Genomic DNA, 57,671 nt, shown 5'->3' with positions numbered 1-57,671 from the left:
GATTGCTTTCTCTAACAAGCGCTGGTTGCACTTCTTTATGTTGTTCGTGCCAGTCACAGGCTTGTGGATGAGCGCCGTCGGCATCGTCGGTTTAGCACTCAACCTGCGGGCTTATGATTTCGTCTCCCAAGAATTGCGGGCGGCGGAAGACCCTGAGTTTGAAACCTTCTATACCAAAAACATTTTGCTGAACGAGGGTATCCGCGCTTGGATGGCTCCTCAAGATCAACCCCACGAACAATTTGTATTCCCTGAGGAAGTTCTACCTCGCGGTAACGCTCTCTAATGTTAAAAGTCGACCATGACTTGAATTAGGGTTGTGGTTGCCGAAAATTGACACCACCCAGATTAAATAATCTCCTTGGCATAAGCCAATAAAGTGTCAATATTCCCCATTCTCCAGTAATCTCCCGCCTTTTGGCGGGGGATTTTTTTATATATGGTTAATATCTTTAAATTTATGTGTTATGTTAGGTGAAGGTTATAAACCCAGAGTAAAAACTCTGCCCTTTTGAGACTAAGACCGCTTAGGCAATAAGGAGGTGATGCCCATGATAGAAAGTAGTAAATGCATGGGTCATCAGGTTGCAGTTAGCCGGCTGCGCGCCGGGGCTGTTCTCTAAAAGTTAGCCTTAGTCATCTTTGAGATACTAAGTTAGCTCAAGTAGCTAGGCAAGCTGGGAGTTCCATCCGGCAGTCTGGTTGCAACCTGAAGACCCGCTAGACCGCTCTGATTTAGATCGCCTGATCTAAATCAGAGCGGATAGTTTTTTATGGGTGACTTTGTGTTTTATCAGTTTTATCAATGGTTACTTTTGAAAATTTAAGATAGCAATGCCTGCCGCAGGCAAAGCCAACGTGTTTAACTTTTCTTAAAAATAAAAATATCTTGTATAAAAACCTTGGCGTCTGACCAAATGTGAGCAATAAGGTCTATCTACTAAGTCTGATTTAAATATGTACATACGCATTATGCCCTAGTTTATCCTCCCATCTTTTCTCTGTAGAGAATAAAAGGGATTTAATTTGATGAAATACATAATGTGATCAAGACAATACAAAAAATAGGAATTTTTTGATATGGCACAACTACTCACTGAGGCAGAAATTCAAGAACGTACAAAAGTTTTGTCAGGTTGGACTGTTGAAGGCTCCAAGTTGCAAATTACCCGCACATTCAAGAATTTTATCCAAGCAATTGAGTTTGTCAATAAGCTGGTTGAGCCTGCTGAGTCAGCAGGACATCATCCAGATATAGAGATTTCCTACAACAAAGTAAAGATTACACTCACAACACATGATGCAGGTGGGCTGACGCAGGCTGACTTTGATGTAGCACAGGCGATTTCCCAAATCAACTAAGTGATTTCTTTTGACATCTTGCACTAGGCAACTGGAAGTCACCGCAACGAAAGACGCAGCGCGTAGCAAGCTTTAAGAGTAGAATTACGTGTTTTACTTTGGAGTGCGCGGGTTTCAAAACCCTTGATTCCTAAGCTGGTGGTTGTGATCAAAATAGCAGACAAACTACCCCGTTGAAAGGCTCTGCTATGTTTGTATAGCCGAATCACTGTGTTTTAACTAGTATGCGATTTCTAGTAGGGCTAAGTGGCAGAAGTGATTTTTACTGACAAGCTGTTAAGTGTCTAAGCTTTGAGCAATTTAGCCTGCGTAGGGAGTGAATGCCCTAGACGCTACTCCCTGCTTAGATATTTAGATAATTATGTGTGACAGTTATTAAGGCGATCGCTGTGATCTTGCCATCTAGATCAGATGTTTTATAATGTTATGATATAAAGATATGTTTTTGCATAAGTTAATCACATAAGTTTTTAACCCTAAGTTAATCGTTTATTAGCTTTGCAAAAACTAAAATTGTAGTAGTGGCAACTATGCCTCATCCACAGGTTTCAATGAGATGTCGCATTTTTGAGATTTTAGGTGCAACGAATACAATTATCTAAACAAGGTGTGAGGAGTAATAGAGATGTCTAGTATATTGTGGAAATCCTTAGTGGTTAGCCCAGCAGTTTTGGGAGCAACATTGTTAGTTTCGGCAACAGCAATTGCGGCTCCAAACACAACCACTGAAGTATCACCAGTCGGACAACCAGGTGTAACTGAAGTTGCCCAACAGCCAGAAATATTGGCTCAAACAACCATAGATCAAGTTAATCGCTACAGCAACGAAGGTAGCCAAAATAATTCTCAGTCTCAAGTAACATCGGTTTCTCAATTTTCCGACGTACAACCTACAGACTGGGCATTCCAAGCATTGCAGTCCTTGGTTGAGCGCTATGGTTGTATTGCAGGTTACCCAAATGCTACTTATCGCGGTAACCGTGCTTTGACCCGTTACGAATTTGCCGCTGGCTTGAACGCCTGTTTGGATCGGGTTAACGAATTGATTGCCACAGCAACAGCTGACTTGGTGACCAAACAAGATTTAGCTACCTTACAACGGTTACAAGAAGAATTTTCCGCAGAATTGGCAACCCTACGCGGTCGCGTCGATTCCTTAGAAGCGCGGACTGCGGAATTGGAAGCTAATCAGTTCTCCACTACTACCAAACTAGTCGGTGAAGCCATTTTTGCCGTTACTGATGTGTTTGGGGGTGAGACTGGTGATGCTAATAATACTGTCTTCCAAGATAGGGTGCGTTTAAACTTACAAACCAGCTTCACTGGTAGAGACGTTTTAACTACCCGTCTCTCTGCTGGTAATGCACAAGCCTTTTCATTAGTGGATAACGCTGGTGCTGGTATCAACACTGCTGAAGGTACACAAACTTTTCAAGTTGGTAGCACAGGTAACAACAGCGTCAAAATAGACCGATTGACCTATGAAGCTCCCGTAGGCCCAGCCCAAGTTTATCTCGCAGCTAGTGGTGGACGACACAGCCATTATGCAGCCGTCAATAATCCTTACTTTTTTGACAACACTGATGGCGGTAACGGCGCTTTATCTAGCTTTGCTTCTGAAAGTCCCATCTATCGGATTGGTGGTGGTGCAGGTATAGCGGTCAATTTACCTCTTGGTCAAGGTGGTGGCATTCTAGGAAATAGCTCAATCACTGCGGGTTACTTGGCATCGGAAGCTAATAATCCTACTCTTAGTTCAGGTCTGACCAACGGTGACTACGCAGCTCTTGGACAGTTAAACTTTAGTGTTAGCGATCGCTTGGCTTTAGCTGCTACCTACGTCCACGGATATAGTGCAGGTGGTTCTTTATTCAACTCAGGTTCCACATCAGATGGAACTTTTGGAGAGGTTGTAGTAGGTACTGGACAAGCTAACACTTTATTAGGTGCAGGTTCCAGCAACTCCTACGGTGTGTCAGCTGCATTTAGACCTAGCGACAAGCTGTCAATTAGTGGCTTCGTCTCTTACCACGATGTCACAGGTGTCGGTATAGGTGATGATTATGAAGCTTGGAGCTATGGTGTCGGTGTAGCCTTACCTGATTTTGGTAAACAGGGTAACGTTTTAGGTATTTTTGCTGGTGCACAGCCCTATTCCTTTAACCGACCAGGTTTTGCTGGTAATGACACACCCTATCAATTTGAAGGCTTCTACAAATATCGTGTGTCGGATAACATCTCAGTGACTCCTGGTGTAATCTGGTTAACCTCTCCTGGTCAAAGCAGCGCTAACGACGATGCAATTATCGGTACGCTGAGAACAACTTTCACCTTCTAGAGTATTGACTATCCATTGACAATTTTGAACTTTATTGCTCCCCGCCATCAGGCGGGGCTTTTTGTTGTCGGTAGCAACAACAAATAAAGAAACCCCAGTAGGTAACCGGAGTATACTAGAAGAGTTACGGAGTTGTTAGTTAGAAGTTATGAGTTATGAAGGGTTTTATGTGAATAGACCACAGTAGGGTAGACATTTTAATGTTCACCCTAGCAGCGACGAACTTCTAACTTAGGCTATCTAAAATTCAAATTGAATGGCTCCCAACTCCTAACTGATAATTCCTAACTCCTAACCCTAACTTGTTACTACTTGTGGAACTATCGTGTAAATCAGAATACGCAATTCTAGCCTTATTAGAGATGGCCGCTCATTACGAAAGTGGCGAACCGCTGCAAATTCGACAAATTGCAGCACAACAAAACATACCCGATCGCTATCTGGAACAGCTACTAGCAACCATGAGGCGTGGGGGTATAGTCAAAAGTCAGCGCGGGTCAAAAGGCGGCTATTTATTAATGCGAGAACCCCGGAAAATCATCCTTTTTGAGATTTTGGAATGTTTAGAAGGGTTGGAGGTGGGAACCTGTGAAGAAAACGTTAATTCTAAAACGGTAGACAGCTCGATTATAGAAGAAATCTGGCAAGAAGCAAGTCGCGCAGCAAATTCAGTGTTGCAAAAGTATACGCTCCAGGATCTTTGTGAAAAACGAGATTCACGGCGGCAATTGGATATCATGTACTACATTTAGTCAAGAGTTATTTGTTATTGGTTATTTGACCCTTAAAGGATGTTTGGAAAGCCGTAAAGTATACTTACTACTCATCTCTCTCCAAACCCCTCCCCAAAAGGTCGAGAAGCTTTGAAACCTCGATTCTCTACAAGTGAATTGGGGCTGGGAGGCTAGGTTTTTGAAATTTTAGTATTAGCAATAATACTTTTAAAACACCCTCTTAGGGGTGACACTCTGTTTCCGACGCTCGTTACTCGCTATCGCTAATGCCAGTTCCCTAGGTTTAGAAACCCGCATACCCTGCGGGAACGTCAAAGCCTAACAGGACTGACTTTTGACAAATGACTCTTGACTAAGTATCTAAGGACTAAATTATGCGAATTGCTCATAACATTACAGAACTGGTTGGTCGTACACCCCTAGTGCAGCTCAACCGCATTCCCCAAACAGAAGGATGTTTTGCTGAAATTTTGGTGAAGCTGGAAAGTATGAACCCATCGGCATCAGTCAAAGACCGGATTGGAGTAAGTATGATTAACGCCGCCGAAGAAGAGGGGCTGATTACTCCTGGGAAGACAGTATTGGTAGAACCCACTTCTGGCAACACAGGAATTGCCCTAGCAATGGCAGCAGCAGCCAAGGGTTATCGATTAATTTTGACAATGCCAGAGACAATGAGTGGGGAGCGACGGGCAATGTTGCGGGCCTATGGAGCAGAACTGGAACTAACGCCAGGAATGGAAGGCATGAGTGGGGCAATTGGGCGAGCGCAACAAATAGTTAATACTACACCAAATACCTATATGTTGCAGCAGTTCCGCAATCCAGCCAATGCAAAAGTGCATCGGGAAACTACTGCCCTTGAAATCTGGGAAGATACCGATGGACAGGTAGATATGATCGTCGCAGGGGTGGGCACAGGTGGTACGATCACTGGTGTAGCAGAAGTGATTAAAGCACGCAAGCCTAATTCTAAGGCGATCGCTGTTGAACCAGCCAATAGCCCAGTTTTATCTGGGGGACGACCAGGGCCCCACAAAATCCAGGGAATTGGTGCTGGGTTTATTCCCCAAGTTCTAAAGATAAAATTAATTGATGAAGTGATTACCGTCACTGACGAAGAAGCGATCGCCTACAGTCGACGTTTGGCAAAAGAAGAAGGGCTACTATCTGGTATTTCCACTGGAGCAGCTTTATGTGCAGCAATTCGCGTTGCCCAACGTCAAGAAAATAAGGGACGCTTAATTGTGATGATTCAGCCCAGTTTTGGTGAGAGGTATTTAAGTACGCCGTTGTTTCAAGACCTGGAGGCAAGGTTAGCCACTAGCGTCAGTTAACGATAAATTGAATTAATGGTCAATTCTAAGCACGTTTCTAACCATTACGAAACTCTCAAAGTTAGTCCAAGTGCCAGCCAAGCGGAGATTAAGCAAGCTTATCGCCGCTTGGTTAAGTTATTTCATCCTGACAGTAATCAGGAAACAGCCGATCACGAGCAGATTATCCGCATCAATGCAGCCTATGAGGTCTTAGGCGACAACCAAAATCGCCGCAATTATGACCAACAACTGCAAGATGACTCTGAAAAATTAAATAGCGATCGCCAACAACGTACAGCATCAGCGCAAAAGCATCACCAGACAAGACGAAAAACAGGACGGGATGTTGACGAGCAAGTTGAGGAATGGCTGCGCCAAGTCTATCAGCCAGTAAATCGTTTGCTTTGTACTATTCTTTATTCGTTAGAAGAACAAATGGAGCAATTAGCTGCTGATCCCTTTGATGATGAGTTGTTAGATGAATTTCAAGAATACTTAAAAACCTGTCGAGATGACCTCAAGCAGGCACAAATTACTTTTCGCTCCCTGCCGAATCCCCCTAGTTTAGCAAGAACAGCAGCTCATCTCTACTACAGCCTGGATCAAGTAGCAGATGGACTCGAAGAGTTGGCTTATTTTCCTTTGAACTACGATGAGCGTTATTTGCACACAGGTCAAGAACTATTCCGCATAGCTACAAGATTGCACTGTGAGGCGCAAGCGTCTGTAAATAGTCATTAGTCATTAGTCAAATAACAAATGATTAATGACTAATGACAACTGATAAAGAAATTAGTTTATGCTGGAAACAGAGAAAGATTAAGAAATTTTAAATTCTGCTCATAGTGTACTCATGCAATGCATTGTTAATCGCCGCGCCCAGTTTTCGGCAAGTCATCGTTATTGGTTGCCGGAACTGAGTGAAGCCGAGAATATTGAGAAATTTGGTGCTTGCTCTAGATTTCCGGGACACGGACATAACTATGTCTTATTTATCTCCCTAGCCGGGGAATTGGATGAATATGGCATGGTGCTAAACTTGTCCGATGTTAAACACGTAATTAAACAGGAAGTTACCAGTCAATTGGACTTCTCTTATCTCAACGATGTGTGGGCAGAATTTCAACAAACTCTGCCCACCACTGAGAATATTGCACGGATTATTTGGCAGCGGCTAGCACCCCACTTGCCTTTAGTTCGTGTGCAGTTATTTGAACATCCTGAACTTTGGGCAGATTATATGGGAAAAGCAATGGAAGCCTACCTCACTATCAGTACTCACTTTAGCGCCGCCCATCGGTTAGCTCATCCTAACCTCAGTAATGAAGAAAACACTGAGATTTATGGTAAGTGCGCCCGTCCCCACGGTCACGGACACAACTATCATCTAGAAGTCACCGTGAAAGGGGAAATTGATCCACGCACTGGGATGATTGTCGATTTAGGTGCCCTGAATCAAGTTATAGAAAATTATGTGGTAGAGCCATTCGATCACACCTTTTTAAACAAAGACATTTCTTACTTTGCCGAAGTTGTACCCACTGCTGAGAATATCGCACTTTACATTAGTAATTTACTGCGATCGCCCATTCAGGAATTGGGAGCTAAACTTTACAAAGTGAAACTGATTGAAAGTCCCAATAACTCCTGCGAAATCTACTGTAATGAATCAGAATCAAATTCAGTCAGTGCAGCTGTTAGTCAACCAGTATTGGCACGAGTTTAGCTAATTGAAAATCCAGGCATAGGACATAGGGAATTTATATTATCCCCATGCCCATGCCTAATACCCAATGCCCCATGTTCTATCCCTAACATTTTTCTAAATCATATTTTAAAAATATCGACGACGAGCGGAATGTCGCAAATAGCGATAAATACCCCAGGCTAAAACTCCGAAAAAGAGATTTAATAAAAAGCGACTAAATATAAACCACAAAATATCGGCATCAAAAAGCTTTGACGGACTCAAAGGACTAAGAATCCTGGCTAAGAGAAACAGCCCAAAAATAGCATTTCCACCCAGCACTAGAGCAAACACCACTAAACTCCTCTGCCAGTAACGGCGCTGGGGTGTACCGTCTGAAATCAGGAGAATTGCAGGCTTACCTTGCACTTTTCGCAGTAATTGTTCCAGTCGCCAAAACATCCACAACAGAAACGGAAATAAACCATAACTCAGGAAACGTAGGGGTAGTGGGTAACGCCAAGCACTAGATAGCACATTAACCAGGGCATGACAAATTACAGAATTTAGCCAAGCCCTAAAAATAAACTTTCTGTCTCGATTTAACCGAGTATTAGAGGAAATATATATTGCCAACCCATAGCCCCAAGGCGCAGAGAACATAGCGTGGACTGGCGTGCCGATAGTACGGTCAAGAATTGATGCTGTACCGTGGTAAAGGTAAATCCAGTTCTCTTCGGCAGTGAATCCAAGGGCAACGGCTATGGTGAACAGGAAAACGGTAGAGGGGAGTAATCGATACCTGCGTTGCAGATAGCAGGTTGGAAAAACAACCGCTGCTAACTTGCAGCCTTCTTCAATTGAACCTACTTCCACAAGCTGCCGCAACGCTACACCAAAAAGCGTAGACGCGCACCTGCTTGGCGGTAGGCATCGCTTGATCTGATACCAGTCTAAAACCCAGTTAACTGCAATTTCAAAAATCCATTCGAGGCTAAGGGCTAAGATACCAGATATTGCCCCGATGATAAAGAACATCAGTAACCTTAACAGAGGCGGGGCAAATGGCACCCGATAGTAGTAGTAGCCTAGCAGCAGCAAGGGTGGTATTGCTGCCCACAGCATTAGAAAAAAATCAACCACTCACCTGAGCGATCACTGTGCGGTGACGGTGGGTATTGTTAGTGATAGTGGGAGTTTGGAAACCTGCGTCAACAATAGCCTGTTCAATGTCCAAAGCAAAATATTCATCTAAATACGGTTCAGTACTTTTGAGCAAAGTCAAAATGTAAGGTGGCATTTTCTGGTAAACTTCTGACTTAGGATTCATGTCCATGATTGCCAAGTAGCCACCAGGACGCAGCACGCGTCGCATTTCAGCGAAAATTTGGTGAGTTACTGACTGAGGTAATTCGTGACACATCAAGAAAATAGAGACTAAATCAAATGAGGCATCTGGTAGTCCAGTAGATTCCGCTTGGGCATGAAGCCAGTTAATTTTAGCTTGACGTTGTTGGGCGCGGTAATTCGCAACGGCTAAGAAGTAGGGAGATAAGTCCAAGCCTGTAATCTTGGCATGGGGATAAATTTCTTGCATGGTAAATGTACTCAAACCCACACCGCATGCCAAATCTAGGATGTCTTGGGGTTGATTGGGAATTTGCGCCTTGAGGATATCGTGGTAACTTTGCCGCAGTTTAGCATCTCCTTGTGCTCCAGCATCTTGCCAAATTCCGGCATGGACAGTACGGGCAGCAACTTCTAGCTCCCAAGCCGCTTTCCAACTAAGGTCTCCGCCTTCGTAGGCATGGAATGGCCGCAAGTAGTATTCTGGGTAGGAAAGCTCAGGATTTTGTACTTGAGCTAGATCGGCCTTCCAATCACGCGCTTGTAGTATTTCGACTTCTTGCGTCCAAGGCACACCAATTCTCTGGGCACGTTTAATCATCATTTGTCTAGCTTGATGCTTGGCTAGATCGGCTAAAGGCTTGATTGCCAGTACGCCATTTACCAAGCGGGAAGCGAAGCCAGGAGTAGTATTTACAGTAGCAGTCATAAATTAATTTGCGTTCAATAGCTTTTTTACTTATGACATACTTGCTGGAGACCAGTCTAGATGCAAATTGAATTGCATGATGCGTGGAGACCAATGTCATAGAAACTTGACATCAAAAGTTTAGTGTGATTTGCATTTTTATAGAATCACACTGTTCTCCAATTTATACTTAATCACAGCCATTGATTAAAGATTGGCAAGATTTCGATACTTAGCAAAATCTATCTCAACAGAGAGGGCAAAAACTTGAGCACCATATAAAAAAAGACTACAACCAACTTATTGAGTCTCAAGTATGGCAAGAGCAAGAAGAAGAGCAAATGGCTTTTTAAGGGATTTTCAAGAATTTGCCCTTAAAGGCAATGTAGTTGATTTAGCGATCGCCGTCATCATTGGTACTGCTTTTGGCAAGATTATCACTTCCTTTGTTGAAGATGTAATCATGCCATTGATTAATCCCTTGGTTAGTTTTACTGGCAAAGACTGGAGAACAATCACCATTAGTCCGGGAATCAAGATTGGTGAGTTTCTTGGCGCAATAGTTGACTTTGTAATCATTGCCTTAATTTTATTTGTGGCAATTCGAGCCTTACAAAAATTCAAGAGACAAGAAGAAGTCGCCGATGAACCTTTGCCAGATCCTAACCTTGTAGCCCAAGAAAGATTGATTGGCGCGTTGGATAGACTCAACCAAACCTTGGAAACTCGGAATAATCAAGTTTTGTAAGTGGGGGGATCTGGGCAGACAAGGGAACTAGGTAACTTGAGTGAGAACTTGCAACAAGTCTTTCTCCTTGTCCCCTTATCCTCTTCCCCATGCCCAATGCCCTATTTTGCAGAAGGCTTGAGAGCTAATAACATCTCTAATTCACTGGTAGATTTATCGGGGCTATTGGCGGTAAAACCAAGACCACGAATGGAACTCAGAATGGTGATGGTATTGGCGTCAGATGAGATTAAACTCTTAATCAAGGGCACAGTTTTAGTTTTATCCATATCCAGGTAGAAATAGCCGCCGTTGGGCTTGTGCAAAGAACCAGTAACGGCTTTGAAGGCGTCGCTATTGTCAAGAGATTGATTCTTGCGATCGGCAACTGCGTCAGCAACTGGGCCACCAACAGCTACAAATACAGTGTCTTGATCCAGCCAACCATGTGCCAATAAAGCTCCTTGTCGGGGGATTTGCCATTCAGTTACGTCTTTACCACCGATATTTCTATTAGCGATATTGATTTGTTGGGTTTTGGCAAGGGTATCCAATTTTGTTAAAGTGGCTTCGGCAGTTTTGCGATCGCTAGTGTCAAATACTAAAGCACCTCCAAAACCAACACTCGCTAACACCCCTTGATTTGATGGAATCGCACCAAAAGCAAATTCCCCATTCATCCAACCAAAAATATCTTTATCCAGGTCAATATTGGCAAATTTCAGTTGTCCTCGCACTTGTTCAAGACCTTGCTTCATTTCTGGATAATCTTTTGACTGTTCTACTAGCGTTTCCCAGCCACGGCTGATGCCATTTCCGCTAACTAAAGCAAAGGTATCAGTGGGAAATTGCCCCACTATATTTCCAGGACTTGATTGATACTGAAATTTATTTAGTTGCGGATCTAAATTGGCGATCGCTTTTACCCGCACTCCCGCATCATCAACACCAACACCCGCTACCACAGATTTTATCTGCTTCAGTTGCGCCAAAGCTTGTGGAGGTAACTGCTTTGCCTGCGGGCTGCCAGCTGCTAATTGCTGTACCATACTTGCATAGTCTGGTACATAAATTTGGGCGAGGCCGTTTTTGACATCCACTCCTTTGTTGAGAATGGTGCTTGCACCTTCTTTACTGGCAAAAGAAGGCTGTCCCTTAAAGGTGTCAATTGCTTTTTCTACAGCTTGTTTTTCGGGGGCTAATACTAAATGACTATTATTTAAAACTACGCTATATGTCGGCTTGCCTTTTTCTGTAGTTTCGATAATTTTTTGACCTTGGTAGTCAGATTCCTGGAATTTCACACCTTTTTGTGACTTCAATTTATTAGCAAAATTCAAGGCACTGAGTTGATCTTTGATTCCTACTACTATCAGGATATTTGATTCTTGCTGTAAATTTGTTGGTACATTAGATTCCCCGGACGGCACTTTTAACTGCGCCGGTTTGACAGGATTCGGTGGTAATACAGCAATCATGACACCACCAGCCCAAGGCTTTATGTCTTTTTCATAAGAAACATTACTGTCACTGAACATTTGCTTATTGAAATCTTCCAGACCTTTTGCTACTAACTTTTGTGCTTCTGGAGTGCCAAACTGCTGTAACTTTGCCCAGGCTTGAGGGTCAGTACTAATATAAGTTGCCATCAATGCTGTTGAAGGTACTACTTTAGCACTACCTAGAGCGTCTGAGCTAGCTCCTGATGGGACTTTAAAATACATATAAGCCGCTATACTTCCTGCTACTACAGCAGCACCAACAGCAGGAATCAAAAACTTTGATTTACTTTCGGGCATTTTGTTATCCTCATTTGCTCAGATTGTCACCGAGATTTATACAAGTGTCATTGTAGAGTTTTCGGATTTATTAATATTTTCTGCTCATTGATCGGTATTTACTGATAAAATTAGTAGTCCTATAAGCTAGCAGTCTAAAATAATTACTCTAAAAAATACTTCAAGGCGATGAGGGGCGAATCTGCAAATGATATGCTGTTCATCTCAAAGAAAATAGCCTGCTCAACAGCGGCAAGCTATCCTAAGTTATAAGAATAATTAGGAGTATTTGTACTTAAGGAGAATCTATCGAGGTGCAAGAGACTCTTGACTCGATGACAAAAAAGTGCAAAACATCAGAAAAAGTAAATGCGGGAGGGATATGGAAAAAAGTCCAAGGATCGGCAGCCGACCTTCGGAAATTTGGGTGAGATTAATTTCAATCCCCCAATCCCCAAGGGGAATCTTAACCCCCATACTGCCCTATTGAATTGGGAAATACAGATACCGCTATTTTGCTTAATTACATCCAGCCAAGCCAGACTTTTCAGGATTACAAGGTCAGTAAGGATCAATGTCGAAGTCTTATTTTGATACAGATAATAACGGACACAAACCTTTTGAGTTACCGGGAGCAAGACCACACTACAACCCCGATCGCCCCGGACAGGTAGAGCATATTTTTCTCGATCTCAGCTTGGATATTCCCAAGGAAAGCTATCAGGGCAGTTGTAGCATTCGCCTCTTGCCAATCCGTAATGGCATTGACCGTTTGACTTTGGATGCTGTCAACCTGAATATCGAGTCTGTGCAGGTGGACGATGTGCCACAAAATTTTGACTACGACGGGGAACAGCTTTCCATCCAACTTTCTGAGGCGACCCAGATTGGTAAACGCTTGCTGATTGCGATCGCCTACTCGGTGGCAAAGCCGCAACGCGGTATTTATTTTATTCAACCAGACAAACACTACCCGAACAAGCCTACTCAAGTTTGGACTCAGGGAGAAGACGAAGACTCTCGCTTTTGGTTCCCCTGCTTTGACTATCCAGGACAACTATCTACTTCAGAAATTCGCGTTCGTGTTCCCAACCCTCTCGTGGCAATTTCCAATGGCGAACTGATTGATACCACAGAAGATGGTGATTACAAAATCTACCATTGGTCACAGCAACAAGTTCATCCTACCTACTTAATGACTTTGGCAGTAGGTGACTTTGCCGAAATTCGGGATGAGTGGAACGGTAAACCAGTCACCTACTACGTAGAAAAGGGACGGGAGGAAGATGCTAAACGCAGCATGGGCAAAACTCCCCGCATGATCGAATTTTTAAGCCAAAAGTATGGTTATCCATATCCTTTCCCGAAATACGCCCAGGTTTGCGTCGATGACTTCATCTTTGGCGGGATGGAAAACACCTCTACAACTCTGTTAACAGATAGATGCTTGCTGGATGAACGCGCCGCTTTAGATAACCGCAATACCGAAAGTTTAGTCGTCCACGAACTTGCACACCAATGGTTTGGTGATTTAGTAGTGATTAAGCATTGGTCTCATGCTTGGATTAAGGAAGGGATGGCTTCCTATTCTGAGGTGATGTGGACGGAACAGGAATATAGTCTAGAAGAAGCAGCTTACTATCGTTTATTGGAAGCTCGTCGTTACATTAGTGAAGATAGCAGCCGCTATCGTCGCCCGATGGTAACGCATGTTTACCGGGAAGCTATTGAACTTTACGATCGCCACATCTACGAAAAAGGGTCTTGTGTTTATCACATGATTCGCGCCCAATTGGGAGATGAATTATTTTGGCAAGCAATTCAAACATTTATCCAAGATAATGCCCACAAAACCGTAGAAACAATAGACTTACTCAGGGCGATTGAAAAGTCTACCGGACGAAATCTTTTGTTCCTCTTTGACCAATACGTTTATCGTGGTGGACATCCCGATTTTAAAGTAGCTTACTCTTGGGATGGAGATGCTAATTTGGCAAAAATTACGGTAACTCAAACCCAAGTTGCTGAAGGCAAAAATGGCAGTAAGGATTTATTTGATTTAAAAATACCTATTGGATTTGGCAATACTCAGCAGGAAGAAACTGTGAAACTAAAAACTTTCACAGTCCGGATAAATGAACGTGAACAAAGTTTCTACTTTCCATTAGAAAATAAGCCCCAATTTATCAGCTTCGATGTTGGCAATAATTACCTAAAAACAGTAACTTTAGAGTATCCAATACCAGAGTTAAAAGCACAATTAGAATCTGACCCCAACCCGATTTCGCGCATCTATGCAGCAGAAGCTTTGGCGAAAAAAGGCGGCTTAGAAGCTACTAAAGCACTATCTTCAGCCCTCAAAAATGACTCATTGTGGGGTGTGCGTGTGGAAGTAGCAAAACAATTAGCCCAAATTAATTTAGACCAAGCCTTTGATGGCTTAGTTCTTGGGTTAAAAGATAAAAATGCTTACGTGCGACGATCTGTAGTGGAAGCACTTGCTCAAATCAAAACTGCTGAAAGCTATAAAGTTGTGAGAGGGTTAGTGCAAAAGGGCGATCCCAGCTACTACGTGGAAGCAACAGCATCTCGTGTAATTGGGGCGATCGCATCTGCAAACTTGGAAGAAAAACCCAAGGAAGACAAGGTATTAAAGCAACTGAAAGGCGTTTTAGAAGAAAAGGCAGGTTGGAATGAAATAGTGCGGAGTGGTGCGGTTGCTGGTTTAGCTGAATTCAAAACCTCGGAAGCAGCTTTAAATCTGCTGATCGAATACACCAAACTCGGTGTACCACAACCCCTACGTTTAGCGACAATTCGCGCTTTAGGAAAGATTTCTGTAGGTCAAAGTCCAGTTAATTTGGAACGGATTTTAGAAAAATTAACAGAACTAGCCAAAGAAAGCTTCTTTTTAACGCAAGTGGCGGTAGCAGCAGCATTAGGACAAATGGAAACACCCAAAGCAGTCGGGATTTTGCGATCGCTAGCTGAACAAACAGCTGATGGGCGTGTACGCCGCTATGCTGAAGAAGAAATTTCCAAGGTGCAAAAGAATATTGGTTCAGAAAAAACCTTGCGTCAACTGCGTGAAGATTTCGACCAACTCAAACAACAAAACCAGGAATTGAGAAGCCGTTTAGAAAATTTGGAGGCTAAATCTAAATAGCACTACATGATCATTAAAAGTAGCTAATCGGTAATTGGTATTTGTGGTAAAGCCACTACCAACTACCGAATTTATAGCAGTCATAAATGATAATTCAGTTAAGAGTCGCGGGTTAGTCCTTTCACTTAACTATACAATTTTTCCTGCAAAAAACCGAATAGATAAATGGGTAGTTTATAACTTGCTGATTTTTAGAGCGTGAGGAGGAACCTTCTCGCTCTATATTTAGTGTCAGAATGAGCTGTAATTACAGTTACCGCATTAACCTGTGGTGCTATTTTATCAAATCCATTAATTATGTACGAGTGTTTTAGAAGACCATCACTACAGAAGTATTCAGGCAAAGCTAAATAGGTGGCTAAGACAGTCTGAATTTTAAAATAATTAAACCCAAGACAGTAATAGTACTACTGCTCCATATAAATGTTAGTAAATAAAGTTACCTAGCTATCGCATCTTATTCAAATTTTCATATATCAAACATAGGTAAATAAATATTTGTATTTTTATAAATAATGGTTAAGAAAAGATAAAATCATCTGAGAGTTTGATAAGTAGTTGTAGTTTTATAAAGTATAATTAAGAAAAAGATAAACAAATCTAGGCAGTAACATAGGCTAAAATCACCACGAACATTATCCCAAAAGGGTAGAGTTCTAGGGCGTGTTTTAGATAAAACACTACCGCTATCCTGAACTTGCAACTAACTTGTGGTGTAGGTCGGGAGACAAACAATCATTGTAAATTTTTCAGTTGAAGAGGCAAAAAAAGGCGTGGGTCAGTATCAACCTGCTCAGCTAAAACTCTATAATCCAGATGCGATCGCTCGCTACTATAGTTACCGTCCCTGGCTAGCCTGGGGGCGAGTGCTGAGAATTATCTGGTCTTTTGCAGGATTTCTACTCAGTCTCAAGTGGGACGAATGGCAAGATAAAGTTGAGCAGAACAAGGGTAAACGAGCTATCCAGTTGCGAGAACTGCTCACCCGCCTCGGCCCGACTTTTATTAAAGTTGGTCAAGCCCTCTCTACCAGACCTGACCTGATACGCAAAGATTTTTTAGAAGAACTGATAAAGTTACAAGACCAGTTACCACCTTTCGATAATGCGATCGCTTACCAGATTATCGAAACTGAACTAGGTCGCCCTATTCACGAAAGCTTTAGCGAACTGTCACCTCACCCAGTCGCTGCTGCTAGCTTGGGTCAAGTATACCGGGGTCGTCTGGTGAGCGGCGAAGAAGTCGCAGTGAAGGTGCAACGCCCCAACTTACACCCGGTAATCACGCGCGACCTATATCTGATGCGTTGGGCAGCAGGTTGGCTAGCTCCTTGGTTGCCTTTAAATCTCGGTCACGACCTCACTTTAATTGTGGACGAGTTTGGCACGAAGTTATTTGAGGAAATTGACTATATTAATGAAGGCCGCAACGCCGAGAAATTTGCTAGCAACTTCCGCAACGACCCGCAGGTAAAAGTTCCAGGCATTTACTGGCGTTACACGAATACCCATGTTTTAACCCTGGAATGGATTAACGGCTTTAAGCTGACAGATACTCAACGCATCCGCGAAGCAGGTTTAGACCCAGAAGCGATCATTCAAATTGGCGTTACCTCAGGATTGCAACAGCTTTTAGAACATGGTTTCTTCCATGCTGACCCTCATCCTGGTAATTTGTTTGCTGTGCCCGATGGTCGTATGGCTTACATTGACTTCGGCATGATGGATCAGTTGGAAGAAAGCACCAAAGAAACATTGGTAGATGCACTAGTGCATTTGGTGAACAAAGACTACACCGACTTAGCCGAAGATTTTGTAAAATTGGGATTTCTGACTCCAGACACGAATATTTGCCCGATTGTGCCAGCATTAGAAGCAGTGCTAGGTAACGCTATTGGCAAAAATGTCAAGGATTTTAACTTCAAAACTATTACCGATGAATTCTCGGAACTGATGTATGAATATCCTTTCCGAGTGCCGGCGAAGTTTGCTTTGATTATTCGTTCCTTGGTGACTCAAGAAGGTATTGCCCTGAGCCTCAACCCGAATTTCAAAATTGTTGAAGTGGGTTATCCCTACATAGCACGGCGCTTGCTGACAGGGGAATCGCCAGAATTACGGCGACGATTATTGAATGTGTTATTCAAAGATGGTAAATTCCAGTGGCAGCGGTTAGAGAATTTAATTGCGATCGCTCGTACCGATAGCAACTTTGATGTATTGCCCACAGCCCAGATGGGGTTCCAATATTTAATGTCAGAAGAAGGCAAGTTTTTGCGGCGACAGCTGGTGCTTGCTCTCACCGAAGATGACCGCCTGCATACCGAAGATGTCCAACGCCTGTGGAACCTAGTTAAGGATGACTTAAAACCGGATCGTTTATTAAATGTAGCGATCGGCATTTTAACAGACTTATCCAGGGAAAGTGCAGCTGCTATCCTCCCAAAAGCTAGATTTCTTGAGCCTTTTTCTGGAAACCAGTCACCAAACAAAAAGTAAAAATTTTTAATAATATAAATCAGGAGTTTTCATGTACTATTTTCCTCTTCAACCACCTTATTTCCTATTACTTGTTGGCTTTCTCACAGCATTAACATCTGGTTTTGCATTATCTGGCACTTTGAAAGTAATTGTGCAGAAATGGCCGAGCGAACGCACAGAAAATACTAAACCACGTTCTTCACTAAAACAATTGTTTGTGCCATTTATTGGCATAACCGGCGGTACTTGTCTATTTCTATCTTCAGGGTTAGCAATATTTGGCTTTCCCTCCTCTTTAGCTTTAGGAGTCGGTTTACCAATTAGTCTGTTTACTTGTTTATTAGTTTGGTTGCAGTTGGGAAGTATGATGACTTTTATAGAACGCGAAGGTATGCAATCTTTAGATTTAGATTCTTTTTCTTAGATAGCAAGACATCTCACCAGCATACAAATTGCCGTAAATACTCACCGCTAGCAATGATATTCCACTAAAAATGAGATCCTTAGCTAGTGGTGAATACTTATTTTTTACTAAAATTGTTATCAGTCCAAGATTTGATTGCATTAAAATTACGTATAAATACTGAGATTTGTATCCGTACTAACTCTGCTAAAGGGATAGTAACTATAAATAAAAATATACTCGACTTTGTTCAGAATTTTATTTACTTAGAAGGAGTGTAAAACACTATGATTCAAGACAAAAACGGATTTTGTTTTTGTACTTTAGCATGTGGTAAGAACTATCGTGATCTTGCATTGTTATTAGCAAAAGATATAGAGAAATATTCGCCTAATACCTCTTTTGTTATTTTAACTGATTATCCTAGCGACTTTAGCCAACAGCCTAACGTTTTAGCATTTAAGCATAGACAACAAAGTATTAAGTTTTATCACGACAAAAGATTTGTAATAGCCAAGGGTTTATCTCTATTTAATTCATGCATATTCATTGATGCAGATATGCGAATATTGGCACCAGTTCCCCAATATCCGAAATGGATTTCAACACCAGGAATAACGGCAAGGGGTTGTGAAAATATGCCTAAAAAGTATGCTAAAGTTCTAGCTGGCAATCCTGATGCCAAACTTTTGAAAGAGTTTAAAGTGGCTAAAAAGGCTGCTTCAAAGTTAAATCTAGAAATAGAAAATGAACATCTTAACTTTGTATATGAATATTTATTTGCAGTTACAAAAGACTCTGGAAAGGAAATAGAATTCCTTAAACAGTGGGAAATTCTCGCATCCTATTGTGAGTTAAATGGACTGTATGACTCCGAAGGAAATGCAATAGGTTTAGCTGCTGCTAAAGCAGGTTTACCAGTTAGATGGAGTACAATGGAGGGTATCTCTTTCTTTAAGAATAGAATAGAATTCGTCAGAATCAAAAAGGGAGAGTCGAAGATGGAGGATATGGCAATATATTTTGAGCAACAAACAAAGCTAGAATACCCCAAACGTTTTATTTGGCAGAAAACTATACTTAAAATCGATAAACTTATTAAGTATTTATATAATTTACTGCGTTTAAGAATTTTAACTTTGAAAAACTTTGATTTTTATTACCGATAAGTGGGCAATAGATAAGCTACAAATTAAACACTATTTAAGTCTAATTTTGCTTAGTTATTTAGTAATCCTATCCTTTAAATTACGATAGTTAAGCTTAATATTGTTGACTTTTTGATTGAAAAAACTTGTAGTAGTTTTTTGTAGACGCATTAATGGACTCTGACGCTTAAAGCTTTTGGGTCTTTGTTCTGGCGACTTTAAAAACCTATAATGCAAAAATACATCTCGATATGGAATATTAACATCTTCACCAGCGCAAACTTGAGTAAAGTTTGATGAACTTATACTCATGTAGTGCAAATATGTTAATCTCCGCCCTTGGTCGTAGAGGATATTATCTACCACATCAAATTGAGAACTCCAATGGTTACCAGTTGCCTGTTCGCAGTCATGAAAAGCAAAGTTATAATAGGAAATTCCACTTCTCAACACCATGTAGTTAAATAAAGATTGGTCAGGTGCCAAAAAAGCCATAACATCTGCTTCACCCGCTGTTAATTTTTTGAGGAAGTCGGCTCTTATAGCTTTAGAAAAAATACTTTTCTTAGTGGCAAACCAACCAGCACAAAATACTTTATCTTGCAAGTTTTCTGAGTTGAAAATTTCCTGCATCTGCTCTGGGGAGCCATCAAAAATAAATTTTAATTCAGACTTATATTGGAAATCGTTGACTACCCAATCATAAGTATCTAATTTTTCATATACATAATCTATTGGCCCCATTAACAAGGTGTCTGCATCAAAATAAATAAATCTATCAAAGGGACCATCCACAGCACAAAATTTGCGGTGCATAGGTAGCTCATATAGTTCCGGGAAGCCCCACTCTCGCCAAGTTTTTTGTGCTCTAGGATAATTTTTCCATATTTGCGTGGCAAAGTTATCCCAGTAAGCTATGGAATCAGAGTCTTCAAATAAGGTGACATTATCTCTAGATGCAAGCTCTGCCTTTACCTTTTCTAATCGCTGATTATATGGAAGTATACAAATCGGAATTTTCCTACCTGCATTAGCTTCTATACTATTGAGCAACGCAACTAGTTGGTCATAGACAACATCATTCGCTAGGATGTAAATGCCATCAATCATTAGAATACTCCTAATATTAAGTGCGGGCAGCAACAAAGGGAAATAAACGGCGAGTTAGTTTGGGGATGAAGGCTAATTTACCCTCATGTAGATAGCGATAGTGTTCCCACAATTGCCAATAGGGACTACCAGTTTTAATCCGCGTACCAGCCCAGTGGAGATATTTTAGTCGTTGTCCTCGGTCATAGAGGGCGTAGTCTTGCTGTTGGAAATTTTGCGAACCTGCCCAACTACCAGGCCCTCCCCCAGGAATTTTGACGAGATTTCCACGTTTGGAAATTAGTTTGAGAACAAGATAATTCAGAATGGGTTGGTCTGTAACTCCTTCAGAAAAATCAAAATATTCTCGATGTGCAGCACATTCGCGCAAAGCTTCATCCATCTGTTGTTCCGTAATAGTTCCTTTTCTAGAAGCCCAAAAACCGCTATTGAAAACATCTTGAAGTTGGGCATCCGAAAAAATTTGCTGCTCTTTCACAAACGGGGAAAAAATATTTCGCAGCTTGTCATTGGCATGATGGTAATCACAACAGAAGAAATCAACTTCTGAAAGTTTGTCTAAATTGTCGGCGATTTTTTCAAAAACGACAATATCAGTATCAATATAAATAAACTCATCTAAAGGGCCAAACCACGCTACCAGTTTACGCATTTTATTGGGTAAGGCGAGAAAATCTCTATCAAAGATTTCTCCGATACGTTTGGTAAATTTATCAACAAGTTCTAAATTTGGGAAAATTTGTACCTTGTGTAAGGTAGCAAGCTGTTCTGCTACCTTGTGGTAACTATCATTAAAAGGTATGAGATAAATAGTGACTTCTGGGTCATAGTAACGGATACTATTGAGTAAAGCAATAGCATTATCAATAACCCGATCATTGGCAACAATATAAATTCCCCGACTCATAAATTATCCTTGGTTAATTAACTTAAATTTTCGCAATGCTCTTGTAAATAAATTTGGTAGTGGAGCGTCATTATAGTTCTTCGGGGGATTTTTAAAGACTGGACGCTTTTCTGGTTCGTGTAGGTAACGATAGTAGAGAAATAAATCTCGATAAGGAAACTCAATATTCTCTCCAGCACAGACTGCTTGATTGATATTAGGAGGAATACCAATGTAATGAAGGTAGGTTAGTCGATTATCTTTGTCATAAAGAAGATGTTCTCGCTCCTCGAAATGCTTAGATGTGGCAGAACATCCTGTTTTTTCATTATCTGGCAGTTGGCGAGCAAAGTTATAACTAGAAAGATTAGACCTCATTACCATATAGTTGATCAGTGGTTGTTCGCCAGCACCTTCATACAAAATTTCCGCCTCACCATTTTGTAAATGGGATATCAGCAAATCTCTTTGTTCTGAGTTAAATATTCCACGCTTTGCGCCATAGAAGCCTGAGCAAAATATTTCGGAATCAATACGTTTTTGGTCGAAAAGTTCTAGTAATTTGGGAGATTTAACATTGTATATTTTACTAACGTCTTTAAATTGGAAATCGTAGACAACAAAATCATAACTATCTAGCTTTTCAAACACTGTTGCTAGTGAGTTCATCACCAAGGTGTCTGCATCTAAATAGATAAACTTATCGAAGGGCCCATCAAAGGCACAAAAACGACGGTGAGCGCCATATAATCGGAATTTACTACGATTCAATCGTTCTGGTGCTGCTGAGAGCATAAATTGATCCCAGCGGTTGATTGATTCTTGATCATCGTAAAGAAATACATTAGGACGTTTAGCTATTTCGTCGGCAATTCGCTGTGTCTGATCATCAAAAGGATAGATGCAAACAGGAGTTTCTGGGCCCAAAATCACATCAATACTGTTGAGCAAGGCCACCAGTTGATCGAAAACATAATCATTGCCAAGGGTACAAATACCATTCATAATTTATGAGTGTTGATCAACAAAATTTGATAACCAGTTAAGCAAGTTTAATTTGTGTAAGATGATTTGACGTGCTTCTGCGATCGCATCCTTAGCCTGATACCAAGCATCAGGTGTAGCTGTCACTTCTCGGATGTAGGCAATGCCTTTTTCATCTAAACTGGGCAACCGCAAAAAACTACCCGGTGGCAATAATTTATCAGCAGCCGGACCGCCATAGTAAATTGGCAGACACCAAGCAAGCAAACTATCCCAAAGTTTCTCACTTACATACCAATTATTGTCAGCATAATTTTCAATTGCCAAATTGTAATAGTATGGTGCCATCCCATACCATTTGTTACCTAGTTCTCCCGACTTTTTCGCCCATTCTGGTAAATTACGTCCATATAAATCAAATTTCATGCCACTAGATTGCAGTGATTGCAAAAAGTCTAAACGCTGACGATGTTTAGCAGTGCGGCTAATTCCTGAAGTAATCCAACTACATGGGGCAACCTTTTGAGGAGGTGGCATTTCATTTAAATCCTGAAATGAATTTGAGTGATACCAAATAGCAGGCATATAGTCAGGAGTGGGGGCAAAATCATCGGGGCCAGAAATGTAGCCGGAATACTTCTGAGCTTGTTGGTAATTATGATTAGTTATTTCGACAATTTCATCTAAAGGCGGTTCTCTTAGTAAATAAATAATCCGCTCTTTACTTACACCACGCAGTAGAGAATCAACATTGACTAATGATTTTTGCTGGCGTTTGCGAAAACTATCTAACCAAGATTTTTTTGGCGATGCTTGGGGAAAATCAAATTGATACATCAGCAGAAAATCTGGTTTAGCTGCCAGTGCCTGCATTTGCATATTTCCCCAAACTCCAAATTGATTCGGGGTTTGTTGCCATAGCCAATCGGCTCTGGTTTCTAAACCTCGATAGCTGCTAATCATTCCTACAGTTTTCATAGTCATTTTATTTATTAGTCAGTTATTATTTTTCATAAGTTATTTGCCCTAATCTCACTCATTTTTACTTACACAATCAGTTGGGGAAGCAGAGATTCATCAACATAACTAAGGATTTTTGCCGCTCGATTTTCCCAAGAAAACTGCTTGACAAAATCGATGCTATCTGGATAACCTTCTATCTTTCTGGGATGAGTTTCTAAAACGCGCTTTAGACATTCGGCAAATTTGCTGGAGTTATCTGGCTCACACCAAGCAGCGATCGCTTGAGTATCTTGAAACTCAACTAATGAAGGAATTTCCGTCGAGACAATGGGAGTTCCAGAGGCGAAGTAATCAAACAGCTTTAAGGGAGATGTGAAAGTTGCCGCTTTTCCCGAACAATGAGGGTGAGCTAAAACATCGGCTGCTTGTAGCAAAGATGCTAACTCATTATGTAAGACATAGCCCAAAAATTTAATATTATGAACCTGTTTTTCTTTTACAAATTGCTGATAATATTCGACTTCTGTTGGCTTACCACCTGCACAAGCAAATTGCACATTAGGCATTTCATTAGCCACATCAATTAGTACATCAATACCTTTAAATTGCTGTAGCGCTCCCGCATAAACTACCAATTTTTGACTTTCATATTGCAATAGTTCTTGACGCCATTCTGCCGCTTTTTCTGGTTGTCTTTGCATAAACAAGCGATTAAAACCATTGTGCAGCGTAATTACTTTTTCTGGTGGCATCCCATTTTTAATCATGCTTTCGCGGATTGTATTTACAACGGTGACAGCAATTTGCAACAGCGGATTTGTAACTATTTCTGGTTCAAATGGCTTGTCTTCGTGGTGATGGTGTTCGTAAATTGCCGGAACGCCATTTTTAATGGCAGCTTTGACAAAATTCCAGTTGCGACTGTGGACAAGTTTAGTAGTTGGAAGAATGTGAAATGGTAAATAATATTTGCTGGCAATGGTGTTAGAGTCAGTAAATTTGCTCCGAAAATGGTCAATTGGCCAAGGCATCGGTAAGGGAGCAACTTTTAATTTGTCATGGAGGTTGTAATATTTAACAAGTTCCGTTGGCGTTTGTCTCGGTTGAAAAGGACGAGCTAGATTGACTGGGTTAATCGCTTTTGCTCCTTTGTCAGGGTATACCAAAACTGTTGAGTATCCCAAGTTTGCGGCGGCGTTAGCTGCATTTGTAGATTGCACTAGGTGAGCTTCTGGCTGTGGCAACTCTTCACCGATGAAAAAAATGTAGTGTTTTTTTAAAGCTGGATTTTTCATAAATTTAGATATTAATACTATTCTCAAACTTTTCTAAATTATCGAGCAGATATATAGCAGACTCATAACTTTCAGTAATTAATCCATTTTGTTCTTCTGTGGTGGAGATCGAATTATCAGTTAGAGAGCGGAGAGAGCTAAGTATAAGGTTAAGAGAAGTCCGAAACTCAACGGCGATATGATTAAAGGTTTGATAATGGTTACTGATAACATTTTGATTTTGGTCAGAAATAGAGAGAATCTGCCCCTTAATTTGTAAGTTAATAACATCCTCAAAAACATCAATAGTATTGAGAATTCTCCAAGCTGATTTATAAGAATCTTCAATTAATTCGTGCCGTTCTTGGGAATCGTCTACTAAATCATCAAGTAATAAGCGTAAGAACCCAATCATCGAGTTCAACTGCGTCCGAATTTCGTGAGAGATGCGGAGCAAGCTTTGATTGTGTTTGGTAGCAGTTTCAGGACGTTCTGCAAATTGCATTGAATACAAACGTGAGTAGTAACCACCCTTTTGTAAAAGTTCTTCATGGGTTCCCACTTCTACCACCTGTCCTTGATCTAACACAGCTATTTGATTGGCTTTTTGGACTGTGGAAAGGCGGTGAGCAATTACTAGGGTGGTGCGATCGCGACTCAAATCATCGAGTGCAGCTTGTACTAAGCGTTCGGAAACGGTATCTAAAGCGCTGGTGGCTTCATCTAAAATCAGAATTTCGGGATTTTGGAGGAGGGCGCGGGCGATCGCTAATCTTTGCCTTTGTCCACCAGATAACATCACACCGCGATCGCCAATTAAGGTGTCAAATCCTTGAGGCAATTTGCTAATAAACTCATAGGCATTTGCCCGCTTGGCTGCTGTGAAAATTTCATCTTCAGTAGCTTCTGCTCGCCCATAGGCGATGTTATTCTGCACCGAGTCATTAAAAAGAAAGGTATCTTGACTGACGATTCCCATCCGTTTTCGGAGGGACACAAGATCGAACTCCCGCAAATCGGTGCCGTCAATGGTAATACTGCCAGCGATCGGATCATAAAATCTGGGCAAAAGGTCTGCCAAAGTGGATTTACCAGCACCAGAACCACCTACTAATGCTAAAGTTGTGCCACGCGGTAAATATAAATTCACATCTTTGAGTACCAACTTTTCATGACCAGGGTAGGCAAAGCAAAGAGAATTAAAAGACACTCCCTCTTCTAATTTTGTGTAGGGAAGCTTACCTTTCTCCATGAACGGCTTATCGTGCAGACTTAAAAACTCATTCGTCACATCCACACTGGCGGCGGTACTAGCAAAGTTACTGCGAATAGTATTTAACTGAGAAATTAATGGCAGCACTCGCAGCAGCACTAATAAATACGTTAAAAGTACGGTAGAAAGAGAAGAAACTTGGTCAGCAAAGAAGGTTTTGCTTAAAATTACAATTAGCAGTAAAGCTGTAATACCCATCACCTCACTCAGAGGTGTAATTGCTTCCGAATTAACCTGAGATTGGAAATCAGCTAACTCGCGATCGCGAATTAATTTTTTAATCCGTCGATATTCTTTTTCTTCATTTCCCGTCGCTTTTACCAGCCGAATTCCATTCAGGGTTTCCAATACAGAAATTGAATATGCCCTAGACATCTCACTAAGCTGCTTACCAAAATTTCTAGACCGGGAAATGGCATACTGATTTACTAACGTCACTAACGATAGCAAAAGCGTAGCAGCAATTGTCAACTGCCAAGAAATTGACAGCAGTAAACCGACAAAAACCAAAATTGTGATTCCCAGGATAACTATCCTGACTGTACTACCTATAGAACTTGCAGCCCGGCCAATTTCTCCACCAAGACGGTTGATTAAATCACCAACCTTCGTTTTGGCATAATAATCTATATCAATTTCTAGTAATAGTTTTAACCCGGTTTCGCGCATATCTGAGGTCAGCTTTCGAGTTAAAGAACTCGATGCTAAGGCGCTGGCATAAGTAGCTAAATTCTTTAAAATAATTGTAAATATAATTGCCCCAGCCATGACTCCTATCCGGTAAGCTTCTGGAGTATTGTCAAAGGGGGATATCATCGTTTGTAGAATGGGAGGAGCAGTACTTAAATCTACTTCTTGCCCCACAATTTTTAAAACCACTGGCACAATTAAAGCTGTGCTGATCCCATTAAATAAAGCTCCAGAAAATCCTAACAATATTGTCAGCAGAATCAAACCTGGATAGGGTTTAGCGAATCTTAGTAGTAGTTTTCTGGTAGACATTGGGTATTTTTATGCCACTTTTACTTATTAATATAATTCACACATTAGTTGCTAAATTAGCTAATTATAAAATAAATCAAACTAAATAATCTTCATCTCTCAACTCCGTTAAAACACAGTTACACCTACAACACCATTTGCCAGATAGAATACTAGAACCGATTTGGCACAATAAGGGAATGAAAATCTCTTTTTCAATGCCTAATGCCCAATCAAGATTCACAACTGAGCAATTACCGACTTGAGCACAGAAGCCATAGCCTCTATACTATAGTGTTCCACACATCTTTCTCTTGCTTTGATACCTTGCTGGTTTGCTGACTCTAAATTTTGAAAAATCAATTGAATTTGTTCAGCAATCTGTTCAGGACAAGCAGGCTCGACTAAATAACCAGTATCACCTAAAATTTTAGGAATATCTCCAACACGTGTTGATAATACAGGTTTAGCCATTGCCATTCCATCTGTCAACTTCAGCGGAAATTGAGCACGAGTTTCTGGGGTATCTCGCTGCGGAACAACTACAATGTGAGCCGCTGCTACTAAATCAGGCATAACATCAGCTGGATATTTTGGTAATTTGATAATCCAGCGTCCCCACTTTTGTTGGAGTTGCTGATCGTAATCATCATAAGGACTACCGCCTACAATCACTAGTCTTAAGTCAGGCTGATTAATTTTATCGAGCGCCATGAGAACATCTTCTAGACCTTTATACGGTCTTGGCGCACCAGGAAACATTAAAATACGATATTCAGATAAACCATAACGATTTCTGCTGGACTCAGCATCATATCGAGCGGGATCAAATAAAGAAGTATCCTTACCATTGGGAACAAATGTACCGCCAAAACGCTGCTGCAAAAATTTAGTATGCACCGTCACAGCATCAGCGCTATTTACCAAACCTTCCATCCATTTCACATACAAAGGATGATAAGGATTCCTGAGTGCGCCATCTGGTTTCAACAATTCCCTAGCTAATTGTTTAGGTGTGGGACGATAATTCCAGTCATCGCCACCGTACCAACTTAGTTCCCAATCATCTATGTCTAAAATTAACGGTTTTTGGCTAAATATTTTCTTTAGTAGCGCAACTCCAAAACTAGCTATTTGTGGTTTTATAGCATAAATTATATCTCCATTAATTTTGGGTATAATTTTACCAATTTCTCCAAAAAAATCTGGGAAACTTTTGCCCGGCAAACTATAAACGTTTAATTCTGATGGTAAATTTCGATATAAGTTATCTCCAAATAAAAAACCCATAATTTCAACTTCATATTCTAAATTTCTTAGGGCTGTTGCTATCAAGTATGCACGCAAAATAGCTGCACTTGATAAATCTGAAACCAACAGCGATATCTTGGAAAAATTTTTCACTATTTTTATACTTATTTTTATTTAGTTCGCCAAGGATTTGTAACTTGATTCGGTAAAAATACTTTAGCAAATCTGTCAAAAATTCTTGTATATAAAGAACGACTAATATTCTTAGCATACTGAGGTCGATAAGGATAAGTACAGTGAAGAACTTTAATTTGATCCTGAATATTATAAGCATCCTGCCACTTACTGAGATAATTATAAGTAGGTGGCAGTATTTTCATGTGAGGGCGTACAGATGCGATCGCAGAAGCAAAAGCTCCTTGATCTTTTAAGAGTAATTTCTCTTGGTTATTTTTGACAATCTCAAAATAACGTTGAAATTCTTCAAAAAATATCTTGGTTACTTCTGTTTTCCGAAAAGCCATAAAACCGCCATTATACTGCACACTATCTTCTTGTAATGGTAACCCTACTGATTGCAAAATTGGCAAAACATTTGGCAAAAGGTCTTCTTGTTTACCACGTAATAAGTTTGTAGCCTTGACAATAGAAGGTTGCACATCTTCAGTTAGCAAAAAGTCATATTCATCTAAATAATCAAATACATCATTGATATCCGAAAGTAAACAAATATCTGAATCTAGGTAAATCGTTTTATCAAACTCAGAAGCCGCATATAGAGCTAACTTTGCTTGCCGTGATGCTAAAACAGTATTTTCATTTGCAGGTGCTGGCTTTAAAATTACATTTTTGAATGCCTTAAGCAAGGGATAAAGAATTATTGGAACTTGGTCAATTAAAATAATAATTGGCTCTTGATGAAACTTCCTAACTGCGGCTAAAAAATGAATACAATCTTGAAAAGAGTAAAGCCCAGTTAAAATTGTAATAAATCCTTTAGTTTGTGTTGACATAAATTAAAATAACAATTGTTGTTTACTTTGGAAATTAGATTTATATTTATTTTCATAAAATCTTACTCTAGTTTGAGTTATGGCCAAATCTGATAGAGTAGAGATAAGCAAAATATGAACTTAACAATTTCTTATTTTTAAGTAAATAAATAATAAAATTAATTTAACTTTGTATTTGTAGCTATTCCCAGAGAAAATTCACTGATAAATTCATCTGAAGTTGACTTGATTTAAGTATAATTACCGTGTAAGCACGGTTGTGTAATATCATGGTTAATACTGCAATATAGCTATAATAAACAAAGTATGAACACTTGATATAGCTTGCGGAGGTAGCATGATTATTCACTGGAATGTAAGATTGTTACTCAATACAAAACATTTATTATGTTGTAAGGGAGGCGCAGGTAATGCAGGTAATCCGTCTGGAAGCACTCTCAGACAACTATATATTCTTGTTGCATGATGACAAACAAAATATCGCCGCTGTTGTCGATCCAGCGGAGTCTCAACCAGTATTAAAGAAACTGGCAGAATTAAAAGCTGAGTTAGTAGCAATTTTTAACACGCACCACCATAATGATCATGTGGGTGGTAATAAGCAATTAATAGAACAATTCCCCCAACTGATAGTTTATGGAGGAGCCGAGGATCGTGGTAGAATTCCCGGACAACAGGTGTTTTTGCAACAAGGCGATCGCATCCAGTTTGCAGACCGCATAGCTGAGGTTGTCTTCGTTCCAGGACATACCCGCGCTCACATCGTTTACTACTTTCCTCCCGAAAAAGCTGGTGAGACAGGCGATTTATTTTGCGGCGATACCTTATTTTCTGGCGGTTGCGGTCGCTTGTTTGAAGGAACATCGAGCCAAATGGTGAACTCTTTAAGTAAACTGCGCTCTCTACCCGATGATACACGCGTCTGGTGCGCCCACGAATACACCTTAAAAAATCTGCAATTTGCCCTAACCGTGGATGGCGACAACGCTGACTTACAAAGACGTTTCAATGAAGTAAAAGTTTACCGTAGTCGAGGAGAAGCTACAATCCCCTCGCTGCTAGGAGTGGAGAAGCAAACTAATCCCTTTTTACGTTGGGATCAGCAATCATTACAACTAACTGTTAAAAGTAGCGATGCAGTCCAAACCTTTGCGCGGATACGGGAAATGAGAAATAACTTTTAGGCATTGAGCATTCCCTATCAATTTTCTAGCGCTAATAGTTGCGATCGCACCCTTCCTTTCGCTACGATCTGTAAGCTTTAGGGTATAGGTAAAGAAGCTTGGAATACAGCATTGACATTGTGAGCTATTCTACCCAAACCCAAATTAATCAGATTTTACAGGAAAAACGATGGCGAAACGCGTACAGTTAGTTTTAAATCAGGATATCAGCAAGCTGGGAAAATCTGGCGACTTAGTGGAAGTAGCTCCTGGCTACGCTCGTAATTATCTGATTCCCCAGAAATTGGCAACTAATGCCACTCCTGGTATTCTCAAGCAAGTAGAACGCCGTCGTGAGCAAGAGCGTCAACGGCAATTAGAACTTAGACAACAAGCTCTTGAGCAAAAAGAATCTTTAGAAAAAGTTGGCAGCTTGACAATTGCCAAGCCAGTTGGTGAAAACGAAGCAATTTTCGGTACTATCACCACCCAAGATGTTGCAGATGCAATTAAGGCAGCCACCGGTCAAGAAATCGATCGGCGTGGAATTACCATCCCCGATATTAACCACCTTGGTACTTATCAAGCTGAAATCAAGCTGTATTTGGAAGTAACGGCACAAGTCGATATTCAAGTCGTCGCTAGCTAGGAGACAGCAGGCTAACTTTTGTACAGACGCGATTAATCACGTCTGTACTCCTAACTAGCTTTCATCTCAAAACTAAAATCGTTTATGGCTGAAGAACTGAGTTTTCAAGGCGATGGTAGCAATCGCCTCCCACCACAAAATATTGAGGCGGAAGAAGCGATTTTGGGTGGTATTTTACTAGATCCAGAAGCGATTAGTCGAGTTAGCGATCGCCTCCTTCCCGAAGCTTTTTACATTAGCGCTCACAAAGATATTTATCAAGCAGCCGTGAGGCTCCACGCCCAAGGTAAACCCACAGATTTACTCTCAGTCACAAGTTGGCTGACTGACCATGAGATCCTTGCCCGCATTGGTGGCAGAAATAAGTTAGCAACTCTGGTAGATCGTACAGTGTCAGCCGTGAACATTGACGCCTTAGCAGGGTTAGTGATGGAAAAATACCTGCGGCGACAGTTAATTAAAGCTGGCAATGAAATTGTACATCTTGGTTACGAGACAGAAACCGAGTTACCAACTGTTTTAGATCAGGCAGAACAGAAAGTATTCGGTGTAACTCAAGAACGTCCCCAATCAGGTTTAGTTCATATTTCTGATACTCTAATTAATAATTTCCAGGATATTGAGGATCGAAATCAAGGCATCGCCTTACCTGGTATTCCCTGCGGATTTTACGATTTAGATGCGATGACCAGCGGCTTTCAGCGTTCTGATTTGATTATTGTCGCGGGCAGGCCATCAATGGGTAAATGCCTTAGCTATGATTCAGAAATAGTTTTGGCAGATGGAACAATTACCACAATTGAAGAATTATATAAACAACGTCATGGCTCATTATTGACGTTAAATAATGACTGGAAATTTACCTTTACTCAACCCTGTGCATTTGTAGATGATGGTATCAAACCAGTTTTTCGGGTAACAACTCGCTTAGGTAGGTCTATTGAAACTACAATCACCCACCCGTATTTGACTATTAAAGGCTGGCAAAAACTAGAAAATCTGAAAGTTGGTGATAAAATCGCTATCCCGCGAAAAATAGATGTGTTTGGCTCACATTCTATGCGCGAGTGCGAAGTCAAGTTATTAGCTTATTTAATTGGCGATGGCGGATTAACTAACTGTAATCCACGGTTTACAAATGGTAATTCATTACTGCAAACCGATTTTTTGCAAGCAGTTGCAGATTTTGGTGGTTTAACAGTGCGTTGGGAAACTTCTCAAGGAAAACGCACACCATCACTTTGTGTTCGAGGAGATTTAGAATTTATTGCTATTCAAAGACAGGTTTTTGCTGAAAGTTTTAAACTAGCGATTCAATCACACTCTTTGACAGGAAAAGAAATAAGTCAATTAATTGGAGTCAGTCCTACTTTACTTTGCGCTTGGAAGCAAGGAGTCTGTGTACCAAATTTAGAAACTTTTGAGCTATTATGCGAAATTTTACAATTAGAGTCAGAAGAGTTTGTATCTCATGGATTTGCCTGCATGAGCAAATCTCGGAAGAATTCGCTAACGCTTTGGTTAGAAGAATTAGGTTTGTGGGGCAAAGATGCTCATTCTAAAACTATACCAAACATCATTTTTAAGTTAGAGCAATCGCAAATAGCCTTATTCCTTAATCGTCTGTTTGCCACTGATGGATGGGCTGCACTGCTTACTAGCGGACAATCACAGTTAGGCTATGCAACAGTCAGCGAAAAACTAGCAAGACAAATTCAACATCTTTTATTACGATTTGGCATTATTGCATCTCTAAAAAAACGGTCTGTTAAGTATAAAAATACCCGCAGACCAGCATGGCAATTAGATATTACTGATGCCTTATCTATTAAAACTTTTATCGCAGAAATAGGTATCTTCAGTAAAGAAGAAGCAATAGAAAAAGTTGCAGCAGCAATATCTCAAAAAAGATATCAAACTAATCGTGACTTGATACCTGTAGAGATTTGGGAACAAATAGCATTAGCAAAAGGTAATGAAACTTGGAGTAGTTTAGCTAGACATGCAGGAATTCAAGGGCCAACAAATATGCATGTTGGCAAACGTGCTTTAAAGCGGGAAAGACTTTGGATACTAGCTACAGCTTTAGATAATTTACCACTGCAACAGTTAGCAACCAGTGATGTTTATTGGGATGAAATAGTTGCGATTGAGTCGGTGGGTAACAAGCAGGTTTATGACTTAACAATTCCAGAAACACACAATTTTGTTGCTAATGATATCTGTGTACACAATACAGCCTTTTGCTTAAACCTTGCTCATAATATTGCCGCTTCTTATAAATTACCAGTTGCTTTTTTCAGCTTGGAAATGTCCAAAGAGCAATTGACGCAACGTTTATTAGCTAGTGAAGCGCAAATTGAAAGTAGTTATCTGCGAACTGGTCGCCTCAGTCAAACACAATGGGAACCTTTAAGCCGTGCTATTGGTATCCTTTCCGAGATGCCAATTTATATTGACGACACGCCGAATATTACAGTTACACAAATGCGTAGTCAGGCAAGAAGACTGCAAGCGGAAGTTGGAACTGAATTAGGATTAATTGTAATAGATTACTTGCAATTGATGGAAGGAGCCGGCGATAATCGCGTTCAAGAATTATCAAAAATTACGCGTCAACTCAAAGGTTTAGCGCGTGAATTATCTGTACCAGTTATTGCTTTATCTCAGTTGAGTCGAGGGGTAGAAGCACGCACTAACAAGCGTCCAATGTTATCTGATTTGAGAGAAAGTGGAAGTATTGAACAAGATGCGGATTTAGTAATAATGTTGTACCGCGATGAATATTATTCTCCTGATACTCCCGATCGCGGCATTGCAGAAGTAATTATAGCTAAACACCGCAACGGGCCTACAGGTACTGCGAAACTTTTGTTTAATCCACAGTTTACAAAGTTTCAAAATTTAAAAATTTAGCTATTGAATTAGGGGCTAGGAATTGGGAAAAACTAATGCCCAATTCCCCAGTCTCTAGTACCTACTTAACTCCGAGTAATTCCACATCAAACAGCAGAGTTGCATTGGGTGGAATCACGCCACCAGCACCACGAGCGCCATAACCTAACTCTGAGGGGATGATTAACTGACGACGACCGCCTACCTTCATAGTGCTAAGTCCTTCATCCCAACCTTTGATTACCTGTCCAACGCCAATTTTAAAGCTGAAGGGTTGGCCGCGATCGCGTGAACTATCAAACTTAGTACCATCTTCTAGAGTGCCGACATAGTGAACTTCAACCGTTTGTCCAGGTTGAGGAGTCGAACCAGTCCCCTCTTTTAACTCGACATACTTCAATCCAGAGGGGGTGGTTACGGCATCAGCTTTAGACATAGTATTGCTCGCAATTAGAGTATTATTTTCAGTTACAGTTGTGGGCGCTGGCGGCGTTTGGGTTAACTGGGCAGCAATGGCAGTATTCTGTTTACTGCCTACTTGCCCCACAGCCAAAAGCACAACACACACCAGCATGAACGCCACGCTGAGGAAAATTGGTTTCAAAATCAGTTCTCCTTACTTAGGTATCCTGGCAAAAAGATTACCAACAGGACACATTTAGTTTAAATCAGAAAGGACATCCTAACGCCAAAGCTTATTTTCCAAATCGCGCAATTGACGCTCTAAACGATCAATTCTACCGCGCAGTTCGTCCACTTCCGACTGACGAGCTACCCCCAAATCTTGCATCATATTTCGCATTTGCCGTTGCATTTGGACATCGAAGTTTCCCTGCTCCGACTTTAACTGCTGGGCAATATCATCTATAACTGCCTTGGCTTGCTCAGGATTGAGCTTACCGTCTTTAACTAAATCATCGCTGACTTGGCGTAGTTTTTCTGCTACTAAAGACGTTGTGCCAAGACCCACCATCATTAGCTGTTGCAACCAGTTGTTGCTGTCCATACTCCCTTCCTCTTACTTGTTTCAAACCAGCCGATCCTTGCTCCTGAGTGTAGGCAATCAAGCTATGTTAAAAGCGTAGCTTGATTGCCTACATCTCTATTTTGGCAAATTAGCAAACACAGAGATCACAGGGTGTGCTTATAGAACGACTCAAGTTTAAGGTTGCCCCAAATTTAAGGGAAAATTTTATCTAAAAGGACACACAAATTTGGACAATAGCGCTGGCTGAATATCCTAAATTTCTCGGTAAGAAAGGTTTGGATAAGCCCCAATGATCACACAGAAGTTATCCTCATCATTCGTTGGGCGACACTGGAGCAGTTGAAAGCCTTGCCCCAAGCAGATTTGCCGACTATTGAAGACAAATTCATCCAACTACTAGGAGAATCCTCTCCAATAGTGGAGTCAGCAGAGTATCAAGTACGGAAATTTCTCCATTTCTAGGTGAAAGATCACTCCCACTAGTGAAGCACAGCATAAATCCACCTACCATCTCAATTAACAAGGCTTGGGGCTTAACTTAACAAGGGGCAAAATCCCCTTGTTAAAGGTAGGCAAACTTCCGCCACAGTGACTAGTGAAGCGATCGCCCCAAAAAATTATAGGAATCCAACTTGAGTTTTGCAAAGTATACTGAGAACCAAAACCTGATTTGGTAAGCTTTCAGTCAGCTTGGCTTTTCAAAAGCCAAATCGGATTCCCACTTATAGCAGTTATCGTTTACGTGAGGTAATGTTGTACCGCATCTGAATAGGAACCGCTATAAAAGTTAAAGCATCTCCTTCGCATCTCCATTCTTAAAAGGAAGGAGAAGTTAAATTTTTGCACGCCATTTCTGAAAGGCTATCTCGTAATTCTCTGATTTAGTCTGATAAACACTCCACCAATGAAAAAATAGTCCTAACCCCCATCCTAATACTGGGAATATAGCCCAAAAATAACTAGGACTGGTTATTAAATTCAAGAGAATGAGAAAGGAATTCACAGCTAGGAAGGAAATAAATTGTGTCCAAAACGCTTTGCGTCGGAAAGTATTAAATGTGCGCCGCGAACGTTCCTCTTCTTGTTGAGCTAACCACTTTTTTTCAGTTGTTTCTAAAATATCAGAAGAAATGCCTAACTCAGAGGCCATTTCTACAAGCTGTTCTCGTGAAAATTCACCTTCCTGTTTACGAGTGAGTGCTATTTGAAGGATTTTTTGCACATCTTCTGAATCGTAAGTCATTTTAATTACCTTATAAGTTTGTGTGTAAATGCGCTTTTGATTTCACGAATTTTTCGATAGGCTTCGTTCAATTCAGTTAGCGAACGTCTCCATATTTTGCACCCAACACTTAGTGACATTCACAACCTTATTATTTTCTCACAATCGATTTAGGGCTACTGTATTTGCCAATACCTCTATATTGTTTTTATGACATTAAGCCAAACATTATCTGAAAGTTAAATGCTAGTAGTGTCAAAAAATATTGACAATTGCAGAGGTAAAATTCTCGTTTTTGAAGTGATGTTTTTGATGTTAATTAAAAATTACGCTAATTGCATCGTATTTGAACACAATTGCTAAAAGCATTAGTGTGATAAGCAGTTTATTATTTGTAAGTAGAATTATACAGGCAGAAAGTGAAATGTATTTCGTGATGAAATAATATCAGTTAAATAGGTTTGATACCAACTTTTTGGGTTAATAAATCCTGACAAAAAGCTATTGCAAGCGCAGCTAAAACTTAAAAAATCCAATAACCAGATATTTCCTAAATATCTAAAATCATTTTTATACCAACTAAATAGTTTTATTTATCTATTTAACTGACTTTTTGGTAAAAAGAGTGCTGTGTTGATACTAGTTAACAGCGATCGCATCCAGGAGTGTTTGCAACTCATTCGCCCAAGCAATGTACATAATAATTCTTTATTTGTATAAAAATGTATGCAAACTTTCATGGTATCAATAAAAAATTTGATTTGACCTACGCCCAACGATAGATAGATTTTATTAAACAAATAGTTTAGATTTGTAACAAGTTACACAGAACTAGGTAAAGCACATGGCCAACATAATTGATACTGCCACTAATAATGGTTCTTTCAAGACACTAGTTGCAGCAATCCAAGCGGCTGGTCTAGTAGATACACTGAAAGGTGATGGGCCATTTACCGTCTTCGCACCCACTGATGAAGCGTTTAATAAGCTTCCAGCAGGTACAGTAGACGCATTACTGAAAGATATTCCAAAGCTCAAGAAAATTTTGACCTATCATGTAGTCTCAGGGAAGGTACTAGCTGCTGATGTAGCTAAACTGAAGACAGCTAAAACAGTTGAAGGTTCAGATGTAAAAATTGACGCTTCTAATGGCGTTAAAATCAATGATGCAACAGTTGCAGCAGCAGATGTTGCTGCTGATAACGGTGTCATCCACGTAATTGACACAGTTTTGATTCCTGCATAAGCAAACGTCAGAATAGCGAATGCTATTTATTTCTGGGGTGGTGACTAACTATAGTCGTTTCTCCATTACGGTCTGGTTGGATGTTTTTTAGCTAACACCAACTACCAACAAATCCATCTAGATACTGTCTAGATGGATTTATTGTTTTATGCGTTTAGAGATTTTGCAATGCAGGGTCTCTAATTAGATGTAATCAAATTTTTAGTTTTGCCAAACCCAAATAACGGATACCTTCGGGGGAAATGTCAAAACGACAAGGTAAAACTTCTAAACCAAGAGCGATCGCATCCCGCAATAATTTACCATATAGAGGATCTGTGCGATCGCCAGGAGAAAACTCGGTACAATCACCGCGATTGATAAAATAAAGCATCACTGCACGAGTTAGAGGTAGCAGCGCCATTAGTTCTCGCAAATGCTTTTGTCCTCTTGTAGTTTCTGTGTCGGGAAATAAGGCTAATCTCTCCTCAGACAAAGTTGTGTTTTTCACTTCTAAATAAATCGGGCGTTCCTCATCACTCCCCGTTAAGAAAAAATCCACTCGACTTTTTTTATCTAGCCCATAAACTACCTCGCCCTTTATTTGGCTATACTCACCCAATTCTGGAAAAAGATGTTTCGCCAAAGCTAGCTTTACCACTCGATTGGGCAAAAAAGTATTTATACCTACCCAGGTCGGCTCGTTGTCATGTACCTGAATGAGTTCCAAAGTGTAAGCCAATTTGCGGTTAAGATTATCACTTTTGGAAAGCTGTACCGCACTTTGAGGAGTCGAGACTCCAGTCATTGGCCCTGTATTAGGACAGTGTGCTGTCACTATTTCGCCAGAAGTAAGTTGAACATCAGCAAAAAACCGCTTGTAGCGCTTGAGTAAAATACCGGGATACAAAGGTGGGTAACGGTAAAGCCAGTCAATCATTATAAAACCTTGTTGCTGCTAGTAAATATACGTCGATTCCTTAGCAACCGAACCCCCATCAGCAAATCTTTTCAGCTGCTACTCATACACCCATGAATATTACTCCGCCCTGTGACAGAATTTGAGTAACTTTACATATCACAAAGTGTCAAATTTTGTAATTAAATTTACAACATATTAATAAAAAGTAGCATATACTAAGTGTTATAAGCCTCCCATAAAAAATCCGGGAGAATTTCAACATGCAAGGAGGTAAATCCTATGCAAAAAGTGTGGACATCAACGGAATTAGAATATGCTTTTCTGTTTACTCTAAGAAAAGTAAATTCGATCAATCCAGAAGGTTTCAAGGCATTTTTTAGTAATATGCCTATTGACCCTTATATCAAAGGCAACTATCGTTCGAGAAGATTATCTCGGTTCACAGTCTCTGGAAATAAGTTAATCAAATTACCTCATGGCTACCTCTTGCAAAGTAAAGAGTATAATACATTAGTGGGTGATATAAAAAGAGAGTTTGCAGAATTAGATGATGCACTCATAGAACTTGATATTTTTAGAAATCTTGTCTTAGCATTTAGTGATTCTTGTAAACTTCATCCTGAAGCTGAAATCGGAATTCATCAAATAAGAACTATTTGTTCACCTGATAATTTGGGTAATCCAGCACCTGAAGGCATACATCAAGATGGTACTGATTTTATTGGCATATTCTCAGTAGATAGAGATAATATTCAAGGTGGAGAAACACATTTGTATACTGCCAAAAAAGAAAAGCCTGTGTTTAGCAAAGTTCTAAATCCAGGAGAACTTTTATTGGTCAATGATCATGATTTTTTCCATTTTACCACTCCTATAAAACCACAGATTGATGCTCAGGGAAGTAGAGATGTTTTTGTGCTGACTTCTCCCAGCTTGCTTTCAGAATAATTTTAGTCAACTGTAAATATTTTACAATCTACGAGATATGGGGAATTGAATGTAGTCATTTCCCCAACTTTTTTATTTGGAATCGGAAATAATCTTGCTGAGAGTGGTTTATCTAACTTGATGGCTAAAGTTGCCATATCAATTAATAAAGCTGCAATTTTTTCTATTGTTATATCACCTGGAATCGGAACTGTATCCAGTCCACAGCCACAAACTGCTGAATATAATAATAAATTTGTAATATCATAGGTTTGCTCATTAGCTCTGGTAGCTAATCCAACATCTTCACAAACTGGAAGCATTAGCCCAGAGTAGCCACAGATTTTTACTGATACGCTTTTCAAGACACGAGTCAACATCCCAGAAATTGCTAGAGTTCCCAAATGCCCAAACTTGCCACTCATCAATTTTTCATAAGCAAAAGCAATGCTGTTTTTCTGATCCAAAGATGGAGCTAGAGAAGTATCAATTCCTTTATAATTAACGGCAAATTTGTCAGATATTTTATCAGCAATAACCGCTATTTTATTTAACTCTAATTCTAAAATTAATTGCAGGTTTTGCTCTGCTGTTGTAATATTATTAGCCTGGGAAAATGCTTGCATTACCAAGTCACCTAATTCTAAACCTATAGCGAAAGATGTATCGCCTGTATGGTATGCAGTAGGGAAAAATGGGATATCTGGCTGGCAGTTTGCCCATCCACAAAAGCGAAAGTTACCATAGCCATTTTCACTTTCTTGGGAAATACGTTTAATAGCTTTGGCCGATTCCCTAGCATTCTCAAAATCGATGCCAGTTTCCCTATCACCAATTTTGCTAGAGCAATAGATAATTGACGTATTTTTGTTAATATCTGGAATTATCTCTATAGTTTCGGGTTGGCTGGCATAACCAATATTGAAGAAGCTGATATTCAGACTTTGGCAAAGTTGTTCGAGAATTTTAATTTCATGGATAATTTCAATTGTTGACAAGCCTTGTAGATATTCTTCCCAGGTATTAGTGGCTATTCTAGTTGTTTGTACCTCATATCCTTGTTTTTCAAATACAATTTGTGCTTGCTTGTTAAAGTCAGCAGCTTGCTTAATTTTTTCCTGTTCTCGTAAAGATTGAAGTGATATACCTGTTGTGATAGTTCTGATTTTCATTGGGATAACTTATTATTGATAAGACTAATCAAAGTTGTATCCGATATTTGTACTAAATCTAACTCCAAAATCTGGAGGTGTACAATATTTAATTGGTTAATCCTGCCGATAAAATTTACGGCATGTGTTCGTTTTATTTCATTGAAAATACGAAATGAAGCAAAACCACACTGAATACTTAGAATATTAAGAGTGAGTGCATAGGTTAGGCTATGAAGCAAGCCTGCTGGAATTCAATTAACTGAATCAACCAAACAAATGCTATGAATAACGAATTCTACAATAGAGGATTGGAAAAGGCTAGACGAAAAGACTACGCTGGAGCAATTGAGGAATTTAACCATGCTTTACAATTAACACCTTACTTTACCGAAGCCTATTTGCAACGGGGTTTGGCACATTATGACTCAGGAGCAATACTTAAAGCTGTTTCAGATTATACTGAAGCTTTGAAACTGAATCCTGAGAGTGTAGAGGCATATTATTGTCGTGCATTGGCAAGGGTGGCGCTGAAAAATTTGCCTGGGGCGCTAGAGGACGTTGAACGCGCTATTCGTCTCAATCTCAACTACGCTGCTGCTTATAATTTGCGGGGGATAGTGCGGCGCAAACAGGGATATATTCAAGATGCGATCGCTAACTTTAAAAAAGCTGCACAATTATATCTAGAACAACAAGATAAAGACAATTGTCGTCTGTGTCTGGAACAAATTAAACAGCTACAACCCCAAGAATTACCTGCTGTACAGCAATCACGTTCCACAAATGCGCCTATTTTATCCACAAAGGAATATTTCACGCAATTATTAGAAAAAGCTGAAAAGGGAGATACCCAAGAGGCACTCGCGGATTTAAACTGGATATTAAAAGCCGATCCGCAAGATGCCCAAGCTTACTGCTGTCGTGGGGTTGTGCGTTGCAAAATGGGGAATTATCGAGAAGCGATCGCAGATTTTAATCAAGCATTGCGACTAAATTTTCAAGATGCCATTGTCTATCGCAATCGAGGTAAAGCACGTTCTGTATTGGGAGATCATCAAGGTGCGATCGCAGACTTCAACCAAGCACTCCAGATGCAACCCGAAGATCCCTTAATCTATATTGCCAGAGGTAATGCCTATAGGGCAATGGGCAACTATCTCGGTGCAATTCAAGATTACACCCAAGCACTACAAATCAATCCTAATGATGCTCAAGCTTACTACAATCGCGGCATTGCCTATACTTGCATAGAAGAAATGCAAAACGCTGTGGAGAATTATCAACGGGCGGCGAGTATTTTTTGTGAACAAGAAGACTGGGGAAATTATCAACAAGTCTTAAGTAGCCTAGAAAAAATCCAAAAATTTAGTCCACAGTCAAAAAAGCAAAAATATAACCTATTACGTCAACGCCTTTTGCAAATGGTTGGTGGGTATTGGGAAATTGCCGAACGATTAATTCAGCAGAAGCAAGATTATTATCCTGGGATGTCAGACGAGTGGTATTTGCAAAAAGTGATTGATGATTTAGAACGCGATCGCGGTAGATAAAATATGAAGGAGGCAGTTCCGATTCAGATGCGGTACAACATTACATCACGAGGTGTAGGGGCACGGCACTGCCGTGCCCCTACGGGTGTACCTCACGTAAACGAAAACCGCTACAATTGAGAAATGCCACTACACACGAAAATTCACCCGTATAAATGGACGGGTGAAAATGTGATCGATCAATTGTTATTTTCTAATCAAACTAACTAACTACCGCTTCAGCTTTTTCCTCAGCTTTTTCCTTCACTAGCACATAAGGCTGTTCTGCTCCTTGTGCTAGATATTCAGCTAGCTGACTTTCTATTTGATCGCGCACAATTTGGCGATACTCTAGAAAATGCTCGTTGTGGGCGCAAGCAGAGATGTAATGCTCAACAACTCCAGGGTTACGCTTGAGAATACTGAACAAATGATGCCAGAATTTCCAGCGGGTTTCCCGTTTGATTCCTTGTCGCCAAATCACAATTAGCAGCGCTTTCACAACCACCCACTCTGGCATTTTCGCTGGCGCTTTCCAACTTGGCAAACCCATCATCAGAAAACAGCGGTAGGTGCGATCTAAGTACTGTACTGGATCGTATAAAGTACAAAATGCCTCAATATATTCTCGTGCAAGTTCTTCCAGAGGGCGGGTGGGAAGGAAGTTCATCAATGTTGTTTGGTTGATGTTGCCATCTTGATTTTCCCGGAGTCGTCCTTCTTTTTTCAGGCGATGCCAAAGCGCGGTATTAGGTAACGCTTGTAACATGGCAAAGGTAGTAGAGGGGATAGCTGCTTGTTCTGCAAAGCGAACAATGCGATCGCCTGCGCCTGCTTTTTCGCCATCAAACCCAATAATAAACCCAGCCATTGGGCGCAATCCCGCTTTGGTGATGGTTTGCACTGCCTCAGTTAGAGAACTGCGAGTATTTTGGAACTTCTTGGTCATTTGCAAACTATCCTCATCCGGCGTTTCGATTCCCAAAAACACCGCCGAGAAACCACACTCAACCATCAACTCCAACATTTCTGCATCTTGTGCTAAGTCAACTGAAGCCTCAGTGTCAAATCGGAAAGGATATTTATGTTCTGCCATCCAGACTTTTAACTCTTTCAGCAACAATTTCACATTTCGCTTGTTGCCAATAAAGTTGTCATCCACCATGAACACACCCCTCCGCCAACCCAATTCATAGAGGTAATCTAACTCTGCTAACAGTTGTGCTGGGGTTTTGGTGCGCGGTTTGCGCCCGTAGAGAACAATAATGTCGCAAAATTCGCACTGGAAGGGACACCCACGCGAAAACTGCACCGACATCATGTCATAGGCATTCAATTCTAATAAATCAAAGCGGGGTATTGGTGTGCTTGTCACATCAGGTTTTTCTGTGGCGCGGAAAGTGCCAGATGTGTCTCCCCTTTTGATTGCCTCAATAAACATGGGCAAAGTGATTTCGCCTTCATCCAGAATCAGAAAATCTGCGCCAACATTTTCAACTTCGTGAGGTACAGAAGTGGGGTACGGGCCGCCAACTGCGACTAGCTTGCCACGTTTTTTTGCTTCCTGGATTTGCTCAAGTAAATCTTGTTTCTGGACAATCATCGCAGAGAGGATTACTACATCTGCCCATGCCCACTCTTCTTCTGTTGCTGGGCGGATGTTGCGATCGACCAGTTTGAATTCCCATTCTTGGGGCAAAATCGCGGCTACTGTTACTAAACCCAGAGGTGGTAATAAAACCTTGCGATCAACTAACTCCAAGATTTTTTCATAAGACCAAAAAGTTTTGGGAAATATTGGATACACTAACAAGATTCGCATGTAGTATCAATCCTCACACTTTGATTGTTATCCCACTCTAACGAAAATAAAGAGTTATTGACTTTTTATTAAAGTTGTTTTATTTTACCATTGATATTTTTACCTCAAATGGGCAACTAGAGACTGGAATTCTGGCAGCTAATCGGCAAAAAGAAAAGCATGTTGAAACAGGAGTCAAGAGATTTCTGGCTTTCCTTACTGCGACCAGGTTGTAAACTAAATGCATATCAGCAGGACTTATACAACTGTCACAGGCGATCGCTAGATGTGTTAAGCACTATTACTAAAAGTTGCTAAGAATATTAATCACTGTAATCTGGAGCAGATATCCAAACCTTTGATTAAAAGGCTTTGTAGACTGATGCTGATCACCATCTACTGACTAGATTTCTTGAAAAAGACTCTACATATATAAGAAATATTATCATTTAGCTGTATTGTGATAAAGAGAAGCAAATTAGAAAACAAGTGTAGCGCTTCAGAATAAATCAATCAGATGATCGCACAATGGCTCTTAAAAGCTTTTGCACAAAGCTTCAGGATTCTCCTTGCCGTTACATTTATCAGTACTACATTTCCTGTGGTTGCATCCGAAGATAAGTCCAGTTATGGTAATCAACCTAACCTACTTCAAACTGAGATTACACAGCAGGATCTCAAAATCATTGAGCAATGAGTAGCTATTGCTGAACACAACTCAGCCCAAGTGCTGGAAACAAAAGCTGCAATGGGATTGAATGCTTTTAAAGATGTCGTTGCTATCGAATTATCTCCGGCTCTAACTACGATCTCAACATCACCGGATTCGCCATCTGAGCGCGAAAACAGCTTTGCCTTAACTGTTACAATAGACCCGATTAAATTCATCAGTACTTTTCAGCAGCTTCCTATTTTGCAAGCTCGTTGGAAGGAAGCTAGACAGCAAAAAAGATTAGCTATTGTGCAATATTATGTTGCCTATCTCCAAGCACGGCAAGCAACTCTAATTGCCACTTATCAAATACAAAAATTTACTGGAGGTTCCGGTATTGCCAGCCTTTATTCCCAAGCAACTTTTCCTAAGAATGTCAATCATCTTGCTAATCCTGATTACGTTGCAGCTGCAACATCTATGTTAGAAGCAAACACACGCGAACGATTGACACTAGAAGAACTGGCAGTTTGTGTCGGCTTATCTCCGCAAGAAATGACCGCCATCATTAGCAAAGAATAGATATTTTATCATGCACGTTTAACGCCACTAATTTTTAAAACATCACTCATGGTTGCACAATAATTTGGCAAGCCGAAACTATCAGGATTAATCGCCTTTTCATAAGTGAAATGCCGATAGTTCATGCAAAATCTATCCCAAGCAGCCATTTGAATGCGGAACAGAACAATAATCAAATTAGCCAATGCTATAGATATGGGAATGCGAAAGTAAATCTTTTTGCCCAGATAAGCACAAACTTCTTTCACTGCTTGATTAGCAGTTAACGGTGCTTGACCTAAAACAAGCCGACGTGGTTGATTGTTTTCGGGAGGATGATCAATTAAATATCGCACGACAGTGGCAATATCTTGTCCGTGGATAAAGTGAAAACTGCCATCTGCTTCCAAAAAGCGAATCAAATTAATATATTTCGTCACTTCTGGAATGCCAGAGGTGAGGTGAGAATAAGGTTTATTGGCATCACCGCCCAATACTAAAGTGGGAAATACTGTGGTAATTTTAGGTGCGATCGCTAATTTTTCTTTTTTCTGTAAGCACTCATATTTAGAACGGATGTAATCTGTCCCAATTTCCCCGGCTTCTTTTAATGGTTGATTGTACCGATCTAAAACGCTAGCTGTCGAAAAATAAATCACCTGCTGGCAACGTTCTGGATCTAGTAGTTCGAGCAACTCTATAGTCTTAACGACATTAATATCAAATGTCTCATCACCACCCCAAGCTGTGGCTGTGAGTACTGCTGTATCAATTGTGGATAGCAAATCGGCAAACTGGCGAATATTTTGCATATCGCCTTGTAAAACGTTGATACCTGAACGGGCCTTGGTATCAACTTGCAGTTTGCTTGGGTTCCTAACTAGTAGATACAGTTCGTAATCTGTTTCTTTAATTAAGGCTTCTGTTAAATAATGACCTACACAACCACTTGCACCAGTCACTAAAATCCGTTTCTGGCTCATAGAGAATTTTTCAAAATTTAGGAGTTAAAACTAAAGAGTTAAGAATAAAGTTAAAAGTTCCAAATCAGAAGCCATGAATCAAGTTAGGAGTAAGGAGTAAGGAGTTAAGAATAAAAAAATAACTCTGCACCTCGCAACTGAATAGTTTATAACTCCTAACTCATAACTCATAACTCATAACTTCTAACCCTTAACTCCTGCAAGATTCAGTTCCTTTGCTGTTTCAAAGAAGAAAGCAACATTTTCTTCGGGAGTTTCTGGTAAGACACCGTGACCGAGATTGAGAATGTGACCCCAATTACCAGCTTTGCGAACGGTATCGAGAATGCGATCGCGGATAAACTGTTTAGAGCCAAATAACACACCTGGGTCAAGATTTCCTTGAACTTTGACTTGTTTGCCCAATCTAGCCCGTGCGTCTGCCATATCCACGGCCCAGTCTACACTGACAATATCAGCGCCAGATTGTCCCATTCTTTCCAATACACCCGCACTACCGCTAACTAGCAAAATCAATGGTGTATCGGGGTGAGTTTGCTTGACTTGCTGGAAAACCCTCTGCTGATAGGGGAGAGCAAAGGTGTCATAATCTTGAGGACTCAATTGACCCGCCCAAGAATCGAACATTTGCACAACTTGAGCACCACAGTCAATTTGATAGCGGGCATAGATGGCGATCGCATCTGCTAATTTAGTTAACAATTGATGCAGTATCGTCGGGTCTGAGAATGCCATGTTTTTGATGATGGAATAGGTTTTAGAACCTTTTCCTTCTACTGCATAAGCTGCTAATGTCCACGGCGCACCCACGAAGCCCAACACCGTTGATTTATCGCCCACTTCTGAGCGCAACGCCTGCAAAATTGTCTTAATAAATGGTAGAGCTGCTTCTGGTTCTAAAGGATGCAGACGCTCAATTTGTTCTTGAGTGCGGAGGGGTGAGTGAATGATTGGCCCTTTACCTTCCGCAATATCCATGTCAATGCCCAAACCAGGTAATGGGGTGACAATATCAGAAAATAAAATTACTCCGTCTGGCTGAAAGGCTCTCCAGGGTTGCAAAGAAACTTCAATTGCTACTTCAGGAATTTCGGAGCGATCGCGAAACGAAGGATACTTATCTCTTAAGTCTCGATATGCTTTCATATATCGCCCTGCTTGTCGCATCATCCAGACAGGGGGACGATCTACTACTTCACCACGAGCAGCCCGTAAGAGATGAGGAGTCGTTAAAGAAACACCCATTTATTACTTCATCCTAAGTCACATTTTTATGCCACTGTTTAGCTTATCATTCTGGGATTACGCTTTTTCAGCAGGTTTACCTCAAAAGCGCTAGTCGCTTTACAGCAAAGGGCAATCGGGGGTCGGGAATCGGATAAAACAAGAATTAACAATAAAAGTGGAATATAAAAGAATTTCGTCACTCTTTTGTGTTTTCTCCACTCTCTACTCCCCTAACTTGATATGCAAACTGACTCTAACAGTCCCGATCATGTTGCATCTGCTAATAACGAGCCTAACCCAGGAAAATTTTTGATTCCGCGATCGCAGCGACAGAGGTTCTTTATTCAGTTTACCTTAATGACCCTGATCGGATGGGTTGTGGGTGGCGTTGCCAGTATTGCCTTAGAGAAAATTATTCTCCAAAGCTTACTTAGTGTTGCAATCCAACCACAAACATGGAGCATTTTGGTCAGAAGTCTCAGTAATGTTGTATTTGCAGTAATTTTCGCTGCTGATCAGAGCCTTGTGCTTTACCGATATTTACCGGGTTGGCAGTGGCTATTTGCTACTAGCGTTGGTTGGCTAATTGCCAATGGCGTTTCTACAGCCTGGATTAACCACATTTCAACTATTGCTTCATCGTTAAATGAAACTTTATCTCCTGAACAAACTTTTATTTTTGGATTTCTATCTGCGATCGCATATATAATTTCTGGTATTTGGCTGGGGCTTTGCCAATGGCTGGTATTGAGGCGATATACAACAGGTATTTGGTGGTGGAATTTTTTACCTTCAATTTCTTTCTTATTAATTAGTATTTTGGTTTGGTTGCTTTTTATTGTGCAAAATTTGATTCCAGACACCTACCGTACTTTCATTTTATATTGGAGTGGACAAGGGCTTACAGCAGTAATACTAGGAGCCATACCAGCAATTGGTTTGTGTGTATTAAAAAGAAATCCACATGGACAGACTCGAGTTTCTTTATAATTTTCATTTGTCATCCCAAATAAGTTCTAAACGCTCTTGTGCTGTTTTGAGTGCTTTTTCGGCAGACTTACCTAGCAATGTAGCTTCGATCGCTCGACCAAGACTGTCAGAAAGACGACTATATCCAGCAATTATCGGTTGAGAACGTGCCACAGATAGTTGTTCAAAAAAGACTTTTAACACTGGTTTTTCATTAATGAATTGCTGATAAGCTTTGCTTTGAGCCGATGTAAGAGTAACTGGCAAAAAACCCGTCCCTATGCTCCATTCGGTTTGGAATTCCTCACTCAAAACATACTCTAAAAATTTGAATGCTGCTTGCTCTCTTGCTGGTGTAGTCTTCATCACAAATAAATTTCCAGTACCTGTGACTGTAGCAGGTCTGACACTTGCTGGTATTGGTAATACCTGATGATCAACGTCAGATTTCATGATTAACGTCCAAGGGCCTGTGATCTGCATTGCAACACGACCGGTAAGAAAAGCGTCCTCTTCATAACCTCGTTCTGGGGCGGAAAGCAATACTGAACCATCTTTTATCAGGTCTTGCCAGAATTGTAAGGCAGCGATCGCACCCGAATTCGTTAAATTGGGGCGATTATTAGTTACAACCTCTCCCGCAGCACCAAATAAAAACGGGAACCAACTAAATACAGTCCATCCTCCTTTTCCTAAAGGCAGTAATATTCCATACTGCTCAGGTCGGCGATCGCCATTGCGGTCTATAGTTAATTTTTTTGCAACTTGTCTCAATTCATCCCAAGTCTTGGGTAATTCTGTGATCCCCGCAGCTTCAAAAAGTTTAGGGCGATAAAAAATACCAATGTTACTAGTGTGCATTGGGATTGACCAAATATGACCATCTAACTGCATTTCTTCCAGTAGATTAGGTCTGATGTCTGACTTTAGTGGTAACCTGTCTAACCATTCTTCTAAAGGTCGAATTGCCCCTAGTTCTACAAATTGGCCTGTATATTCAGGATGGAAAGATAGGAGGTCTGGTGGCACATTGGCAACCACTGATGTTAATAATTTTGGTAATTGAGGTTCACTTTCAAAGATAGATTCCACCTGAATATCAGGATGAGTCTGATTAAATTTATCTACTAGCTTTTGAAATATATCTCGATTTGCGGGGGGATTAATAGCTTGCCATAGTGTCAGATGAATTACCCCATCTTCCTTGTGTCTTATCCCCTGATAACTAGATAAAAATAGAAGACACAAGCTCAAAATGATTCCTAGAAGCGACAAACGCCAAAAAATTCTAATTCTGGAAGTTATAAAATTAATATTCATACAAATTATTTAAACCCAAATATAATTTATATAGTAATTCCCAACCAACTAATCACAGTTTTTGAAAAACAACTTCTTGGAGCAAACTTTCTAACTTGTTAGCACAGCTATTTTCACTAAAAAATTGTGCTATTTGCTCAGAGCGATTAATCTTTTCTTGAGGAGTTTTTATATGTTCAATAATAGCTTCAGCTAATGCATCTACATCATTTGGTGGTACTATTGTTCCACATTTAAGTACTTCAGAAATCTCACGTGGACCAACTGGACAATCAGTGGCAATAAACGTTACTCCACTAGCTACAGCTTCTACTAGAACTAATGGCAAACCTTCAAAATGGGAAGCAAGTATAACTGCTCTAGACAATGAAAAGTAAGCTCTAGGATTGAGAACAGAACCTGCAAAGAGCACAATTTCATCAATGGCTAAAAACTTTGTGATAGCTTGCATCTCTATCTCTAAATCACCTTCTCCTAACAAAATCAGCCGAATATTTAAGTAATTTTTACTAGCCTTAGCAAATGCCTTGAGTAAAGTTTTATGGTCTTTTTGATGGTGAAATCTGGAAGCACATACAAAGGTAATCAACTGCGAATTGTTAAACCAAGATATGGCTGTAGGATGAAGAGGTTGGTTACTAATATCATCTATAGCCGGATTATAGGATATAACGATTCGATGGTGGTTAAAGCCAATGTTTGCAAACCTTTGATAGAGAGCCTTGCAAACAAATATTAATCCACCAGCTTGTTGAAGCGCAAGCATATCAATTTTACTAGCAAGACTTATAAATAAGCTTTGAATCAATGCACTGATGGGGTTTGTTTTAGGTTCAACATGTGATTCAGAAATATAATCACTGTGAATATAGCTAATGTAGGGAACAGATAAACTTCCAGGGATGAATTTAGATAGATAAAAGAGTTTAGTGACAAATGCACTATGACAAACAATAATATCCGGTTTCTGTTTAGCAATAACCCTGCTTAATTTTATTGCTACCCGTATTTGGTGTATTATCCCCCCAATCATAAATAGCGTACCTGCAACTTTCATAACAATCACAGTTTTGGCAGCTTTAAAAGCTACTATCCATTGTGACTCTAAAACGGTAAGCACCACAGTAGAGACTTGGTAGCCAGCTTTGGACTGAGAAGAAATTAGCGAATCAGCAACTTTTGGCGCTCCACCAATGTTATTCAAAACTATATGACAAATATGCATAGTTGCAGGTAGCGTTATACTTAGTGAATCAAGATAAACCGAATTAAAGTTTTTAGGTTAATGAGCGCTGTTCCAAAACATTCTTGGTAATACTTGTTTCTGCTCTTGTATAAACGTAGGTTTGCGGTTTTGTAACTTTTTGAGTTTTGAAAATTTTGTCTGCCCGTTTCCAAAAGTCTGTATCTTCTCCATAGGAAATATTATTAAATCCCTGCAATTCAAAAAACACTCGTCTCTTACCAAAAAATGTAGGACCTAAAACACATTTGCGTAAATTAATTATTTGATTTTGTTGAAAATAATCGGCTACGAAAATCTCTTCTTCAGAGAAAAAACCTCCTTCAATCAAGTCAATTTCTGGATTAGCTTGCATGTATTTAAGTCGTGACTCTAGATGATTGGGTCTATATGTATCATCACTGTCAATAAATGTGATATATTTGCCAAAAGATGATTGAACTCCGGCGTTTTTAGAGTACGCTAATTTTTTATTTTGGTGTTTTAAATAACGTATATTATTAAATTTTTGGAGATAGGGATTGACAATTTCAAAAGTATTGTCTTGGCTACCATCATCAACTACCAAAAGTTCCCAATCTTTAAAAGTTTGCTCAAGAACACTATTGATGCAATTATTTAAATATTTTTCTCGGTTGTAGGTACAAAGTATGACTGAAATTTCGGGACTGTAGTCAAAGACGATGGGACTCATAAGAGTTAAATGTTCAATTTGTAACTAGTTTAAAATCGTTCACACTGGCAAACTAGCATCATAACCAAATAAATAATGATGCTATTTGTGATTTATTCACTGATATTCAATATGCCATGATCTGCATCAACCAAACGATGGCTACACCCGTCAAAGGCATCGTGCAATACTTGCTGTACAGTAAAGGTAAGTGTATTTGACGTTGATTGACATTACACTGGTTGACCCCCTTAGGCAATTTTGCAGACTTTATCAAACACCACTTAAACATTGTTGTCCTGAAGGTGGCATTTGCCCTATTTTTCCTTTTGGGACTATAACCCAGATTAGTGATCATGTCTACATAATTTAAGGTATTTTGCTTACGTACCGTTTCATCGTAAGTATTTATAAGAACCGCAAAAGAGGGGCAAAGGGTTGCGAACTTTGCCAAAGTTGTAATGTGAGTGCGATCGCAAAGGACACGTTGGGCAAAGCCGTTCCCGTCCGTGCAAGGTTTCCGTCAAGAGAAGGGTAGAAATAAGAGTTTTAGAGAGTTATTGCGTTAGTTCTAATTTAGGACAGATCCTAAAGCGATCAATGTTAGTGTTAGGGCGAATTTCTCGACGATAATCATGCGATCGCCTCTCTTTCTACCCCGCCCGTGCTTCTAATTCTCGCAAAGCCCACTAGGAGGAATTACCTTTAATAAATCACCTCGTTCTAAGCGTTGGCACACTTTCACAAAAATACTTTACTGAGTTATTCACATCAATAGAGTATATAAATTTACTATAATCATCTTTTGCCAGTATTTATTTTGTATTTTAGTAATTATTTATACTCCTGCATAAGTACTGCAAATCTTGCCTACAGCGATCGCATGAAGCACTGCATGAGGGCAATCACTCCTGCTAACCTCCTTTTATCATTGCCGCTATCTCTTGACAGCATAGGTCATATTCGCGCGTTGCTGGGACTGTTCAAGAGCAGCGATCGCTACACAAGAGAAATCAACTTCTCATTTTCACTTTTGTATAGCGGAGAAGAAAAAGTCGTAATTAGCAGGGATAACGACGTTGTTTCCATTAATTTGCCTCCACTAACTATGTGGAGGCAATAAGTCTAACGGTGAAAATTACGGACTTGTAAGGAGCCTGCACAAGAATTGAGAATTGAGCTTTCACTTTCTCACATATTTGCCGACCATTGGTCGGCAAATATGTTTCGATATGCGAGTAGACAACATCATAGCTATTGTTAAATCCATTTCTAAGGCGGGCTATTAGGCATCACACTCCGCTCACGTGCCTAAAAAGCAATCTGCACCCATATAACTCTCTGGCAAAATGCCTCTGATTCGCTAATAAATTCCTGTATTCTAGGATATCCGTTCTTTGTGGAGAGCCGAATGATTCCATAGAGCAAGACTGGAAAGTGAGAACATCAATACCAAAACGGCGATGAAGTAGTAAACGTAAGGTGTGAGAGGCAATTTTGGCAGCAATGTGAACACAAAAACCATCCACTGTTTTGTTAAGTAAGCGTTCGGGATCACGACCAGTGTTTTGAATTTCGTGAAAAACACTTTCAACACGCTGGCGAACACGACTAATAAAACGCTTCAAAGCGTTTGCGTTAAGAATTTTAAACTATTGCGTTCATTGCCAAAAGATTTATATACCCTTCAAATTATAAGAACATTTTTACACTTCATTTCTTATCCTCTTATCCTTCAGAATGCCCAAGCTTAATAGAGAGGCTCTATTTACTGAGAAACTTATGGCTAGTATCTCCTTTATCTACAAAGTCGCCTTTCAGAGTACATACCTGACAATCTAATTAATTAACTTTGGCACTGTAGTTTCCTACAGTTCTCTGTCTCATTCATAACATAATTGATTAAAATTTGAGATATTAGAAGCTGAACTTTATCCAATTAAGTAGTCTAAACCATTTTATCTATCAAAAGGACTTAAAATACTAGATTTTGATGTTCTATGTTGATTAAAAAAATTAATAAAGAAAAATAATTCGACAGTTAATCTTAATTTAACTCTCCTTGCTTTAGCTCTTACTAAAGATTGAAATTATGTCTGTAACTCACACATTAGGAGTTGACTCCACGATAAAAAAGGAGGAAAAATAAATGAGTAAGAACGGACTTCACACCTTTGCATTCCACACAAAAGACGAAACTTCAGATCGGGTAGCTAATATATTGCGGACTGAAAGACCTTCGTTAGCTGCCTTCGCCACGACAAAAGCTGTAGGTCTGCGTAACCTTGATCCAGAAACAGCCGCTCGTCAGCACTTAAATCAGGCTCTGGCAAGTAAGGAACTGCCGCAGTTTACTGCTCCAGAAGTGAACAACGCCACTTGTGAATTCAAAATCCTTGGCACCGAGACATTGCCCCTTACTGAGACGAAAACTGTAAAGTTTCGTCAAACATACAACAAAATTCCAGTTTACGGTTCCTTAATCACTATTGAGATGGACTATGGGAACGAGCTACTTGCAGTCAACTCGTCACTGGGAGAGCCGATAAATGTAGACACCATAGCGCAGATTTCACCAGCCGAGGCGTTGAATAAGGTTCGTGACTTAGCGGGATATGGATTGAAACCACTCGAAGCAACACCCCGTTTGTGTTACTACTTTGACACAACCGTTGAGCGATGGCGCTTAATATACGTAATTGAGGATGTACGCCAACGAAGCCGAGAGAAAACACAAACGGACAAGCATATACCACTGTTAATGGACTACTTAATTGATGCACATAATGGCGAGATCGTTGCTAAATTACCTCGAACGCCGAGTATTGTTGCCGATAGAGTCTCTTTTTCTCAATCGCAGGTTGAAGAAGCACTAGACGGTCTTAAAAAGCCGCGTAAAATTTGGTACTCAGTTACAGGAGATAGGAGAACACTACAAGACCTGAATCTGAATGTTCATACATACGACTTTGAATTTCAAGACTTGGATTCGGGGTTATTACCAGGTAATTATGTAGGCAAACCACCAGAGTGGTTACCAGAAGCGATCAGTGCCCACGCGAACGCAGCGGTGGTAGCAATTTTCCTGCGGGAAGTTCTCCGTCGCAATGGTATCGACAATATAGGTGGGCCGTTAATTTCCAGCATTAACTGCATAGTTGCAAATGAAAGTCCGGACGGTCAGGAGTGGCGGAACGCGGCCTGGGTAGAAGGGCAAATGGTGTATGGTCAAAGGAAAGTTCGTGGACAGCTCCGTTCTTATGCTGTAGGGCTTGATGTTGTTGCCCACGAGATATTCCACGGAGTAACTGATCGGACGGCACGGCTCCAGTATGCGGGAGAATCTGGAGCTTTAAACGAATCTTACTCAGATATTTTTGGGATCATTGTCTCTAATTTTGAAGAGCCAAATCTGTCTGCATGGAACTGGGAAATGGGAGAGGAACTTCAAGGTACGGGGATACCGCTCCGGGATCTCAGTAACCCTAGCAAATATCGGCAACCTGCACATATGCGAGATTACCTGAACTTGCCGATTACTGAAGCTGGTGACTGGGGAGGCGTTCACTTCAACAGCGGCATCCACAATTTAGCTGCCTACAAAATTATGACAGCTAAGGATAGGCAAGGAGCTTATCTATTTGATCGCAAGAGTCTTGCAGCGCTTTTCTACCTAACATTGACTCAGTATCTATCTCGGACTTCCTTATTCAGAGACAGTCGGCGGGCGATTGAACTCGTTGGTCGCACCTTGTTTCGAGGCGATACGATTGAGGTTCGGAATGCAAAGTTGCAGGCGATCGCCCGCGCCTTCGATGCGGTAGGAATTTCGATTTCTGGTCAGGAACAACTACTAAATGGGAGTATCTTCTCAGGAGATACAATCACGCGATCGCAACAGTTAGGCAATGGCTCACCACGCATAGTTGGAAACCATTATCTCGTATATGTACACGGGATTAGCCAACATAGAGAGCATTATTCCGACAGTTGGTGGCAAGCATTACAACCGCACGTCGGAGAAGTTTTCAAGAACGGAAACCTTGGTGACACGCGCTTGGAGGTGCTATGGAGTCATTTAGTCAATACCGAAACTTTTGTCAATGCTGTCAATGCAGTTGATCACACCAAGCAACAGCAACTGCGGCGAGAAATTATGGCTATTTTAGAAGATCGACGGCGACAAGAACTAGCGACAAATACCAACGATGGTTTCCACAGAAGTTCAGCAATGCAGACTCATTGGGTAGAAAGCAATGCAGCGGCTCTGGCAATTGACGACTTTCTCATTTATATGTTAAACAGCAGAATGCGCCAGCGCATCATTGATTGCTTCACAGATGTTGTCAAGCCTCTTCTGATTAATAACAACCAAATCGACATCATTTCTCACAGTTGGGGTACTGTAGTTGCCTACGAAGGATTGCGAGAACTTGAAGCTAATGAGCAATTTTTACAAAGATATGTCTCGAACTTTTTTACCGTAGGTAGTGCTTTATCAATTGGAACGGTGCGCGACTTCTTACGCCCAGAAAATAGAGATGGTCGCCGACCCTCTATGGTAAACAAATGGATCAACCTTGATGCCAAGGGTGATCTCGTTGGCGGTACTTTATGGGGTATGTTCGATATCAGTGAGGAAACTCTAAAACTTAACCCAACAAGTTGCTCACAACAATGGTTTGGCTATGATTCAGTTTGTGCTCATAATTCTTACTTTGTCAAAGAAAACATAGCTGTTAACCAGGAAATTTTTGCTAAGAACATACTGGCGTGATTGTTAGAAATAGTTACAGGATGCATATATTGTTTTTAAATCTGGAGGGAGCAAATAAAAAAGAATAAACAACGAACCGAAGAACTTTTGACAAGGTGGAGAATTATGTGCATTCCTTCACCTTGCTAGAACAAATACAATGATTTATGAAAAGTTTTCTGAAGTTAAAGTGATTAGTTAGATCGGTAAGGATCAGCACTGAGTTGTCCCTGATTGACCGTCCTGAGATAATAGCCTCTGGTAGGTCGGTTCTTTAGGTCAAACGTCTGCCCATTATCTACTTTCCATATTTTGAAATTAGAGAACGTGAGTGATCGATCCGGCTCACACCTTTCAGGTAAGTGATCGCCTAAGACAATGTAGACTGGTCCTTTTCCCATAGCCTGAGCCATGCCATTCTGATCAACAACCAGCGAAGTGGCTTCTGGCAGGCCAATGCCCAAAACCTCATCTGCCATGCCATCGCGGATTTGGCGGGCAATGAATGCCATCAAGCGACCCATACGATCATCTACATCAAAGTGCGTGTCGATGATTGTGCCTTTGAGGGTTGTCCACTCGAACAGGTTATTGGTAAAACTTATGTCTGCATAGGGATCGCGTAAAGCATCGTCACTGGTGATATTTTCTCGTCCTTGTAAACAAGCGTTGTAGATAAACTCACTTTGGATCATAGCACCAGCACTAGTGCCACCAATTGCGCCCCCGCGTGCATAGACGGATTTTACGGCATCCTCCAGTTCAGTGCGCTGAAAATTTCGTGCGTAGTTGCATTGGTCTCCTCCCGCAAAGAAAATTACCTCGGCTTGCCGGATGCGATTGACGACATCAGACTGATTAGCATCTTCCCGACTGCCAATCACGAAAGTTTCTACGGAATCGACCCCCTGCATGCACATAATAGGCTGATTGTAAGCATCATCGTTGCTGGGATCGTCATCAGGCGAGCGAATCACCACCACATCTACTTTGGTGGCGCAATTGCTACACCCCCTCACCTGGTTGATCATCCACTGAATTGCTGGATCAACATCACGCCCCCCACCGCCTAAGTCATAGACCATCCCAGATAAGAGTGGATTGACATCAGCAGGATTACCTTTCTGGTATTGCATAACTCTGGCTTGTGCTGATGTGGGAAAGACAGCGATCGCAAAACAGAGAGTCAGGATGAACACGCCTAATGATTTTGCTAGATATTTAAATCGGTTCGAGGGGGAATAACTGTTTTTCCTGTTCACCTTCATAGTTTCCTCCTATTCTCCTGGTAGGAAATCAGTCAGTTGTTTAGCATCTGCGATCGCATAACCTCAGCTTGACATCAGGGATGATTCGTCAGAATCAAAAATTCGGATGCTGAAATCGGTTGGATCTCAACATAGGCAGTCCCATCTTGTTGCTGCACCGACACCGTTGATCCCACTTTGTGAGAACCTGTGTAACCCGGCAGATTTCCCACTTCAGCCGTATTCAGAATCACCGTCATTGAACTTCCAATCGCGTTCAGATTGGCATCCACCAAAACTCTTGCTCCCCGATTATCAGTTCCATGACTGTTTAGCACACAAACTACCTCTTCATCATCTAGAATCCTTGACCAACCGATAATTTCTCCACTCCGTCCGTGGTCGCCAAAGGGCAAGTTTAAGAAGGGAATCGCGATCGGTCGCAAATACTGCCGTCCCAATCGCAGCACTGGGAACTGCTTACGGATTGCTGCCATTGCCGCAATCCGGACATAGGCAGGGTGATTTGGCTCGAAACAATGAGCACCTGCTGTCCCAAATGGCCCGAAACCAGGTAAGTTTTGATCGAGGGCTTGCAGTCCCGCCACACCAGATTGTCGGGGATGCTCTGGACCAAACATCGCCTCCCGTAA

General features: G+C 40.6%; 46 protein-coding genes (2 of these 46 cut by a window edge). 22 read left to right on the top strand and 24 right to left on the bottom strand.

The window, feature by feature from the left end; all coding sequences use genetic code 11:
* From psbD to ACEYW6_RS15965, 7 genes are all read left to right on the top strand, one after another.
* Positions 1-286 carry the final stretch of a photosystem II D2 protein (photosystem q(a) protein) gene (gene psbD / locus ACEYW6_RS15995; RefSeq protein WP_179066789.1) on the top strand. It extends 770 nt beyond the left edge of the window, so 286 of the gene's 1,056 nt are visible here — the last part of the coding sequence; its start codon lies beyond the left edge, outside the window; the stop codon is at positions 284-286.
* Between the two features lie 794 nt (positions 287-1,080).
* Positions 1,081-1,362, top strand: coding sequence for a 4a-hydroxytetrahydrobiopterin dehydratase (locus ACEYW6_RS15990; protein WP_412980484.1), 282 nt, complete (start codon positions 1,081-1,083; stop codon positions 1,360-1,362).
* 625 nt (positions 1,363-1,987) lie between these two features.
* The gene (locus tag ACEYW6_RS15985; RefSeq protein ID WP_190896349.1) at positions 1,988-3,700 is read left to right on the top strand and encodes an iron uptake porin; all 1,713 of its coding nucleotides are present in this window, start codon (positions 1,988-1,990) and stop codon (positions 3,698-3,700) included.
* Positions 3,701-4,014: 314 nt separating this feature from the next.
* Positions 4,015-4,452, top strand: coding sequence for an RrF2 family transcriptional regulator (locus tag ACEYW6_RS15980; RefSeq protein ID WP_196510815.1), 438 nt, complete (start codon positions 4,015-4,017; stop codon positions 4,450-4,452).
* A gap of 356 nt (positions 4,453-4,808) precedes the next feature.
* A complete protein-coding gene (gene cysK / locus ACEYW6_RS15975) occupies positions 4,809-5,771 on the top strand; it encodes a cysteine synthase A (protein ID WP_190896346.1) in 963 nt (320 codons plus the stop codon).
* 15 nt (positions 5,772-5,786) lie between these two features.
* Complete coding sequence (locus tag ACEYW6_RS15970) at positions 5,787-6,494, top strand: J domain-containing protein (protein WP_412980483.1); 708 nt, start codon at positions 5,787-5,789, stop codon at positions 6,492-6,494.
* Between the two features lie 112 nt (positions 6,495-6,606).
* Positions 6,607-7,479: a 6-carboxytetrahydropterin synthase gene (locus ACEYW6_RS15965; RefSeq protein ID WP_412980482.1), complete on the top strand. Its 873-nt coding sequence runs from the start codon at positions 6,607-6,609 to the stop codon at positions 7,477-7,479.
* Between the two features lie 108 nt (positions 7,480-7,587).
* On the opposite strand, the gene ACEYW6_RS15960 is transcribed toward ACEYW6_RS15965, so the two are convergent.
* A complete protein-coding gene (locus tag ACEYW6_RS15960) occupies positions 7,588-8,583 on the bottom strand; it encodes a PrsW family intramembrane metalloprotease (protein ID WP_412980481.1) in 996 nt (331 codons plus the stop codon).
* The gene (locus ACEYW6_RS15955; protein WP_412980480.1) at positions 8,576-9,496 is read right to left on the bottom strand and encodes a class I SAM-dependent methyltransferase; all 921 of its coding nucleotides are present in this window, start codon (positions 9,494-9,496) and stop codon (positions 8,576-8,578) included. Before ACEYW6_RS15955 ends, ACEYW6_RS15960 begins: the two co-directional genes overlap by 8 nt.
* A 295-nt stretch (positions 9,497-9,791) precedes the next feature.
* Here ACEYW6_RS15955 and mscL point away from each other — a divergent pair, with 295 nt between their 5' ends.
* Positions 9,792-10,223 (top strand): large conductance mechanosensitive channel protein MscL, encoded by a 432-nt coding sequence (gene mscL / locus ACEYW6_RS15950; RefSeq protein ID WP_196510810.1) that lies wholly within the window; start codon positions 9,792-9,794, stop codon positions 10,221-10,223.
* A gap of 101 nt (positions 10,224-10,324) precedes the next feature.
* Here the strand turns inward: mscL and ACEYW6_RS15945 are convergent, their stop codons facing one another.
* A complete protein-coding gene (locus tag ACEYW6_RS15945; protein ID WP_412980479.1) occupies positions 10,325-12,001 on the bottom strand; it encodes a DUF3352 domain-containing protein in 1,677 nt (558 codons plus the stop codon).
* A gap of 553 nt (positions 12,002-12,554) precedes the next feature.
* On the opposite strand from ACEYW6_RS15945, the gene ACEYW6_RS15940 reads away from it, so the two are divergent.
* The 4 genes from ACEYW6_RS15940 (at position 12,555) to ACEYW6_RS15925 (ending at position 19,198) form a co-directional block, all read left to right on the top strand.
* Positions 12,555-15,146 (top strand): M1 family aminopeptidase, encoded by a 2,592-nt coding sequence (locus ACEYW6_RS15940; RefSeq protein WP_412980478.1) that lies wholly within the window; start codon positions 12,555-12,557, stop codon positions 15,144-15,146.
* 773 nt (positions 15,147-15,919) lie between these two features.
* Positions 15,920-17,644 (top strand): ABC1 kinase family protein, encoded by a 1,725-nt coding sequence (locus ACEYW6_RS15935; protein WP_412980477.1) that lies wholly within the window; start codon positions 15,920-15,922, stop codon positions 17,642-17,644.
* Positions 17,645-17,675: 31 nt separating this feature from the next.
* Entirely contained in the window at positions 17,676-18,050 is a 375-nt protein-coding gene (locus ACEYW6_RS15930) for a hypothetical protein (RefSeq protein WP_190896328.1), read from the top strand.
* A 266-nt stretch (positions 18,051-18,316) separates the two neighbouring features.
* The gene (locus ACEYW6_RS15925; protein ID WP_412980476.1) at positions 18,317-19,198 is read left to right on the top strand and encodes a hypothetical protein; all 882 of its coding nucleotides are present in this window, start codon (positions 18,317-18,319) and stop codon (positions 19,196-19,198) included.
* A gap of 54 nt (positions 19,199-19,252) precedes the next feature.
* Here the strand turns inward: ACEYW6_RS15925 and ACEYW6_RS15920 are convergent, their stop codons facing one another.
* From ACEYW6_RS15920 to ACEYW6_RS15885, 8 genes are all read right to left on the bottom strand, one after another.
* The gene (locus ACEYW6_RS15920; RefSeq protein ID WP_412980475.1) at positions 19,253-20,287 is read right to left on the bottom strand and encodes an Npun_R2821/Npun_R2822 family protein; all 1,035 of its coding nucleotides are present in this window, start codon (positions 20,285-20,287) and stop codon (positions 19,253-19,255) included.
* Positions 20,288-20,303: 16 nt separating this feature from the next.
* Positions 20,304-21,194, bottom strand: a complete 891-nt coding sequence (locus ACEYW6_RS15915; RefSeq protein WP_412980474.1) for an Npun_R2821/Npun_R2822 family protein — start codon at positions 21,192-21,194, stop codon at positions 20,304-20,306.
* A 3-nt stretch (positions 21,195-21,197) separates the two neighbouring features.
* On the bottom strand, positions 21,198-22,178 hold the full coding sequence (locus ACEYW6_RS15910; RefSeq protein WP_412980473.1) for an Npun_R2821/Npun_R2822 family protein: 981 nt from the start codon (positions 22,176-22,178) through the stop codon (positions 21,198-21,200).
* A gap of 3 nt (positions 22,179-22,181) precedes the next feature.
* On the bottom strand, positions 22,182-23,141 hold the full coding sequence (locus ACEYW6_RS15905; protein ID WP_412980472.1) for a glycosyltransferase family 10 domain-containing protein: 960 nt from the start codon (positions 23,139-23,141) through the stop codon (positions 22,182-22,184).
* A 62-nt stretch (positions 23,142-23,203) separates the two neighbouring features.
* Complete coding sequence (locus ACEYW6_RS15900; protein WP_412980471.1) at positions 23,204-24,415, bottom strand: glycosyltransferase family 4 protein; 1,212 nt, start codon at positions 24,413-24,415, stop codon at positions 23,204-23,206.
* A gap of 4 nt (positions 24,416-24,419) precedes the next feature.
* A complete protein-coding gene (locus tag ACEYW6_RS15895) occupies positions 24,420-26,669 on the bottom strand; it encodes an ATP-binding cassette domain-containing protein (RefSeq protein ID WP_412980470.1) in 2,250 nt (749 codons plus the stop codon).
* 219 nt (positions 26,670-26,888) lie between these two features.
* Entirely contained in the window at positions 26,889-28,052 is a 1,164-nt protein-coding gene (locus ACEYW6_RS15890; protein WP_412980469.1) for a glycosyltransferase family 4 protein, read from the bottom strand.
* A 17-nt stretch (positions 28,053-28,069) separates the two neighbouring features.
* Positions 28,070-28,912: a putative nucleotide-diphospho-sugar transferase gene (locus ACEYW6_RS15885; protein WP_190896309.1), complete on the bottom strand. Its 843-nt coding sequence runs from the start codon at positions 28,910-28,912 to the stop codon at positions 28,070-28,072.
* Positions 28,913-29,322: 410 nt separating this feature from the next.
* On the opposite strand from ACEYW6_RS15885, the gene gloB reads away from it, so the two are divergent.
* From gloB to dnaB, 3 genes are all read left to right on the top strand, one after another.
* Positions 29,323-30,096, top strand: coding sequence for a hydroxyacylglutathione hydrolase (gene gloB / locus ACEYW6_RS15880; RefSeq protein WP_412980468.1), 774 nt, complete (start codon positions 29,323-29,325; stop codon positions 30,094-30,096).
* 169 nt (positions 30,097-30,265) lie between these two features.
* Entirely contained in the window at positions 30,266-30,724 is a 459-nt protein-coding gene (gene rplI / locus ACEYW6_RS15875; protein WP_190896305.1) for a 50S ribosomal protein L9, read from the top strand.
* A gap of 84 nt (positions 30,725-30,808) precedes the next feature.
* On the top strand, positions 30,809-33,640 hold the full coding sequence (dnaB, locus tag ACEYW6_RS15870) for a replicative DNA helicase (protein WP_412980467.1): 2,832 nt from the start codon (positions 30,809-30,811) through the stop codon (positions 33,638-33,640).
* 61 nt (positions 33,641-33,701) lie between these two features.
* Here the strand turns inward: dnaB and ACEYW6_RS15865 are convergent, their stop codons facing one another.
* The 3 genes from ACEYW6_RS15865 to ACEYW6_RS15855 all read right to left on the bottom strand — a co-directional run bounded on the left by ACEYW6_RS15865 (position 33,702) and on the right by ACEYW6_RS15855 (position 35,850).
* A complete protein-coding gene (locus tag ACEYW6_RS15865) occupies positions 33,702-34,223 on the bottom strand; it encodes an FKBP-type peptidyl-prolyl cis-trans isomerase (RefSeq protein WP_412980466.1) in 522 nt (173 codons plus the stop codon).
* Positions 34,224-34,301: 78 nt separating this feature from the next.
* Complete coding sequence (locus tag ACEYW6_RS15860) at positions 34,302-34,625, bottom strand: phasin family protein (protein WP_190896299.1); 324 nt, start codon at positions 34,623-34,625, stop codon at positions 34,302-34,304.
* Between the two features lie 814 nt (positions 34,626-35,439).
* Positions 35,440-35,850, bottom strand: a complete 411-nt coding sequence (locus ACEYW6_RS15855; RefSeq protein ID WP_196510793.1) for a 2TM domain-containing protein — start codon at positions 35,848-35,850, stop codon at positions 35,440-35,442.
* Between the two features lie 823 nt (positions 35,851-36,673).
* Here ACEYW6_RS15855 and ACEYW6_RS15850 point away from each other — a divergent pair.
* Positions 36,674-37,075 carry a fasciclin domain-containing protein gene (locus ACEYW6_RS15850; protein WP_163936176.1) on the top strand — a complete coding sequence of 134 codons (402 nt, stop codon included), beginning with the start codon at positions 36,674-36,676 and terminating at the stop codon, positions 37,073-37,075.
* A 193-nt stretch (positions 37,076-37,268) separates the two neighbouring features.
* Here ACEYW6_RS15850 and sfsA read toward each other — a convergent pair whose 3' ends face one another.
* The gene (gene sfsA, locus ACEYW6_RS15845) at positions 37,269-37,994 is read right to left on the bottom strand and encodes a DNA/RNA nuclease SfsA (protein ID WP_412980465.1); all 726 of its coding nucleotides are present in this window, start codon (positions 37,992-37,994) and stop codon (positions 37,269-37,271) included.
* 261 nt (positions 37,995-38,255) lie between these two features.
* Here sfsA and ACEYW6_RS15840 point away from each other — a divergent pair, with 261 nt between their 5' ends.
* Positions 38,256-38,924 (top strand): 2OG-Fe dioxygenase family protein, encoded by a 669-nt coding sequence (locus ACEYW6_RS15840; protein ID WP_412980464.1) that lies wholly within the window; start codon positions 38,256-38,258, stop codon positions 38,922-38,924.
* Positions 38,925-38,926: 2 nt separating this feature from the next.
* Here the strand turns inward: ACEYW6_RS15840 and ACEYW6_RS15835 are convergent, their stop codons facing one another.
* Positions 38,927-40,075: a DUF711 family protein gene (locus tag ACEYW6_RS15835; RefSeq protein ID WP_412980463.1), complete on the bottom strand. Its 1,149-nt coding sequence runs from the start codon at positions 40,073-40,075 to the stop codon at positions 38,927-38,929.
* 263 nt (positions 40,076-40,338) lie between these two features.
* On the opposite strand from ACEYW6_RS15835, the gene ACEYW6_RS15830 reads away from it, so the two are divergent.
* Positions 40,339-41,607, top strand: a complete 1,269-nt coding sequence (locus ACEYW6_RS15830) for a tetratricopeptide repeat protein (protein WP_412980462.1) — start codon at positions 40,339-40,341, stop codon at positions 41,605-41,607.
* Positions 41,608-41,809: 202 nt separating this feature from the next.
* On the opposite strand, the gene ACEYW6_RS15825 is transcribed toward ACEYW6_RS15830, so the two are convergent.
* Positions 41,810-43,408 (bottom strand): B12-binding domain-containing radical SAM protein, encoded by a 1,599-nt coding sequence (locus ACEYW6_RS15825; protein WP_412980461.1) that lies wholly within the window; start codon positions 43,406-43,408, stop codon positions 41,810-41,812.
* Positions 43,409-43,904: 496 nt separating this feature from the next.
* On the opposite strand from ACEYW6_RS15825, the gene ACEYW6_RS15820 reads away from it, so the two are divergent.
* A complete protein-coding gene (locus ACEYW6_RS15820) occupies positions 43,905-44,084 on the top strand; it encodes a hypothetical protein (RefSeq protein WP_412980460.1) in 180 nt (59 codons plus the stop codon).
* Between the two features lie 30 nt (positions 44,085-44,114).
* Positions 44,115-44,621 carry a hypothetical protein gene (locus ACEYW6_RS15815; protein ID WP_412980459.1) on the top strand — a complete coding sequence of 169 codons (507 nt, stop codon included), beginning with the start codon at positions 44,115-44,117 and terminating at the stop codon, positions 44,619-44,621.
* An 8-nt stretch (positions 44,622-44,629) separates the two neighbouring features.
* Here ACEYW6_RS15815 and ACEYW6_RS15810 read toward each other — a convergent pair whose 3' ends face one another.
* Complete coding sequence (locus ACEYW6_RS15810; RefSeq protein WP_412980458.1) at positions 44,630-45,583, bottom strand: NAD-dependent epimerase/dehydratase family protein; 954 nt, start codon at positions 45,581-45,583, stop codon at positions 44,630-44,632.
* Between the two features lie 183 nt (positions 45,584-45,766).
* Positions 45,767-46,828: a uroporphyrinogen decarboxylase gene (gene hemE, locus ACEYW6_RS15805; RefSeq protein WP_196512640.1), complete on the bottom strand. Its 1,062-nt coding sequence runs from the start codon at positions 46,826-46,828 to the stop codon at positions 45,767-45,769.
* 222 nt (positions 46,829-47,050) lie between these two features.
* On the opposite strand from hemE, the gene ACEYW6_RS15800 reads away from it, so the two are divergent.
* Positions 47,051-47,800 carry a hypothetical protein gene (locus tag ACEYW6_RS15800; protein WP_412980457.1) on the top strand — a complete coding sequence of 250 codons (750 nt, stop codon included), beginning with the start codon at positions 47,051-47,053 and terminating at the stop codon, positions 47,798-47,800.
* 3 nt (positions 47,801-47,803) lie between these two features.
* On the opposite strand, the gene ACEYW6_RS15795 is transcribed toward ACEYW6_RS15800, so the two are convergent.
* The 3 genes from ACEYW6_RS15795 to ACEYW6_RS15785 form a co-directional block, all read right to left on the bottom strand.
* On the bottom strand, positions 47,804-49,099 hold the full coding sequence (locus tag ACEYW6_RS15795) for an ABC transporter substrate-binding protein (RefSeq protein ID WP_412980456.1): 1,296 nt from the start codon (positions 49,097-49,099) through the stop codon (positions 47,804-47,806).
* A gap of 52 nt (positions 49,100-49,151) precedes the next feature.
* On the bottom strand, positions 49,152-50,303 hold the full coding sequence (locus tag ACEYW6_RS15790; RefSeq protein WP_412980455.1) for a glycosyltransferase: 1,152 nt from the start codon (positions 50,301-50,303) through the stop codon (positions 49,152-49,154).
* A 73-nt stretch (positions 50,304-50,376) separates the two neighbouring features.
* Positions 50,377-51,036 carry a glycosyltransferase family 2 protein gene (locus ACEYW6_RS15785; protein WP_412980454.1) on the bottom strand — a complete coding sequence of 220 codons (660 nt, stop codon included), beginning with the start codon at positions 51,034-51,036 and terminating at the stop codon, positions 50,377-50,379.
* Between the two features lie 2,128 nt (positions 51,037-53,164).
* On the opposite strand from ACEYW6_RS15785, the gene ACEYW6_RS15780 reads away from it, so the two are divergent.
* Positions 53,165-55,792, top strand: a complete 2,628-nt coding sequence (locus tag ACEYW6_RS15780; RefSeq protein ID WP_412980453.1) for a M4 family metallopeptidase — start codon at positions 53,165-53,167, stop codon at positions 55,790-55,792.
* Between the two features lie 173 nt (positions 55,793-55,965).
* Here the strand turns inward: ACEYW6_RS15780 and ACEYW6_RS15775 are convergent, their stop codons facing one another.
* Both ACEYW6_RS15775 and ACEYW6_RS15770 read right to left on the bottom strand, forming a co-directional pair.
* Positions 55,966-57,033: a cyanophycinase gene (locus tag ACEYW6_RS15775; protein ID WP_412980451.1), complete on the bottom strand. Its 1,068-nt coding sequence runs from the start codon at positions 57,031-57,033 to the stop codon at positions 55,966-55,968.
* Between the two features lie 80 nt (positions 57,034-57,113).
* Positions 57,114-57,671: the final stretch of an alpha-amylase family glycosyl hydrolase gene (locus tag ACEYW6_RS15770; RefSeq protein ID WP_412980450.1), read on the bottom strand. Its footprint extends 1,386 nt past the window's final position; the window shows 558 of its 1,944 coding nt (coding positions 1,387-1,944); its start codon lies beyond the right edge, outside the window; it ends in the stop codon at positions 57,114-57,116.

Source organism: Nostoc sp. UIC 10607, assembly GCF_047228265.1.
In the GTDB taxonomy this organism is placed as follows: domain Bacteria; phylum Cyanobacteriota; class Cyanobacteriia; order Cyanobacteriales; family Nostocaceae; genus Nostoc; species Nostoc foliaceum_A.
This window is presented reverse-complemented; position numbering and strand designations above follow the sequence as displayed.

What these genes read in the sequence shown, in the direction of transcription:
- ACEYW6_RS15990 (WP_412980484.1), top strand. Translation starts at nt 1,081, where the DNA reads ATGGCACAACTACTCACTGAGGCAGAAATTCAAGAACGTACAAAAGTT.
- ACEYW6_RS15985 (WP_190896349.1), top strand. Translation starts at nt 1,988, where the DNA reads ATGTCTAGTATATTGTGGAAATCCTTAGTGGTTAGCCCAGCAGTTTTG.
- cysK (WP_190896346.1), top strand. Translation starts at nt 4,809, where the DNA reads ATGCGAATTGCTCATAACATTACAGAACTGGTTGGTCGTACACCCCTA.
- ACEYW6_RS15970 (WP_412980483.1), top strand. Translation starts at nt 5,787, where the DNA reads ATGGTCAATTCTAAGCACGTTTCTAACCATTACGAAACTCTCAAAGTT.
- ACEYW6_RS15965 (WP_412980482.1), top strand. Translation starts at nt 6,607, where the DNA reads ATGCAATGCATTGTTAATCGCCGCGCCCAGTTTTCGGCAAGTCATCGT.
- ACEYW6_RS15955 (WP_412980480.1), bottom strand. Translation starts at nt 9,496, where the DNA reads ATGACTGCTACTGTAAATACTACTCCTGGCTTCGCTTCCCGCTTGGTA.
- mscL (WP_196510810.1), top strand. Translation starts at nt 9,792, where the DNA reads ATGGCAAGAGCAAGAAGAAGAGCAAATGGCTTTTTAAGGGATTTTCAA.
- ACEYW6_RS15945 (WP_412980479.1), bottom strand. Translation starts at nt 12,001, where the DNA reads ATGCCCGAAAGTAAATCAAAGTTTTTGATTCCTGCTGTTGGTGCTGCT.
- ACEYW6_RS15940 (WP_412980478.1), top strand. Translation starts at nt 12,555, where the DNA reads ATGTCGAAGTCTTATTTTGATACAGATAATAACGGACACAAACCTTTT.
- ACEYW6_RS15930 (WP_190896328.1), top strand. Translation starts at nt 17,676, where the DNA reads ATGTACTATTTTCCTCTTCAACCACCTTATTTCCTATTACTTGTTGGC.
- ACEYW6_RS15925 (WP_412980476.1), top strand. Translation starts at nt 18,317, where the DNA reads ATGATTCAAGACAAAAACGGATTTTGTTTTTGTACTTTAGCATGTGGT.
- ACEYW6_RS15920 (WP_412980475.1), bottom strand. Translation starts at nt 20,287, where the DNA reads ATGATTGATGGCATTTACATCCTAGCGAATGATGTTGTCTATGACCAA.
- ACEYW6_RS15915 (WP_412980474.1), bottom strand. Translation starts at nt 21,194, where the DNA reads ATGAGTCGGGGAATTTATATTGTTGCCAATGATCGGGTTATTGATAAT.
- ACEYW6_RS15910 (WP_412980473.1), bottom strand. Translation starts at nt 22,178, where the DNA reads ATGAATGGTATTTGTACCCTTGGCAATGATTATGTTTTCGATCAACTG.
- ACEYW6_RS15905 (WP_412980472.1), bottom strand. Translation starts at nt 23,141, where the DNA reads ATGACTATGAAAACTGTAGGAATGATTAGCAGCTATCGAGGTTTAGAA.
- ACEYW6_RS15900 (WP_412980471.1), bottom strand. Translation starts at nt 24,415, where the DNA reads ATGAAAAATCCAGCTTTAAAAAAACACTACATTTTTTTCATCGGTGAA.
- ACEYW6_RS15895 (WP_412980470.1), bottom strand. Translation starts at nt 26,669, where the DNA reads ATGTCTACCAGAAAACTACTACTAAGATTCGCTAAACCCTATCCAGGT.
- ACEYW6_RS15885 (WP_190896309.1), bottom strand. Translation starts at nt 28,912, where the DNA reads ATGTCAACACAAACTAAAGGATTTATTACAATTTTAACTGGGCTTTAC.
- gloB (WP_412980468.1), top strand. Translation starts at nt 29,323, where the DNA reads ATGCAGGTAATCCGTCTGGAAGCACTCTCAGACAACTATATATTCTTG.
- rplI (WP_190896305.1), top strand. Translation starts at nt 30,266, where the DNA reads ATGGCGAAACGCGTACAGTTAGTTTTAAATCAGGATATCAGCAAGCTG.
- dnaB (WP_412980467.1), top strand. Translation starts at nt 30,809, where the DNA reads ATGGCTGAAGAACTGAGTTTTCAAGGCGATGGTAGCAATCGCCTCCCA.
- ACEYW6_RS15860 (WP_190896299.1), bottom strand. Translation starts at nt 34,625, where the DNA reads ATGGACAGCAACAACTGGTTGCAACAGCTAATGATGGTGGGTCTTGGC.
- ACEYW6_RS15855 (WP_196510793.1), bottom strand. Translation starts at nt 35,850, where the DNA reads ATGACTTACGATTCAGAAGATGTGCAAAAAATCCTTCAAATAGCACTC.
- ACEYW6_RS15850 (WP_163936176.1), top strand. Translation starts at nt 36,674, where the DNA reads ATGGCCAACATAATTGATACTGCCACTAATAATGGTTCTTTCAAGACA.
- sfsA (WP_412980465.1), bottom strand. Translation starts at nt 37,994, where the DNA reads ATGATTGACTGGCTTTACCGTTACCCACCTTTGTATCCCGGTATTTTA.
- ACEYW6_RS15840 (WP_412980464.1), top strand. Translation starts at nt 38,256, where the DNA reads ATGCAAAAAGTGTGGACATCAACGGAATTAGAATATGCTTTTCTGTTT.
- ACEYW6_RS15835 (WP_412980463.1), bottom strand. Translation starts at nt 40,075, where the DNA reads ATGAAAATCAGAACTATCACAACAGGTATATCACTTCAATCTTTACGA.
- ACEYW6_RS15830 (WP_412980462.1), top strand. Translation starts at nt 40,339, where the DNA reads ATGAATAACGAATTCTACAATAGAGGATTGGAAAAGGCTAGACGAAAA.
- ACEYW6_RS15825 (WP_412980461.1), bottom strand. Translation starts at nt 43,408, where the DNA reads ATGCGAATCTTGTTAGTGTATCCAATATTTCCCAAAACTTTTTGGTCT.
- ACEYW6_RS15820 (WP_412980460.1), top strand. Translation starts at nt 43,905, where the DNA reads ATGATCGCACAATGGCTCTTAAAAGCTTTTGCACAAAGCTTCAGGATT.
- ACEYW6_RS15810 (WP_412980458.1), bottom strand. Translation starts at nt 45,583, where the DNA reads ATGAGCCAGAAACGGATTTTAGTGACTGGTGCAAGTGGTTGTGTAGGT.
- hemE (WP_196512640.1), bottom strand. Translation starts at nt 46,828, where the DNA reads ATGGGTGTTTCTTTAACGACTCCTCATCTCTTACGGGCTGCTCGTGGT.
- ACEYW6_RS15800 (WP_412980457.1), top strand. Translation starts at nt 47,051, where the DNA reads ATGCAAACTGACTCTAACAGTCCCGATCATGTTGCATCTGCTAATAAC.
- ACEYW6_RS15795 (WP_412980456.1), bottom strand. Translation starts at nt 49,099, where the DNA reads ATGAATATTAATTTTATAACTTCCAGAATTAGAATTTTTTGGCGTTTG.
- ACEYW6_RS15785 (WP_412980454.1), bottom strand. Translation starts at nt 51,036, where the DNA reads ATGAGTCCCATCGTCTTTGACTACAGTCCCGAAATTTCAGTCATACTT.
- ACEYW6_RS15780 (WP_412980453.1), top strand. Translation starts at nt 53,165, where the DNA reads ATGAGTAAGAACGGACTTCACACCTTTGCATTCCACACAAAAGACGAA.